This window comes from Streptomyces sp. KMM 9044 (genome assembly GCF_024701375.2).
GTDB lineage: Bacteria > Actinomycetota > Actinomycetes > Streptomycetales > Streptomycetaceae > Streptomyces.
Map to the genome: position 1 here is coordinate 1320603 of NZ_CP113910.1, position 57671 is coordinate 1378273.

The window sequence follows — 57671 nt, forward strand, 5'->3', positions numbered from 1 at the left end:
CTCCCCCTCCGCGCCGCGGTCGCCCTGGCAGGCGCCGACGAAGCTGTGCACGCTCCCGTCGACCCGGTCGGCGTTCGGCTGCAGCGCCTTCGGGATCAGGACGAGGGAGCGCGCCGGCCGGCCCACGAACGGGTCGGGGTGCGTGGTGATCCCGTTCTCCGCCAGCCAGGCGTGGAAGCGGGCGTAGTAGGCCCGGCCGCGCTCGGTCCCGAGCGGCTCCTCCCACATCGGCTCACCGATCTCCTTCTCGTACCCCTCCCAGGCGACGAGGTTCGGTGAGAGGGAGACCACGGGCACACCCCATTGGTGGCCGAGCACCCGCGCCGGGTACGAGGTGATGTCGTGCAGCACCAGGTCGGGGGTGTCCCCCTCGTACGCCTTCGTCAGCTGCGGGAGGGCTTGGACGGCGTCGTCGAGGAACGGTTCGACGTTGTCCAGCAGGGTGGTGCCCCAGTCCTCCGGGTCGTCGTCCGGCCCGGGGAGGGCGGAGTTCCAGAGCTTCACCTCGGCGCCGGTCGCGGCGACCTTGTCCGCGAAGACCGGCGGGATCGCGTACGTCACCCGGTGGCCGCGCGCCACCAGTTCGCGGATCACCTCGAGGCTCGGGTTCACGTGGCCGTGGGCGGCGATGGAGAACATGGCGATGTGAGCGGGACTGGTCATGCCCCGAACCCTAGGCGAGACGGCACGTCTCGTGCAATCGATTACGGGTCCGTCACAGCACCCCGCCCCCTCGTGGCGGTCCGCCCGCAGAGCGGAACCGGCCACCGGGCACCGCGCACGTCGTCGGCCTGCGCGAATGGGACACTGGCCGACGGCACACGCACGAACGCCGGCATCAACACGAGCACAGGTACAGGTACGGCCACGGAGGCGGGCGGATGGACGAGGTACGGGCGCGGGACGTCCTGGCGGCGGCGGGCGTGCTGCCGGGGCGCGCGGCCGCCGGGGACGCGCGGCTGCTCGCCCTGGGCGAGAACGCGGTGTTCGCCGCCGGCGACCTGGTCGTCAAGGTGGGCCGCGACAGCGGCCTGCTGGAGCGCGCCCGCCGGGAGATGGCGATCGCGCTGTGGCTCGCCGAGGAGAACGTTCCGGCGGTGCGGGCGGCACGGCCGCAGGCACTGCTCGTCGAGGGTCACCCGGTGACGGTCTGGCACCGGCTGCCCGCGCCGGTGCGACCCGCCGAACCCGGGGATCTGGCCGCGCTGCTGCGGGTGGTCCACGCCCTTCCCGCTCCCGCCTTCGGGCTGCCGCCCCGCGAGCTGCTGGGCGGCGTGGAACGCTGGCTGCGGCTCGCGGGCGAGGCGATCGCCCCCGAGGACGCGGCGTATCTGCGCGAGCGGCGGGACGGTTTCGCGGCGGCTGCCGCGGCCCTGACACCCCGTCTGCCGCCGGGGCCGGTCCACGGGGACGCGCTGCCCCGGAACGTGCACGTCGGGCCGGACGGGCCGGTCCTGGTCGACCTGGAGACCTTCTCCGCGGATCTGCGCGAGCACGACCTGGTGGTCATGGCCCTCTCCCACGACCGCTACGGGCTCCCCGCGCAGGCGTACGCGTCCTTCACCGGGACCTACGGCTGGGACGTGCGCGAGTGGGAGGGCTGCGCGGTGCTGCGCGGCGCGCGGGAGACGGCCAGCTGCGCCTGGGTCGCCCAGCACGCCCCGAGCAACCCGAAGGCTCTGGCCGAATTCGAACGCCGCGTGGCGTCCCTCCGCGACGCCGACCCGACGGTCCGCTGGCACCCCTTCTGACTCGGCCCTCGGCCCCGCCCCGAGCCGGGTCCCCCGGTCAGACCCGCTCGCCCGCCGGCTCGCGCAGGGGCCAGGTCCCGTCGATCGTCGCGGTGGCGTCGCCCTTGCGGCGCAGGAAGCCCTGGAAGTCCGCCGCCCATTCGGCGTACCACTCGATCTGGCGGCGGTGCAGCTCCGCCGGGCCGAGCGCCGCGACCCTCGGGTGGCGGCCGGCTATCGCGCGGGCCAGCCGGGCGGCGGCGAGGGCGTCGGCCGCCGCGTCGTGCGCGGAGTCGAGAGTGACACCGTACTCGGCGCAGACCGCTTCCAGGTTGCGCTTGCCACGGCGGTAGCGGTCGACGCTGCGGTCGATCGTGTACGGATCGATGACCGGGGCGGGCTCCATGCCGCCCAGCCGGTCACTCAGCGACGGCAGCCCGTACCGCCGCAGTTCGGCGGAGAGCAGGGACAGGTCGAACGCGGCGTTGTAGGCGACGACCGGAACCCCCCTCCTCCAGTGACCGGCGAGTGCGTCGGCGGCCTGGTCGGCGACCTGGCCGGCGGGGCTTCCCTCGGCCGTCGCACGCTCGCCGCTGATGCCGTGGACCGCCACCGCGTCCGCCGGGATGGGCACGCCGGGGTCGGCCAGCCACTCCCTGCGCCCCTGCGGCACTCCGTCCCTGACCTCGATCACGGCTCCCGTGACGATGCGTGCCTCGTACGGGTCGGTACCCGTCGTCTCGAGGTCGAAGCCGATCAGCAGCTCCCGGTGCCATCCCATGGGTGGCCCCCTTCCGTGTGGTGCGTTCCCCCAGTGGTTCTTACCTTCGCACGCACCACCGACAACCCGAGGGTCGCGTTCCGCTTGCCGCCACGGACGGTTCACGACACCGGACGGGAATCCACCCACATCTGCTCGAACTCCTCGCGATACGTGGAGAACAGTCCACCTTCTTCCGCCTCGCCCGGTTTGACCACCCTGCTGCCGTTGCGCAGCACCAGCACCGGCGCCTCCATCCCGCGGGCCCGGCGCAGATGGTTCTGCACCACGCCGACACCGTCGGCTCCGTCCCCGTCGACGAGGTACGCCGTGCAGCGGGGCGTCTCGTCGTAGACGTGGATCCCGAACGCTCCCGGGTCGCGCAGCCGGGAGCGGACCCGGCGCATGTGCAGGATGTTCATCTCGACCGCGCGGCCCAGCTCCCCACGCTTGAGGCCGAGTTCGCGCTCGCGGCGCTTGACCGCGCTGGAGGCCGGGTTCAGGAACAGCAGCCGCACCCGGCAGCCGGACTCGGCGAGCCGCACCAGCCGGCGCCCGGAGAAGTTCTGCACCAGCAGGTTGAGGCCGATGCCGATGGCGTCCAGGCGGCGGGCGCCGCCGAAGATGTCCTCGGCCGGGAACTGGCGCAGCAGCCGCACCCGGTCGGGGTGGACGGCGACCACGTCCGCGTACCGGTCGCCGACCAGGTCCTCCACCGCGTCGACCGGCAGCCGGCGTGCGGACGGCACGTCCCCGTCCGCGCCGAGCATCTCCAGCAGCCGCGCGGAGGCCCGCTCGGCCTGGCTCAGCACCGCCTCGGACAGCGCCCGGTTGCGGGAGACGACATTGCGGGTCACCTCGAGCTCGTCCAGGGCGAGTTCGACGTCCCGGCGGTCGTCGAAGTACGGCTCGAAACAGGGCCAGTGCTGGACCATCAGCTCCCGCAGTTGCGGGAGCGTGAGGAAGGAGACGACGTTGTCGTCGGCCGGGTCGAGCAGATAACCCTTGCGGCGGCTGACCTCGCGCACCGCGACCGCCCGCTGCACCCACTCCTGCCCGGCGGGTCCGGCAGCGGCGACCACCCAGTCGTCGCCGTGGACGGGCTCGTAGACGGGCCGCAGCACGGCGGCCACCACCGAGCGCAGCCGCTGCTCCACGAGGTTCAGCCATATGTAGGCACGGCCGGCCCGCTGGGCCCGGGTCCGCACCTCACGCCAGGCGTCGGCACCCCAGCCCAGGTCCGGCCCGATCAAGCCCGCGTCCATCGGCCGCGCCAGGGACACCGCACCGGGCGGGACCTCCGTGGAGTTCCCCTCGTGACCCTCGTCACCAGGGGGCAGCTCCAACCCTCCCGAGCCCACCCGCGCACCGCCTTCCGCTCCCCCGAGCACTCCCAGCCCCAACGATCAAGGAGAGTACTCCGCTTGCGGTGCGCGGTGCAGCCCGATGGCAGGGTCGTTTCTCAACTTCCGCGTTCCGCACCACTGTTCTGCTGTGCCCGTCCACGGCGAGTACACGAAGTCACAACGCGCACAGAGAGGTCGCGGACGGGGCAGGTGCGTGGAGATCCGTGAGGCCACGGAGGGATCACGCCGCGCCGGTCCGCCGGGAACCCCGGCAGCCCGTACGACGGTCGGTATGACAACAGCACGGCAACGGACGACACGGTAACACTCCGGGCCAAGGCCCCCATCGGCGCCGTACACCTGAAAGAGTCGCATCCATGCAGGTCTGGCCTGGCGAGGCGTATCCCCTCGGTGCCACGTACGACGGCGCCGGCACGAATTTCGCGGTCTTCACGGAGGCCGCGGACCGAGTGGAGCTGTGTCTGTTGCACGACGACGGCTCCGAGACGGCGGTCGAGCTGCGCGAGAGCGACGCTTTCGTGCGGCACGCGTACCTGCCCGGCATCATGCCGGGACAGCGGTACGGCTTCCGTGTCCACGGGCCGTACGCCCCCGAACGGGGGCTGCGTTGCAACTCGGCGAAACTACTGCTCGACCCGTACGCGCGCGCGATCAGCGGGTCGGTCCGGTGGGGCGAGGAGGTGTACGGCTACCGCTTCGACGCGCCCGACAAGCGCAACGACCTGGACTCCGCGCCCCACACGATGACGTCGGTGGTGGTCAACCCGTACTTCGACTGGGGCGACGACCGGCCGCCCCGGACGGAGTACCACCACACGGTGATCTACGAGGCGCACGTCAAGGGGCTCACCATGCGCCATCCGGGGCTGCCGGAGGAACTGCGCGGCACCTACGCGGGCCTCGCGCACCCGGCGGTGATCGAGCACCTGACCGGACTCGGCGTGACGGCACTGGAGCTGATGCCGGTCCACCAGTTCGTGAACGACCACCGCCTGGTGGACATGGGCCTGAACAACTACTGGGGCTACAACACCATCGGCTTCTTCGCCCCGCACAACGCGTACGCGTCCTGGGGCGACCGCGGTCAGCAGGTGCTGGAGTTCAAGTCGGCGGTGAAGGCACTGCACGAGGCCGGGATCGAGGTCGTCCTCGACGTCGTCTACAACCACACCGCCGAAGGCAACCACCTGGGCCCGACGCTGTCCTTCAAGGGCATCGACAACCCCTCCTACTACCGGCTGACCGACGACCCCCGCTACTACATGGACACGACGGGAACCGGGAACTCCCTGCTCATGCGGTCCCCGCACGTCCTCCAGATGATCATGGACTCGCTACGGTACTGGGTCACCGAGATGCACGTCGACGGGTTCCGTTTCGACCTCGCGGCGACCCTGGCACGGCAGTTCCACGAGGTGGACCGGCTGTCGTCGTTCTTCGACCTGGTGCAGCAGGATCCGGTGGTCTCCCAGGTGAAGCTGATCGCCGAGCCGTGGGACGTGGGCGAGGGTGGCTACCAGGTGGGCAACTTCCCGCCGCTGTGGACCGAGTGGAACGGCAAGTACCGGGACACCGTGCGGGACCTGTGGCGGGGTGAGCCGCGCGCGCTCGCGGAGTTCGCCTCCCGGCTGACCGGCTCGTCCGACCTGTACCAGGACGACGGGCGACGCCCGTTGGCCTCGATCAACTTCGTGACCTGCCACGACGGCTTCACCCTGCACGACCTGGTCTCGTACAACGACAAGCACAACGCCGACAACGGCGAGGACAACCGGGACGGCGAGAGCCACAACCGCTCCTGGAACAGCGGCACCGAGGGCGAGACCGACGATCCGGACGTGCTGCGGCTGCGGGCCCGCCAGATGCGGAACTTCGTCGCGACGCTGATGCTGTCCCAGGGCGTGCCGATGATCAGTCACGGCGACGAGGCCGCCCGCACCCAGCGCGGCAACAACAACGCCTACTGCCAGGACAACGAGCTGGCCTGGCTCGACTGGCCCGCGAAGCGGGGGCCCGGCCACGGTCGTGAACGCGACGAGGAGGACGGCGGGGACGCGGGCGACCCCCGCCTGCGGATGCTGGAGTTCACCCGCGCGATGGTGTGGCTGCGCAAGAACCATCCGGCGTTCCGCAGGCGCCGCTTCTTCCACGGACGGCCGGTCGAGGGCACCCACGACGACCTGTCCGACATCGCCTGGTTCACCCCCGAGGGGACGGAGATGGCCCAGCGGGACTGGGACCAGGCGCGTGCCTCGGCACTGACGGTGTTCCTCAACGGCAACGCGATCTCGGAGCCGGGCCGGCGCGGGGAGCGCATCACGGACGACTCGTTCCTGCTCATGTTCAACGCCTCCCCCGGCCCACTGGAGTTCGTGGTGCCCGTCGACCACGGCCGGCAGTGGCAAGTGGTCGTCGACACCGCCCGCGAGGACGGAGTCCCGCCGGGCACCGGCCCGAAGGTGCGGGCCGGCACCCGGCTGACCCTGACCGACCGGAGCCTGACGGTGCTCCAGCGGCCGGTGTGACGAACGGCGGCGCGGACGGGGCCGGGGGCGGGACCCGTGGCGCGGCAGCGGAGGGACGCATGGCAGGAAGGGCGGCAGGGCGGGTACGTACGTCTGCATGACCTCTGAGCGATCTGAGCGACCCGAGCCCTCGGTGCCCACCGCCACGTACCGGCTGCAGGTGCAGCCCGACTTCCCGTTCGCCGCCGCGGCGGCCGCCGTGCCGTATCTGGCCTCGCTCGGAGTGTCCCATCTGCACCTGTCGCCGGTCCTGGAGGCGGTTTCGGGCTCGCGGCACGGCTACGACGTGACGGACCCCGCGCGCGTGCGCGAGGAACTGGGCGGTGAGCAGGCGCTGCGGGACCTGTCGCGCATCGCGCGGGAGCACGGCCTCGGTCTGGTCGTGGACATCGTCCCGAACCACATGGCGATGTCCCCGCGCCACAACCGGGCCCTGTGGGAGGTACTGCGCGGGGGGCCGTCGTCGCGCCACGCGCGGTGGTTCGACATCGACTGGGAGGCGCAGGGCGGCCGGGTGCTGCTGCCGGTGCTGGGCGGGCCGCTCGGCTCGGAGCTCGGCCGGCTGAAGGTGGACGGCGACGTGCTGCGCTACCACGACCACACGTTCCCGCTGCGCGAGGGCACCGCCCGTCTGCCGCTGCCGCAGCTCCTGGACGCCCAGTGGTACCGCCTCGCGTGGTGGCGGCTGGCCCGCACCGAGCTGAACTACCGCCGGTTCTTCAGCATCTCCGAGCTGATCGGGGTACGGGTGGAGGACCCCGAGGTGTTCGAGGCCACCCACGCCAAGATCCTCCAGCTGCTGCGCGAGGGCGTCGTCGACGGGCTGCGGGTCGATCACCCGGACGGGCTCGCCGACCCGGACGAGTACCTGCGCCGGCTGCACGCGGCGACCGGGGGCCACTGGACCGTGGTGGAGAAGATCCTCTCCGACGGCGAACCGCTGCCCGCCTCATGGCCGGTCGCGGGCACCACCGGTTACGACGCCCTGCGGCATGTGGACGGCCTGTTCACGGACCCGGCCGGGACCGGGGAACTGCTCCGCCACTACCGGCGCTTCGCGGCGCCGCAGCCGGACCGGGGCGGCGCGTGGGAGGCGACGGTGCGCCGGGCCGGGTACAAGGTGCTCACGCACGAGCTGGCGGCCGAGGTCGACCGGCTGACCCGGGTCGCCCACCGCGTGTGCGCGACCTCGCCCGAGCCCGCGCTGCGCGACCGCGCGCCCTGGGCCCTGCGCACCGCGCTCGAGGAACTCCTGGTCCGGCTCGAGGTGTACCGGCCCTACACGTCCGTGGACCCGACCGGCGTGGTCACCGAGGAGTCCGCGGCCGGCGCCCGGCGCGCCTTCACCGTCCCCGAGGAGGCCGGGGCGGTGGACGCCGTACGGGATCTGGTGCTCGGACGGTACGGCGACGGGCCGCAGCAGGTGGAGTTCCGTACGCGGTTCGCGCAGACCGCGTCGGCGCTGCGCGCCAAGTCGGTGGAGGACACGGCGTTCTACCGCTACGTGCCGCTGCTGTCGGCGACGGAGGTGGGCCACGCCCCCGGCTCTCCGGCGCTGTCCCCGGAACGGTTCCACGCGTACTGCGCGCGCGTGCAGCGCGACTGGCCCGCGACCGGCACCGTCGTCTCCACGCACGACACCAAGCGCAGCGCCGATGTGCGGGCAGCGCTCCATGTGCTCACCGAGTGCCCGGGCCGCTGGGCGGACGTCCTGGCGGAGGTGACCCACGTCGGCGAGGACGTACCGGACCCGCAGCTGGCCTGGGCGGCCTGGCAGACGGTGTTCGGACTGGGCCCGGCGGACCCGGAGCGGGTGGCGGGTGCGCTGCTCAAGCATGTGCGCGAGGCAGACCTGCACACGAACTGGACAGAGCAGGAACCGGTGTACGAGGAGGCGGTGGCCCGGTTCGTGGCGACGGGGCCGTGCGGGGTCACGGGCGAACGGGTCGCGCAGTTCCGGGCCTCGCTGGAGTCGTACATCCGCGCGAACGTGCTGGGCGCCGCCCTGGTCCATCTGACGATGCCGGGTGTGCCCGACGTCTACCAGGGCACCGAGTCCGAGTACCGGGCCCTGGTGGACCCGGACAACCGGCGCGCGGTGGACTTCCCGGCCTGGGCGGCGGACGGTGACGGCGAGGACGCGGTCGGCGGTGACAAGGCGGCGGTGACGCGGGCCGCGTTGCGGTTGCGTGCGCGGCGGCCCGGGGTGTTCGGCGGCACGGCGTCGTACGAACCGCTGACCGCCGAGGGGCCGGGGGCCGCGCACTGCGTGGCGTTCGTGCGGTCCGGCGCGGTGCTGACCGCCGTGACCCGGCTGTCGCTGCGGCTGGCGGAGGCGGGCGGCTGGCGGGAGACCCGGCTGGCACTGCCGTCGGGCCGCTGGACCGACGTACTGGTGCCCGGACGGGAGTTCACGGGAGGCGTGCACGTGGCGGAGCTGTTCGAGCGGTCACCGGTGGCCCTGCTGGAGCGCGCCGGGGACGCGGACGGGGCGTAGGCCCTGTCGTCGGGCCCGCGTCGTCCGACCGGAGGACGGACCTCACGGTGTCGTGCGGGGTCCGGTGCGGCAGGTGGGGATTCCGGCCGAGCCGGGAGAGCCCGCACGGCGTCACCGGGAACAAGCCGGGCGCAAGCGGGGCACAGGGGGGTTCGGCGGCCGGGCGTGGAGCGCCCGGCAGGGTCGTCCGGGTGCTCCACCAGCGGCGGAGGTGCCGGTCATGCGCGCCGCATACGTCCCCTGGAGCCTTCCCGTCGCGCCCTTGACACCGGTCCGTGGCCGTGGGGTACTGCGGTGTGTGACGACGGCTGGTTGACGGGGGGGGTGGGTCTCCTGCCGGAGCTTCACTACCTGACGGTGGCCGAACTCGTGGCCGCCGCACGCGCGCTGACGGCCCGGCCTGTGCGTCCTGCGCCAGGTGGGACTCTCCCGCGCGGAGCGACCGCTGCACCTGTTGTCGGTGGGGCACGCCCGGCGGGCCGTCCTGGTGGTCGCGGGCGCCCATGCCAACGAGCCGGCCGGCGGGGCCACGCTGCTCACGCCGGCCCGGCGGGCCGTGGCGGAGCGGGAGCTGCGGGACGGCACGTCCTGGCACGTCCTGCTGTGCGCGGACCCCGGCGCGGCAAGCCGCCATACGGCGACGAAACCGGACAGCCTGTACGACTACCACCTGGGTTTCTTCCGCCCCGTCGGCCGGGAACAGCCGGAGTGGGCCCCGTCGGTCCTCCCTCCCGACCGGCTGCCGCCCGGGACCCTGGCCCTGGCCGGGGTCATCGACAAGCTGCGTCCCTACCCTCCAGGTATCGCTGCACGGGACCGATCTGGGCGGCAGCTGGGTCCAGCTGACGCGGGACGTGCCGGGGCTCGCCGAGCCATTCGCGAAGTCCGCTGCGGAACTGCACATCCCGGTGGAGACGGGCGCCTCGGACGCGGCGGGCTGGCCGGCGTCCGGCCCCGGAGTACGGGTGATGCCCACGGCGGGGGCCGGTCCGGCGTATCCGAGCCTGTCGGACGACGCGCGGCACAGCACCTGGTACCACGCTCACCGGTACGGCGGTCTGACGGCGGTCGTCGAGGTCCCGATGCGGGCCGGTGCCCGGGGGGACGATCCGGAGCCGCATCCGGCTCCGGCCGGGACGCTGCGGCATATCGCGGCCCGGCTCCTGCGGGACGCGGGCGAGGTGCGACAGGTGCTGAAGGAGGACCGGCCCGGGGCCGTGGAGGGCGCCGGCACCGCCGGCGGTCCGCTGCTGCGGGCGGCCACCTGGGGGCTGGAGCTGGTCCCGGGGCTGGCCGCGGACCTGGTCCGCATCCCGCTGCCCGACGACACCAGGACGTACGTGGCCAGCGTGGACGCGTTCACGCGCCGGGTGCCACTGCGGGCGGCGGCGATGCTGCTGCTGCGGAAGCTGCGGAAGCTGCGGAAGCTGCGGAAGCTGCGGAAGCTGCGGAAGCTGCGGAAGCTGCGGAAGCTGCGGAAGCTGCGGAAGCTGCGGAAGCTGCGGGAAACCGACGCGCACGCGGCGGTGCGGCTCGAGCGCCCGGTCGCCCTGTGGAGCGACGCGTTCGCCGTGCGTTTCCGGGCCCGCTGGGTGCCCGTGGCGCACCAGGTGGAGCATCAGGTCCGCACGGTCGTGGCGGCGGCGCTGCACGCCCGCGCGGGTGCGGGAGCAGGACCGGGCTGGCCCCGCCCCCTCCCGGAACTCTCGTGGGGCTAGGTCCTGTCTGGAGTTTCCCGTCGTCGCCCGAGGGGCGGCCCTGCGGCGTCTGGTGCGGTGCCTCGGTGTGCGGCCGGACCGCCCTCGTACCGGACGTACCCGGGTGATGCGGCCGTGCGGCGAGGTGCCGTGCCGGACGCCGCACGGCAGACGGGAAACTCCAGACAGGGCCTAGGGCCCGTCCAGAGCGAACACGGAGCCGGTCCGGGCCTCCATCACGCACCGGTTCGGGAAGGTCTCCGTGTACTCGACCGGCTGTCCTCGCCACTGCCCGCGCACATGGGCGGTCACCGGGGCGTAGACCATCGGGCAGTAGGTGTCCCGGGCCGGAATGCCGGTGATGCGCCCGTCCGCCGCGGCGAGTTCCTCGCAGGCCTCGGCTGCGCGCGGGTGCCCCTGGGGCGGGTCACAGAGGAGCAGGCTGCCGGACGTCGTGCCGGTCCGGGTCTCGCCCTGGTCCACACCGAGGAGAAGCCACTGGTCGGAGTCGGCTGCGCCTTGGGGGTCCGGAGCCGCCTGCGCGGGGGCGGGGACGAGGAAGGCGAGGAGGGCGGTCGCCGCCAGCAGCGCGCTCCGTACCGCTTTGGGTGAGGTGTACGTCATTCCAGATGCATCGGCACGGCGCTGCCAGAACCCCAGCCCGGCTCACCCGAACGGGAGGGGGTGCCGCGGGTGCCGTACCGCCAGTTCGAACGCGGCGACCACGACGCGCGCCTGGTACTCGACCTGACGTGCGACTGGGATCCAGCGTGTCGCGCAGGTGTCGCGGTAGTCGGTGCACCGCGCGTCGATGAGCCGGTCCAGCTCCGGCAGCACCCCGGCCGGGTCGTGGCCGGTGGCGACCAGCTGGTGCAGCAGCCCCGCGGTGCGCAGCGCCAGCCTGCGGCCCGTGATGGCGAGCGCGGTCAGCCGGGCGGTGTTCACGGGTGGAAGCGGGCGGACGCCGCCCTCGCCGTCACCCGTGCCCGTGTCGGGGTCCCAGGCGTCGGCCAGTCCGGGGCAGACCAGCAAATAGTCGCCGCCCGGGGCGAGCAGTCGGGCCGCGTCGGGGACGGCGGCCAGATGCGGCCCGATCCGGGCCAGCAGGCCGCGCAGGAACAGGGTGTCCTGGCGCAGGGTGCGGTTGACGGAGCGCAGCGCGCCCTCCGCGTCGGCGGGGAAGGAGGTGCCGGCGACGGCCCGCACACCCCACATGGGTGCCTCGACGACCGCGGCGACGGTGCCGTGGCCGTGGCCGTGGCCGTGGCCGTGGCCGTGCGGATGGAACCACGTCGACTCGACGGCGGCCATCGGTGATGGCGGCGGCCAGGCCACCCCGGCGCGGCGGCGGGATGCGGTATACGGCGGGGTCCAGGTCGGGCCAGTGCAGGGCGGCCAGGCGCCGAGTTCACGCGGGACGCCGGGGCGGGCCTCGATACCGGCGACGCGGCGGCCGAGGCCGGGCAGGTCGCGGGTGAGTTCGACGAAGCCGCCGCCGCCGACGCCGTGCAGGGAGCAGTGGAGGAAGGGCCGCAGTTCGTCCTGAAGAGCGAGCAGGGTGCGGGGCTCGGGCAGTGCGGCGGCGGGCGCACCGCCGGGCAGCCATTCGGGCTGCTCCAGGAAGCCGGGCCGGAAGAAGTTCCGGAAGTAGTGGCCCAGGGCGTAGGGGCCGGTCGGCCAGCGCTCGTTGTGGCGCAGGCCGTCGGGGTCGAGGCAGAACAGCAGGTTCCAGGTGGCGTCGGCGCCCTCGGTGAGGCGGGGGTCGGCCAGGGCACGCTCGGCCAGCCGCAGCACGGTGGCACCGCCCGCCGGTTCGTTGGCGTGCGGTCCGGCGACGACGAGGACCTGCCGGCTGCCGTGGCCGATGCGCAGGAGCAGCAGGGGCGCGCCCGCGCGGGAGGTTCCGATACGGCGCAACTGTGCGTTCCGGGGACTGCCGGCGGCCAGGGCGGCGGCCCGCGCGCCCGGTTCGTCGACGGTCGGGGAGCGCAGGAGGGACGGCAGGGCACACCTCCACGAAGTGACGCCGTCGGTCCGCCGACTCGCCCTTCACCGGGCGCGCCGGGGTACCCACGGTGAATCACGACGGCGAGGGGTGCGTCAACACCGCGGACCCTGTTGCTCCATTGCGGAGAGGGACGCCGGCCTGTCGGCGGGGCGCAGGGAACGGATCTCGCGAGGAGACGGTCCGGCCCGGCCGGCCCCTCTGGGATGCGGTGCGTGACCATCCCCCCGAATTGAGCAGCAGAGTCACGGCGGAGAGCAAAGGGAGGTCGATGATTTTCCGGACAGTCGGTCAGTTCGCCGCGAGCCGGTACGTCATCCGTCCGAAGCCGATCTGGTCGCCCTCCCGGACAACCGCCGCACCGACCACCCGACGCCCGTTCACCGTCGTGCCGTTGGTGGAACCGAGGTCCCGCAGCACCCACAGGCCGCCCTGCCGGCGGAGTTCGGCATGTATGCGGGAGACCGTCTCGTGGTGGAGCCGCAGGCCGTTGGCGGGGCCGCGCCCTATGCACAAGGAGTGGGCGGTCGCCGGATGGGGCAGCAGCAGCTTCGGCAGCCGCTCGGCCCGCCACGCCCCGCGCAGCCGTACCGTGAACCCGGAGACCGCCTCCACGGAGCCGAACACCAGGCGTGAGAAGCGGCCCTCGGTGGGCAGGTCGGCGGTGAGCGGGACGAGTTCGTCGGGGCACCGGGCCGCGAGCGCGAGCTCCATGCGCCGGACGAACGTGTCATGGGACAACCGCCCCACGGCGACGCCGTTCCGCAGCACCTTCAGCGCCTTGTCGCGCTCCGTGTCGGAGAGCCGCGCGGGGTACGTGTTGAACTCGAATGACGACGTCACACCGCCGATTGTCGGCCAGCACCGGCCGGACTGTCCAGGAGACGGCACAAGCACCGCACTGCCGCCCCCACTCCTGCGGCAACGACACCCGCCGCAAAGGGAACATTCACCGGCGGATCGATCTCCGATGTATGACCATGGTCTGGCTACATCACGGTGAGCAGACGAAGGGGAACCGTCCGTGCAGTTCGAGGTGTGGGCACCGCAGGCCGGCGAGGTGACGCTCCAGTGCGACGGCGTCACGCGCGTGTTGACGCGCGATCCGCAGCGGGAGGGGTGGTGGTGCGGTGAGGCGGACGCGCGGGACGGCTCCCGGTACGGCTTCGCGCTGGACGGCGGACCGGTCCTGCCCGATCCGCGCTCGCGCCGGCAGCCGGACGGGCCCGACGGGGAAAGCGCCGTCGTCGACCACGGCACGTTCGCCTGGCGCACGGTCTGGGACGGGCGTCCGCTGCCCGGCGCCGTCCTGTACGAGCTGCACGTGGGCACGTACACGCGCGAGGGGACGTTCGACGCCGCCGCGAAGCGGCTGGAGCATCTCGCCGGGCTGGGCGTCACCCATGTGGAGCTGATGCCGGTGTGTCCCTTCCCCGGCCGTCACGGCTGGGGGTACGAGGGGGTCGCGCTGTGGGCGGTGCACGAGCCGTACGGAGGGCCCGAGGCGCTGAAACGGTTCGTGGACCGGGCGCACGCCCTGGGTCTGGGCGTCGTCCTCGACGTGGTGCACAACCATCTGGGACCGTCCGGGAACCATCTTCCGCGATTCGGCCCGTACTTCACCGACACCCACCACACTCCGTGGGGCGCCGCCGTCAACCTGGACGCCCCCGGCTCGGACGAGGTACGGACGTATCTCGTCGGGAGCGCTCTGGCGTGGCTGCGCGACTACCGGATCGACGGGCTACGCCTGGACGCGGTGCACGCGCTGGCGGACACGCGCGCCCACCACTTCCTGGAGGAGCTGTCGGCGGCCGTGGACGCCTTGTCGGCCGGCACCGGCCGGCCGCTGTTCCTGATCGCCGAGTCGGACCGGAACGACCCCCGGGACGTCACGCCCCGCGCAGACGGCGGCCACGGGCTGCACGCACAGTGGAACGACGACTTCCACCACGCCCTGCACGCCGCGCTGACCGGGGAGTCGCAGGGCTACTACGCCGACTTCGCGCGCGCCCCGCTCACGGCGCTCGCCAAGACGCTCTCCGGCGGCTTCTTCCACGACGGCACGTACTCCTCCTTCCGCGGCCGGCGGCACGGACAGCCCCTGGACCGTACGCGGATCGCCGGGCACCGGCTCCTCGGCTACGGCCAGACCCACGACCAGATCGGCAACCGGGCCCGGGGCGACCGGCTGGCCGCGCTGGTCTCCCCCGGCCTGCTGGCCTGCGCGGCAGCCCTCACACTGACCGCGCCGTTCACGCCGATGCTGTTCATGGGCGAGGAGTGGGCGGCGGGCACGCCCTGGCAGTTCTTCACGGACCACACCGACGCCGAACTCGCCAAGGCCGTGCGCGACGGCAGGCGGCGGGAGTTCACGGCACACGGCTGGGCCGAGGCGGACGTGCCCGATCCGCAGGACCCCGCCACCCGCGACCGCTCCTGCCTGGACTGGTCGGAGCCGCAGCGCGAGCCCCATGGACGCGTGCTGGCCTGGTACCGGCAGCTCGTCGCACTGCGTCACGCACAGCCGGATCTCACCGACCCCGACCTCGCCGACACCAAGGTGGTCTTCGACGAGGAGCGGCGCTGGCTCGCCTTCCGGCGCGGGGACGTGCTGGTGGCCGTGAACCTGGCCGGTGAACCGGCCGCGATCCCCCTGGGCGTACCGCACGCGCGCGTACTCGCCGCCTGGGAGCCCGTCGGCGTACCGGGCCCGGACGGGGTCCTGCACCTGCCCGGCGAGTCGGCGGTGGTGCTGCAGCAGCAGTGAGTGCCCGGTGCGCCGGCCCGCGGCACACGGCCGTGTGCCGCGGGGTGCTTCCGGCGGATCCCGTCCGCCGGGGCACGCGGCTCGGGCGCGCCTACGGCATGTCCTCGGCGCTGCGGAGGTCCGTCACGCGCTCCAGCAGGATCGCCTCCCAGGCCCTGCGCAGCCGGACGCGCAGCAGCGGCACGGGCCCCGGCGGCGGGCCGGTGCCTTTGCCGCCGAGGGCGCCGGCGAGGTGGAGGACGGCGTCGCAGCGGGCCAGCCACAGGCCGCGCAGACAGGGGCGGGCGCCGTAGCCGGCGAGGGTGGCGGCGCGTACGGCGGCCGGGGAGCCCACGGCGAGCGCCAGGCCCGCGATGTCCTCGGCGGGGTCGCCGACCACCGCCCCGGCCCAGCCGAGGACCCCGCGTACCCGGCCGTCGGTGCTGACCACGAGACGCTCTCCGGTGAGACCGTGGTGGACGAGGACCGGCGAACCGGACTGGGCGGCGAGCCGGCCGGTGGCGGACGGCGTGAGCTGCCGCAGGCGGACGGGTGCGAACTCGTCGGCGGCGGCCAGCAGTTCGGCGGCCGGTCCGGCGGCCCGGCGCAGGGACTCCAGGGAACGCGGGGAGACACGCGGCACACCGAGCGTCTCCGCCTGCGGCACCGGTACCTCGCGCAGTCCGGTGAGCAGCCCGGCCAGATCGGTCTCACCGACGGCGGACACCCGGTGCTCCTCCGCCGACCCGCCGGACAGCCTGGTGTCCAGGGTGCAGGCCAGGCCCGGTGCCCATTCGCCGTGCGCCGTGCTCGACGGCACCGCGACCGGGACGTGGGGGCGGGCGAGTTCGCGCAGCCGCAGTTCACGGCGTCGGCGCGCGCTCGTCTCGCGGTCGAGTGCGAGGCGCAGCACCTGCCGGGTGCCGACCCACCAGGTGGCGGGATCGACGCCCTCACCGACGGGCAGCACGTCCGGTACGTCGGCGGTCTCACCGTCCCCTTCGTCCCGGAGGAGGGTACGGACCAGTCGGCGGACGGTGTCCGCGGTGGGTGTCGGTGCCTGGGTCATGGTCGCGCCGCTGTCGTTCGGTGGGCGGGGAGGGGACGTCGGGGCCGTTCAGTCCACTATGACCGGCTCCCCCGCGGCACGCTCCGTACGGGTACGGGTACGGAACACGGCGTCGGCGGCGGTGCGGGACGAGGACGTACTGCCGGTCATCCGGGCCTCCCGGGGCAGGTGCGGACGCGGGGTTACGAGCAGCATCCTGCCCGGCGGGCGGGGGCGGCGCGAGCCGGTCTGCCGTGTTCATCCGGCACGTCGCCCGTCCCGGGACGCCTGGGGAGCGGCCCCGCGCGCACACCGGCCATCAGCGTCGCACTGATGTACCCGTCCGGACGCGGCATTCCGGTTCGCGACGGCCCGGGTCCCGCCCCGCTCCCCGCCGCTCAGGTGACGAGGCCGGGGACGGCCGTGAGCTGCTGGAAGCCACCGCCGCGGTGGCGCACCGTGAGCGTCGCCTCGGCGCCCGGTCTCGCCCGGACGGCCGCGCGTGCCAGGTCGGCGGCGGTGTCGATCCGGGCGTCGCCGAAGACGAGGAGCACCTCGCCCCGCACCAGGCCCGCCGAGAACCCCGGACCCGGCACAGGGACACCGACCGCCAGCACCCCCGGCCCGCTGTCGTCCACGCCCTCCACACCGAGCCGGGCGACGACGGGCGCGGACGCCGGGGAGGGAATGGCACCCGACGGCGTCGGCCCGGACGGCCCGGACGGCGCGGCAGCACCCGCGCGCCCCGCCCGGCGTTGCAGCTCGGCGAGCCCGTCCGCGCCGACGACCGTGGCCCCCCTCGCCCCGACGCCCACCCCGGAGAACACCAGGACAGTGCCGACGGCCATCGCGAACAGCGTGGTCCTCAGCCGCCGTCCCCGCCGCCTCGCGGCATGCGGGCGCGGCCGGCCGGAACCGCACCGGGCCCCGGCAGCCCTGCCCCCCGCCCCGGGCCGGGCACCGGTGCCGTTTCCGATTCCGTTCCGGTCCGGTCCGCGCCCTCGCCCCCACCCGCGCCTCCGGCACCGGCCGCCTCTGGGCCGGGCATCGGCTTGGGCCGCAACGTAGTCTGTTCCATGGATCGCCTCCGGCTGGAGTGCTCCCCGGATCGGCGGAGACCGACGAGCCACGAAAGAGTGAGACCGGCTCTTCCTCAGGTGCGGGTGGCCATGGGCACCGCGGGTGTGCGGTCCGGCAGGAAGCCGTGGGCCCGGCCGGAAAGCCACGCGTCCTTGTAGCGGTCCACGCTGCGGTGCCAGTGCAGGATGCCGGCCATCCAGTTCCGCAGGTCCAGCACGTAGTCCCGCATGATCGCGCGTGCCTCCCGGGACAGCTCGAAGTCCTCGTACAGAACGGGCAGCTCATGCGCCACGACGTGCTCGAACTGGTCCAGGCGGCGGCTCATCAGGTCGTGGACGACGCCCAGCGCCGTCGGGTAGTCGCAGCCGAAGAAGTTCTGCACGACGAGGATCGCGTTGTGGATCTCGCCCTCGAACTCGATCTCCTTCTGGTACGAGAAGACGTCGTTGAGGAGGCAGGCGTAGTCGATGGCCGCGTTCTCCAGCGAGCGGACCGGGCCGCTGCGGTAGACCTCGGGCGGGACGGCCGGGCCGTGGCCCATCCGGCACAGGCCGAGGGTGAGGTCGGAGCCGAAGGTCTGCCGGCGCATCTCCAGGTAGTCGACCGGGTCGGGCACGCGGTGCACGATCTGGTTGCCCAGCTCCCACAGCCAGCTCTCGGTCATGGCGTTCACGGCGTTCTTCAGAGGCCCCCGCTCCTCGGGGGTCATGCCCGCCGTGGTGCGGGCCCACAGGTCGGTCAGGCCCCGCTCCATGGCGTTGGCCGCCGGGGGGACGGGTTCGCCGTCGACGGGCATGCAGTCGGACAGACGGGCGGTGGTCAGCCGGGCGGTGGCCAGGTCGCGGCGGTGCCCGTAGACGAGCGGGTAGTAGTCGTCGCCGTAGGTGCCCCAGGCGAGCCACTGCGCGCTGAGGTCGAGGGCCCCGGGGGTGGCGTCCGGGTCGATTCCGGCAGAGCACAGCGCGAGGTCGTAGGCGTCGAGCTTGTCCTCGTCCCACACGCCTTCGCTCAGGATGCCGGTCCGCCGGCACCAGTCGACGAGGGTGCCGCGGGAGGCGTCGAGGTGCGGGCTGAGCTCCAGCGGGAACGGCATGCGGATCTCGGGGATCAGGGACGGACCGACCCTCTGGTACGGCACATGGGTGTGCGCCCGCAGTCTCGCCGCGCCCGCGGCGGCGAGCAGCCCGCGCACGTCGGCGGCCGAGGTGCCCGCCCCGGTCGGCCCCGCCCACGGGGAGGTCTCCCGCGCGCCCTCGTTCATGTACCGGCTGGAGCGCATGTGCCATTCGTGGCCACCGGACTGCCAGTCCTGCAGGCCCTTCGCGTACGCCGCGACGGCCGCGACCTCGTGTGGGGCGAGGCACTTCTCCAGGGCGACCGCGGGCACTTCGGTGAACGCGGTGTGTTCGAACTGGTGCAGCCGCGAGGTGAGGATGTCGTTGACGGTGTCGGCGGCCTGCTGGGTGGTACAGCCGAAGAAGGTCTCCAGGACGAGGACGCCGTTGCTGTTCTCGCCCTCGTCCTCGACCTCGCGCTGGTAGGAGAACAGGTCGTTGCGCAGGTGCACGGCGTCGGAGAACGTCTCCATCAGCACCCTGAGCGGCCTGGTCCGGGCGACGGCGGCGGGTACTTCGGCGGTCGCGTACTCGACGAGGCCCGCCGACCACGGGGCGCCGCCGACCTTGCGGCGCATCTCGATGTACTCGACGGGGTTGGCGATCCGCCCCTCGTTGATGTTGGAGAGCTCCCACAACGACTCGTTGAGAAGGTGTTCCGTCGCGACGGCGAACCGGGCGCGCCAGTCCTCGGACATCGCGGGCACGGTGCGCGCCCACAGGTCTGCGAGGCCCGCCTCGACCGGGTTGCGCGGCTCGGGCACGGGGGCCGAGGGGTCCAGCGGCATGAACAGCGGCAGCCGGTCCAGGTGGGCCTTTCCGCCCTCACGGTCCTGACTGCGTTTGAACAGTTCCAGGAAGTGGTCGTCGAAGAAGAAGACCCACACGTACCAGTCGGTGATCAGGGAGAGGGCGGGCCCGTCGCAGTCGGGGTGGGTGTAGGCGCAGAGCAGGCCGTAGTCGTGCGCGTCGAGATCGGCCTGCTCCCAGACTCCGGATCCCTCCAGCATGCCCATCTCGCGCGCCCACGCCGACGAGTGGGCACGGGCCTGGTCGAGATGCGGGTTCAGCCGCGCGGGGTGCGGCAGGTAGAAGTGCGGAAGTTCGAACGGCTGGGTCATGGCCCGGCACTACCCGTGGCTCCGTGGCGGCATCCGCCGGCCCGGACATGATCACACCATCGCGTGAACCTCCGCCGAAATGCCGAAATTCCGGTGCGGGAGTGCCGGATGCGCGACTGTGCCCCCGGGCATGGGGGCACAGCGCTATGCCCGTACCTGGATCAGCGCGTGGGTGCCGCCGGTGCGCCAGCGCTGTTCCTCGGCCGCGACCAGTGCCTTCTCCGCCGCGGGAGCCAGTCCGGTGACGACGTCGGACTTCAGGGTGCGCAGGGCGGCGACCGGTCCGGGGAAGTAGCCGGTGACGTCTGTGAAGGGTGTGGTGGACGGCCAGGTCCGGTCACCCACCAGGCGGCGGTAGTTGAGGTCGCCCTTGACGAGGGTGAGCGCGGCCGGGGCGAAGTCGGCGCGGAGGTCGTCGGGCATCTCCTCGTACGGCAGCGGGGAGCAGGAGAACGGGTGGGCGCGGAGGACGAGTCGGCCGTCGGAGAGGGCGTCCCACAGCCGGCGGCCGTAACCGGCCGCTGTCCCCTGGGCGTTGGCCAGCCGGCGCAACGCGTCGACGACGTCGGCGGTCGTGGCGTCGGAGACGTAGTACGGGTACGGCTTGACGTGCAGCACCGCCCGGTTGATGGTTCCGTGGGCCAGCAGGTGTGCGATGAGCAGGAGGTCGGGGACGAGTTCGCGTCCGGCGTTGTCCGCGACCAGGACCAGGGTGCCCGCGCGGGAGGCGTCCAGCAGCGACCACAGTCGCTCGCTGTCGTCGGCGACCAGCGCGGGGACGGCCGCCGCGAGGTCGGCTCCCTCGGCGGAGAGCCGGAAGCCGAGGTCGGCGCGGTTTCCCCACAGTGAGCCGTGCAGCAGGGCCTGCCTCTGCTCGTCCGCGGGCCGGTCGGCGAGGTCCTCGAGCGCGGCGAGTTCCTCGTTCGTCGCGGGCGAGTCGAGTTCGGCGCGTTTGGAGAGGCAGAAGGGGTCGATCCCCTGCCAGGGGCCAGGGCCGAAGTAGCCGACCGCTTGCAGCAGTCGGCGGTAGAACCAGCTCTCGGACCACAGCCAGGGCACGTCGTACCAGGACTGTCCGGCGTACGTGTCCATCCCCCAGGCCGTCCAGCGCTCCCGGTCGTGTGCGTCGGCGGGAAGGGGTTCGATGGTGCCCCCGGTGCAGTTGGCCAGCAGGGCGTCGAGCGCGCGCTGTTGCCCGGGTTCGTACGGGAAGGCCTCGCGCACCTGCCGGATGATCGCGGGGTGCCTCTCGGCGAGCACGCCGTGCGGGAACGAACCGGGCCGGTTGCCGAGGATCACGGGAGCGGTGGGGGTGTCGGACATGCGGCTCACCGTAACGCGCGGCGCCGGGCGACGAGGTCGGCCGCCCCGGCGCCGCGGAACGGGCCGATGGGCCGCCGGGGCCACCCGCGTGGGCCCCGCAGCCTCGCGTCAGACGGGTGCGATCTCCCGCTCCAGCCGTGCGGCCAGGCTGAGATAGCGGGCCCTGCGGGTGACCGGGACCAGGCCCCGGATGAGGAGCTGCCACATCTCCGCGGTGCGTCGGGGCTGCCGGGCGACGGGTTCCCGGGTGCAGCCCACGACGCGGGTGCCGATGAAGAAGCAGACGAGGGAGTGGGCGACGACGTCGATGTCGACCTCGGGGTGGACGTCGGACTCCCTGACCGCGCCGACGAGTCGGGTGGTGACGATGTCCGTCCACTCGGTGAACGGGTGGCGGAGCGGCGGACGGGGCCGGGCGCCCCCGGTGGCGAGGCGGAGTCCGGCCCGCAGGACGGGGTCCTCGGCCGACTGGCGGGCTATGCCGAAGGTGAGGCGCATCAGCGCCTCCAGGGAGGTGTGGCCCCGGATCTCGGTGTCCCTGGCCAGCCCGCGGCAGGTGGCGGACTGGATCTCCAGGATCGCGTGTGCCAGGTCCTCCTTCGCCGCGAAGTGAAAGTACAGGGCTCCCTTGGTGACGTGGGCGTGCTCGACGATGTCACTGAGACTGGTCGATTCATAGCCTTGTCGGTCGAACAGATCGGCGGCGGCCGTGATGATCGTCGCACGGGTCTGCTCGGCGCGTACCTGCCTCGCCATCGACTGAACTCCTGAGCCGGAAAGGAACGGGGCATGCCGTTTGTTTTAACCCCACGTAGACGATAACTTACCCTGAGGCCGTATCGGTCAACCGGCCCCTCTCATCACGCGGTACACATCCGGCAATTCAGGTTCGGATGCTGAAAGAAAACAGCGCGTCCGGTATCCGAGTGTGGCAGCCGCACAGAGCAAAGGGAACGACGGACCGCCACGAGGGGAACGAGTCACGGCCGGAGGGAGCGCCGAGGGCGGCCGGCCGTGAGCCGCGGCGAGAGACGGGCATGGAGCCGTCCGGGATTCCGGGGGCCGGGGCCCGCCCGGGCCCGCGTTCCGCCCGCGTGTGCCGATGAACAGCCGCGACCGCACAGGACGTTGACCGATGGTCAGTTCGCCCGTACGCCGCGGAACCGGTTCCGTACCGTCCGCGCGGTTCGATGCACAGGGGCGTCGCCCCTCCCCGCCACCACGGAACTCACCCTTCATCACGATGCGGCAGCGGCATCTCACTTCCCGTGGCTGGTCACTTGACTACCGGCAGGAGGACGCGATTGGCTCCGGTCCCAGCGGGAGTCACCCGGTCGGCGTACACACCACGGCTCCGCCCCTGCTCTCGTCCCCTGCCCCCTGCCCCCCTGCCCCCGCCCCCTCCTCCCCTCTCGGCGTACAGCGAGGTCCGCTCCCTCATGAACACGCGTCACCAGGTCCATCGTTTCCCGAGACGGCCCGTCCACCTCGCGGCTCTGACGGCAGCCGCCGCGCTGGTGGTGACCGGCTGTTCCGTCTTCGACACGGCCGGCGACTCCTCGGAGGCGGAGAACCCGGGCGCGGCCGGCGACGGGACGAGCGTCGTGATGGTCACGCACGGCGGTGAGGGGGACACCTTCTGGGACCGGGTGAAGAAGGGCGCCGAGGCCGCCGCAGCGAAGGACGGCATCACCTTCACGTACGTGAGCGACGCGGACCCGGACGGCCAGGCCGAACTCGTGCGCAACGCCGTCCGCGACAAGGTGGACGGCATCGCCCTGACGCTGGCCAAGCCGCAGGCGATGAAGGGCCCGGTGGAGGAGGCGCGCAAGGCGGGGATCCCCGTGGTCGGACTCAACTCCGGCATCGACGCCTGGAAGCCGGCGGGGCTGCTGGAGTACTTCGGTCAGGACGAGGGCGTCGCGGGGCAGGCCGTCGGCAACAAGCTCAACGAACTGAAGGCCGAGAACGCCCTCTGTGTCATCCACGAGCGGGGCAATGTCGCGCTGGAGGCGCGTTGCGCCGGCATACGGAAGACGTTCGACGGGAAGGTCGAGAACCTCTACGTGGACGGCTCCGACCAGCGCGCCGTCTCCGGCATCGTCACCGCCACGCTGCGGCAGGACCCGACCATCGACGAGGTCGTCGCCAACGGCGCCCAGTACGCCCTCGCCATGGCCGACGCCGCCGAGGAGGCGGACACCGGGGCGCACGTCGCCACCTTCGACCTCAACGAGGAGCTGGTGAGGGCCGTACGCAGCGGTGACATCCAGTTCGCCGTGGACCAGCAGCCCTACCTCCAGGGCTATCTCTCCGTGGACGCGCTGTGGCTGTACCGGACCAACGGCAACATCAGCGGCGGCGGGGTGTCGCCGGTTCTCACCGGGCCGGCGTTCGTCACGAAGACCAATGCCGCCTCGGTCGCCGGGTTCGCCGCCAACGGCACCCGGTGACCGACACATCCCGTGAGGACGTACCCAAAGATTCGGTTACGAACGGGCTGTACGGTCACGCGTGCGGATAACATCCTGCGCACCACCTGTGACGTACCGGACGTACGTCCTCCTGACGCGTCCACAGCCCGTTCCCCCGCCACCCTCCGTCCGCTTTTCCGATGATCCGACTTTTCCGATGATCCGACCGCTCTAGGACGACGATGTCTCCACGGACAGGTGCCCGGCGCCGTCTCGGCTCCATACGTCTCTCGCTGGTCCTCCTGGCACTGGTGCCCACCGTCACCCTCACCGCCATGTGGGGTGTGACCACGATCCAGATGTTCTCGGAGGGGCTGCGGCTCCGTTCCCAGACGGAACTGAGCCGGTCGACCGGCGCGATGGGCACCGACGCGACCCTCGCGTTGCAGCAGGAGCGACGGCTGACCGCCGCCTGGCTGGCCTCGCCGGAGGGCTCCCGGGCCGCCCTCGACGCACAGCGCGAGAAGACCGACACGGCGGTGGCCCGGCTGGTCGGACAGGCCGACGCGATCGCCGAGGCACCGGACCGTGTGTCGGACCCGCTGTACTCGGTGCTCGGCTCGGTGGGCAGCCTGGAGTACTACCGGCACCAGGTGGACGCGCCGAGCGACATCACCGCCGAGCAGGCACTCGAGCAGTACTCCTCGATCATCCAGGACCAGATCCACGCCTTCCAGGAACTGTCGCAGGTCGACGACGGCGACCTGACCTCGCAGGCCGGGCCGCTGGTCTCGCTGGAGCAGGCCGCGGAGATGCTCTCCCGGGAGAACGCGCATCTCACCCTGGCCTGGCCGTCCGGGGAACTCGACGACGAGTCCTGGGCCGGCTTCACGGAACTGGTCACCACCCAGCGCTGGCTGGTCGAGGACCAGATCGTGCCGTCCCTGCGCGGCAGCACCAAGACGCAGGCCGAGAAGATCCTGCAGAGCTCCGAGTGGCGGACCCTGCAGGAGGTCGAGGACGCGGTACGCGACTCCCGTCCCACGGCCGAGGGCGGGGGGGTCGGCCTGCCGGACGCCCAGAAACAGTGGGACGACGCGCTGGACAGGATCACCCCGCAGTACGCCGCCCTGATCGAGGAGCAGACCGACGCACTGCTCGGCCGCAGCGCCGACGAGGCCCGCGGTCTGCTGCTGACCGCGGCCTCTCTCAGCGCCGGCGGTCTGATCGCCCTGCTGCTGTGCGTCGGCATGTCGTGGCGGATCACCCGCTCGCTGTCCCGCAGACTGCGCGGCCTGCGGGAGGCCACTCTCAGCCTGGCCGAAGAGCGGCTGCCCGAGGTCGTGGCCCGGCTGGAGCGGGGCGAGAAGGTCGACGCAGAGTCGGCGACCACGCCCCTGGACTACGGCCACGACGAACTCGGCCAGGTGGCCCAGGCATTCAACACGGCGCAGCGCACCGCGGTGCACACGGCGGTCGAACTCGCCGACACCCGGCTCGGTTTCCAGAAGGTCATCCTGGGCATCGCCCGGCAGAGCCAGAACCTGGTCAACCTCCAGCTCAGCAAGCTCGACCTGCTGGAACGCACGCACACCGACCCCGAGGTCCTCAAGGGCCTGTACGAACTTGACTCCACAGCAAGCCAGTTGCGCCGCTATGAGGAGAACCTCGTGATCATCAGCGGCGAGCGGCCCGGCCGTTCGTGGAGCGAGCCGGTCGCGCTGATCGACATTCTGCGCAGCGCCGTCGGTGAAGTCGCCGAGTACCAGCGGGTGGACGTGCACACCGAAGAGGAGGTCGCGCTGGCTCCGCCCGCGGTGGCCGACGTCATCCACCTGCTGGCCGAGCTGATCGACAACGCGACGGTGTACTCGCCGGCGCCGAGCCCCGTCGGGGTGCGCGCCGCTCTGGTGGCCAAGGGCCTCGCCGTCGAGATCGAGGACCGGGGCCTCGGCATGTCCGAGGAGGACTACGCCTCGATCAACACCCAGTTGGCCAGTCCTCCGCAGTTCGACGTGGTGGCACTCGCCGACGACCTCCGGCTCGGCATGTTCGTGGTCTCCCAGCTGGCCCACCGGCACGGCATCACCGTCACCCTGCGCCCGTCGCCGTACGGCGGGACGACGGCGATCGTGCTGGTCCCGCACGCGATCGTGGTGCGGGAGGCCGCACATGCCCCCCAGGAGGCCGCGTTCGCCGTCGGCGGTGCGGTGAACGGGCACCACCCGGCCGGTGCCACGGATACCGCGGGCCGCACGGCCGCTCCGGCGGCCCTCGACGGCGAGGCCACCGGCGCCACGGACCCGGCAGGCGCGGCGTACGCCACGACAGGGACCGGCACCACCGGCAGGGCGTCCGCCACGGACGGCCCGGGCAGTCCGGAGACCGGGGGCGCCTCGAACACACGGACTTCCTGGAGCGGGCCGTCGACGCCGTCCCGCTCCGGGGCCCCCGCGCGGACCGCCGCCCGTTCGGCCGGCGCCGCTCCCGCGCCCCGGCCGAACGGGCTCACCCCGCTCCCCCGCCGGGTGCCGCAGACCAGCCTGGCCGCCGAACTCCGTGAGGAGACGGCGACACAGACCGCCGAGGACGACGCGGCGAGCTTCACGGCGGAACACGCCGCCTCCTCCCTCGCCGGCTTCCAGCGCGGCACGCTTGAGGCACGCGACGGCGACGCCGGTTCCGACGACGATTCCGTGCGGCCGGCCGCCGATGGCGACATGACAGCATCCCCCGGGGCGCCCACAGAGGTGCCCGCCGCCTCCCGAGAGCTCTCGACACCGCCCGCCGACCGCTGAACGTCGAAGAAGGAACACAGTCATGACACGCCCCATACCCGCCACTCACACCCAGCTCGATCAGCTGCTGACCGGACTCGTGGAGCGGGTCGCCGACGTGAACCAGGCCGTGGTCCTGTCCGAGGACGGGCTGGTGGTCAGCAAGTCCACCGGGTTCCTGCGCGACGACGCGGAACGTCTGGCGGCCACCGCGTCCGGACTGATGAGCCTCAGCAAGGGTGTCAGCATGGACTTCCGTGGCGGCCCGGTGCGCCAGGCCCTCATCGAGATGGCCAACAGCTATCTGATCCTGACCTCGGCCGGGCCCGGCGCCCATCTCGTGGTGCTCACCGGTCCGGGCGCGGACGTCGGCGTGGTCGCGTACCAGATGAACATGCTGGTGAAGAAGATCGGCGAGCACCTCAGCGCGGCGCCCCGGGGCACGGCAGGTTCCTCCGACTCCGGCGCGTGAGGTGGGCGGAGGCGATTTCCCGGGCCGGCTCGTCCGACCGTTCACGCTGACCGGTGGCCGGACGCGGCCCAGCCGCGCCGACTTCACGCTCATCACGACGGTGACGACGGTCGAGCCACAGCCCGAGGCGGCTGCCCGGCTGCAGCCCGAGCACACGCGCATCCTGCGACTGTGCGCGGAGCCCCTCGCGGTGGCGGAACTCGCGGCGCGTCTCGACCTCCCGATGAGCGTGGTCGTGATCATGCTCTGCGACCTGCTGGAGGCGGGCCGGATCACCGTCCGCCCTCCGCACCACGTCACCCGCACCTCCCCGGACCTGGATCTGCTGCAGAAAGTGAGGGACGGCCTTGGCCGGCTCTGACATCACCGCTACGGCGCCCACCGAGCGTCCGGCACCCGACACGGTCAAGATTCTGATCGCCGGGGGCTTCGGCGTGGGCAAGACCACCATGGTCGGCTCGGTCAGCGAGATCGCTCCGCTGCGTACCGAGGAACCGCTGACCATGGCCGGCCTGGGCGTCGACGACCTCGACGGCATCGAGGAGAAACGTGCCACCACCGTGGCGCTGGACTTCGGCCGGATCAGCCTCTCCGACGACCTCGTGCTGTACCTGTTCGGCACACCGGGCCAACAACGGTTCTGGTTCATGTGGAACGACCTGTCCCTCGGCGCGCTGGGCGCGGTGGTCCTGGTCGATGTGCGCCGGCCCGAGTCCAGCTTCGCGGCGATCGACTTCTTCGAGCGCCGGGGCATCCCGTTCGTCATCGCCGTGAACGGCTTCCACGGGGAGCACCCCTACCCGGTCGAGGACATCCGGGAGTCGCTGGCCCTCCCGGAAGGCGTGCCGGTGCTGCTGTGCGACGCACGGGACCGGACGTCGTCCAGGGACGTGCTGATCGCCCTGCTGGACCGGTTGATCGCCGCCGCCACGCCGGCGGGGTGAGGTGCGGTGGGGCGCGCCGGGAACGCAGGCGGGGCGCGGCCCACCGCGGACCGCGCCCCGCCCCCTCGGGGGAAGAATCGTTACTCCGGCAGGGGGAATCCTCGGCCGCCGAGGCGTCCGGGGACGGCCGCCCGCCCCTGTCAGACCAGTCCGGCCGACTCCAGCCAGGCTTTCGCCACGTCCAGCGGGTCCTTCTTCTCCAGCTGGACCTGGGCGTCGAGGTCGAGCAGGGTCTCGGTGTCCAGCTCGGCGGAGACCTCGTTGAGCGCGTCGACCCCCTCCTGGGAGAGGGCGTCCTTGTGGACCAGCGGGGTCACGTTGGCGAATCCGAAGAGGTTCTCCGGGTCTCCCAGGACGACGAACTCCTCCTTCACGATCGTCGGGTCCGTGGTGAAGATGTCCGCCGCCTGCACCTCGTTCTGGGTGAGCGCCGCCTGGGTCAGCGGCCCGCCCGCGTCCAGCGCCTTGAACGACTTGAATTCCAGCCCGTAGACGGACTTCAGACCCTCCAGGCCCTGGCGCCGGGTCTGGAACTCGGGCGAACCGCCGATCACCAGCTCCGGCGCGATGTTCTTGAGGTCGGCGAGTGTCGACGACTCGGTGAGGCCGTACTTCTTCGCGGTCTCGGCGTTGACGCTGACCGAGTCCTTGTCCTCGGCCGGCGACGGGTCCAGCAGGGTCAGCTTCTTGTCGAGCTTGGCCTTGACGGCGGTGTTGACGGCCTCCGTGGACTCCTGCTCGGCCTCGGGGTCGAGGTAGGCGAGCAGGGAGCCGTTGTACTCGGGCAGAACGGTGAGGGAGCCGTTCTTCATCAGACCGTAGGTCGTCTCCCGGCTGCCGATGTTGTGTTTGTAGGTGACCTTGAGGCCCTTGGCCCTGAGTGCCTCGCCGTAGATGTCGGCGAGCAGGGTGCTCTCGGCGAAGTTGTTGGAGCCGACGACGACGGTGCCTGCCTCCGCCTTCTCCTCCTCGAGGGGGTTGTCGGAGGTGTCGCCGGACGAACAGCCCGTGAGCAGGGCCGCCGCGGCGGTGAGCGCGACGGCCGCCGCACCGGTGTGCCTCGTCCCGGACCAGCTGCTCTTGGCGGTATAAGTCATCCACCGATCCAATCCAGCCGCTTCACTCTCCGTCAAGCGCGGCCGGATCACGGTTGGTGCTCGTACACGTCGGACCGCTCGACGGGCGGCCCCGGTGCCCGCTCCTACCGCCTGCGCACCCCGGGTGACACCACGAAGCGTCCCGCCGCCCAGAACAGCGTGAGCGTGACGAGCGCCAGGACCGCCACCAGGGTGGCGCCGCCGACCACCTTCTCGTAGTCGCGCTGGTAGAGCCCGTCGATGATGTACCGGCCGAGGCCGCCGAGGCTGACGTACGCGGCGATGGTGGCTGTCGAGACGATCTGGACGGCCGCCGAGCGCAGTCCGCTGAGGATGAGCGGCAGCGCCACCGGCACCTCCACCTGGAAGAGGATCCGCGACTCGGGCATGCCCATGCCGCGGGCGGCGTCCACCGGGGAGGGGTCCACGGTGCGGACGGCCTCGTAGGTGGTCACCAGGATCGGTGGGACGGCCAGGACGACCAGCGGGATCATCACGGGCAGCAGACCGAAGCCGATCAGCAGGACCACCAGCACCAGCAGGCCGAAACTGGGCAGGGCTCGGGCGGCGTTGGCGATGAAGGCCAGCGCGTTCCCGCCGCGGCCGGTGTGCCCGGTCAGCAGGCCGACGGGCAGCCCGATCGCGGCGGCGACGGCGAGCGCCAGCAGCGAGTATTGGACGTGCTCGAGGAAACGCTGCGGAATACCGTCGTAGCCCTGCCAGTTGGCGCTTTCGGTGAAGAACGCGTCGGCGAAGTCGAGGATGCTCACAGGGCCTCGACCTCGGCTTCCTCGAACCGTCCCGGACGCACGGCGGACCTGGCCCCGGAAGCGGACCGCGCGCCACGGGGCATCCAGGGTGTGAGCAGGACCCTGAGCAGGACCAGGAGGGCGTCGCACAGGATCGCCAGGGCAGCCATGGTGAGCACGGCGTTCACCGCGAGCTCGGGCCGGTCGTACTTCTGCGCGGCCGCGAGCAGGTTGCCGAGGGCCCCCTGGTTGCCGATCAGGGCGCCGACGCTGACCAGGGAGATGCTGGACGCGGTGGCGACCCGCAGTCCGGCGATGATGGCGGGCGCGGCGATCGGCAGCTGCACCTGGGTGTAGCGCCGTACGGGGCCGAAGCCCATGGCGGTGGCGGCGGCCAGGGTCTCGTCCGGTACCGAGCGCACGCCGTCGACGATCGCCGGGATCAGCACCACCAGGCTGTACAGGGCCAGCGGGATCATCACGGTGAGTTCGGTCTGGCCGGTGTAGTCGATCAGGACGACGAAGAACGCCAGGGACGGGATGGCGTACAGCACGGTCGTCAGGCCGAGCACCGGCGGGTACAGCCAGCGGAAGCGGCCGCACAGCTGGGCGATGGGCAGCGCGAGCAGCAACCCGGCCGCGACCGGGATCAGCGCCTCCCTCAGGTGCACTCCGATCAGACCGGTCCAGGTGTGCTGGAGGTCACTGGGGATGTCGAAGAAGCCGTTCACCCTTCGGCCTTCTCCTCGTCGGCGCGGACGCCTCGGTGCGCGGTGCGGATGGCGTCGCCGATGGTCTGCTGGGAGACGACTCCCCGCACCCGGCCGGCGTCGTCCACGGCGACGGCCCAGCCGGTCGGGGAGAGCACGGCGCAGTCGAGCGCTACCCGCAGCGAGTCCACGCCGGGCACGAACGGCCGCCCGTACGGCAGGAGCTGGTCGGTGCGGATGTCCCCGGCTGCCAGCCGGCGCGGCTCGGACCAGCCGAGCGGGCGGCCCTCGTCGTCGGTCACCAGGAGATGGGCGGCGTCGGCGGCGCCGATCCGCTCGGCGGTGGCGTCCGGCGGGATCACGATGTCGGTGGCCAGTTCCAGCGCGGCGGTGGTGAGGAAGGAGAGCCGGCGGATGCCCCGGTCGGCGCCGAGGAAGTCCTCGACGAACGCGTCGGCGGGGTCGGACAGCAGCTCGGCGGGCGGCGCGTACTGGGCGAGCCGGCCGCCTTCGCGCAGGACTGCGATCATCGTGCCGAGTTTGACCGCCTCGTCGATGTCATGGGTGACGAAGACGATGGTCTTGCCCAGCTCCTCCTGGATCCGCAGGAGTTCGTCCTGGAGGCCCTTGCGGACCACCGGGTCGACGGCCGAGAACGGCTCGTCCATCAACAGCACCGGCGGGTCCGCGGCGAGTGCCCGTGCCACCCCGACGCGCTGCTGCTGGCCACCGGAGAGCTGGTACGGGTACCGCTCGGCCATGGCGGTGTCGAGGCCCACCCGCTCCATCAGCTCCGCCGCCCGTTCCCGGGCCCGCTGCTTGCCCCAGCCGAGCATGCGGGGCACGGTGGCGATGTTGTCGACGATCGTGCGGTGCTGGAACAGTCCGGCGTTCTGGATGACGTATCCCATGGACCGGCGCAGGGTGGTGACGGGCCGGCGCTGGATGTCCTCACCGTCGAGCAGGATCGTTCCCTCGGTGGGTTCGACCATGCGGTTGATCATACGCAGGGTGGTCGTCTTGCCGCAGCCCGACGGTCCGACGAGGACGGTGACGGAGCGGTCGGGGATCTCCAGGGAGAGCCGGTCGACCGCCACCGTGCCGTCCGGGTAGCGCTTCGTGACTGATTCGATCCGTATCAAGACGCCGGATGCCCTTCGGTGGCTGGAAACTTCTGGCCGAGACGGCCGCGCGGTCTGCCGCCGATCGAGTGTAGACGGCACCTGTGACACCACCCGGGGAAGACGTTGCCCGCGTCCCCGTGCCTGTGCGCCCCGCGTTCGTGGCACGACCGCCCGCCGGACGGGCTGCCCCACGCAGCCACCTGCCCCGCGCCCACCACGGGAAACACCCTTCGACCCCGCGGTTCGGAACACCTCCGGGACCGGGTGCCGCAGTATGGGCGAGTGGAGAAAGTACGACTGCTCGTCGTGGACGACGATCCGCCGATAGCCGACCTGGTGGCGACCGTCGCCCGGTACGAGGGCTGGGAGGCCGTCAACAGCCCACTCCGGTGAGGAGGCGCTGCGCCGGGCCGCCACGTTCCGGCCGGACATCGTGGTGCTCGACGTGATGCTGCCCGATGTCGACGGCTTCGGCGTGCTGGACCGGCTGCGCGGTGCGCGGGCGCTGCTGCCGGTGGTGTTCCTCACTGCGCGTGACGGGGTCGCCGACCGGGTGGCGGGGCTGCCCCGGGGCGGGGACGACTACCTGGTCGAGCCGTTCGCCGTGGAGGAGTTGATGGCGCGGCTGCGGACGGTGCTGCGGGGCACCGCGGGCGGCGGTCCGAGGTCCGGCCGCCCGGCCGGTGCTGCGGGTGGCGGACCTGACGCTGGACGAGGACACGCACGAGGTGCGGCGGGGCGAGAGGCCGTTGTCCCTGGCCCCGACCGAGCACGAGGTGCTGCGCTACCCCGTGCGCTGCTCGCCGGCAGTGCTGACCAAGGCTCAGATCCTGGACCACGTCCGGGAGTACGGCTCCGGGGGCCGGTCCAGTGTCGTGGAACCGGTCGTCAGCAGGCTGCGCCGCAAGCTCGACGACACCGGTGAGCCGCTGATCCGGACCGTGCGGGGCTTCGGCTACGCGATCCGGCGCTCACGGGAGGTGCTGCGGCGGCTACCGGGGGCTGCGGCTGGGCACCGGGATGCTGTCGCTGGTCGTGTTCGCTGTCGTCGGCGCGACCCTGACCACGTAGATGAAGGACTACCTGGAGCGTCAGCTCGGCACGCAGCTGACGCTGGTGCAGACCGTGCAGGCCAAGGACGCGCCGCGCACGGCACGGTGCGGCGCAAGCCCTGCTACGGCTGGTGCACGGCGGTGTACGACCTCTCGGGTGGCTCGGTCGCCCTGCGCAGGCCGGCCGGCGTTCCCGGCGGCACCCTCGCCTTCTCCGCACTCGCGCGCAGGATGCCCCAATCCGACACCGAGCCGCTGGGCACCGCCCACCTCGACGGCGAGGGCACCTACCGGCTTCGGGGTCGCGAGGTCGAACCCGGGGTGGTGCTGGTGAGCGCCGCGCCGGTGGCCGGGGTCGAGGAGACAGTGGAGCGGCTGGTCACCGTGCAGACCGTGGTGTTCGCGCCGGCGCTGGTGGTGGCGGGGCGGCGGATGCTGCGGCGCGGGCCGCAGCCGCTGAGCGACATGGCGCACACCGCGCACGGCATCGCGTCGCACGATCTGACCGAGTCGCCGTCCCGGCTGCCGCTGCGCGCCGACGGCCGGGACGGCGGCGCGCAGGTGGCGGAGCCGCGCACCGTTTTCAACAGCGTGCTGGAGCACCTCGACGACTCCCTCGCCGTCCGCGCCGAGGCCGAACAACGACTGCGCCGCTTCGTCGCGGACGCCTCGCAGGAGCTGCGCACCCCGCTGATGTCGGTGCGGGGCCACGCGGACCTGTTCCAGTACGCGGCCGCCAACGCGCCGGGGGAACGGGAACGGCATCTGGCCCGGCTGCGGGCCGAGGCGGCCCGGATGGGCGTGCTCCTCGACGACCTGCTGCTGCTCGCCCGGCTGGACGCGGCGGACGCGGACGCCCCGCGGCGGACGACGGAGGCGGATCTGGCGGAGCTGGTCCGGCAGGCCGCCGACGCGTTTCGCGCGAGCCACCCGGACCGCCCCCTGACGGTGACGTCGCCGGGCGGCGTGGGGCGGGGCCGCGCGGGGCCGCGCGGAACAGCGCGGGGCCGCGCGGGGCCGCGCGGAGCAGCGTGGAGCAGCGTGGAGCAGCGTGGAGCAGCGTGGAGCAGCGTGGAGCAGCGTGGAGCAGCGTGGAGCAGCGCGGAGCAGCGCGGGGTACGGTCACGAGAGGAGCACGACGACCAGCGACAGCTGAGGCTGCGGGTGGATCCGCGGCGCATCCGGCAGGTGTTGGACAACTGGACAACCTGCTGACCAACGCCGCCGTGCACACTCCGCCCGGCACCCGGGTCGACGTGTCCGTGGCCGGCCCCGGCCCCGCCGCGCTGATACGGGTCGCCGACGACGGGCCCGGCATCCCGGCCGAGGACCGGGAGCGGGTGTTCGACCGGTTCTACCGGGTCGACAAGGCCCGCGGCAGCGGGCGGGGCCTCACGGTCGCCAGGTCCTGGTCCGGGCGCACGGCGGCGGGATCGAGCTGAGGACCGGCGGACCGGGACCGACGGTCTTCACCCGTACGGCTCCCCCTCGACGGGCCGGGCACCGGGTCCCCCGTCTTACGGACCGGTGACATGCGGGGCGTGGAGCGGCCTCCGGGTGGGGGCGCGGGCCTAGCGTGAGCGCATGCGTGTAATGGTCACCGGCGGTGCCGGGTTCATCGGGTCCCATGTCGTGGAGGTGCTGCGGGCGCGCGGGCACGAGCCCGTGGTGTACGACGTCCGCACCGATCCGGCGGCGGACGTGCGCGACGCCGGTGCCGTGCGCGGCGCCCTGTCCGGTGTCGACGCCGTCTGCCATCAGGCGGCGATGGTCGGCCTCGGCACCGGCTTCGCCGACGCCCCCGCGTACGTCTCCCACAACGGCCTGGGCACGGCGGTGCTGCTGGCCGCGATGGAGGAGGCAGGGGTGGGGCGCCTCGTCCTGGCGGGGTCGATGGTGGTGTACGGCGAGGGCCGCTACTCCTGTGCCCGGCACGGGGTGGTGCGTCCCGGCCCGCGCGCCGTCGGCGACCTCGAGGCCGGACGCTTCGAGCCTGCCTGTCCCTCCTGCGGGTCGGCCCTCTCCCCCGGCCCGGTCGGCGAGGACGCTCCCGTCGACCCGCGCAACGTGTACGCGACGACCAAGCTGACGCAGGAACACCTGGCCGCCGCCTGGGCCCGGTCGACGGGCGGGACGGCGGTGTCGCTGCGCTATCACAACGTCTACGGCCCCGGGATGCCCCGCGACACCCCGTACGCGGGCGTGGCCTCCTTCTTCCGCTCGGCGCTGGCCCGCGGCGAGGCGCCCCGTGTCTTCGAGGACGGCCGCCAGCGCCGGGACTTCGTGCACGTACGGGACGTGGCGGCGGCCAATGCCGCGGCGCTGGAGGCCGACACGGCGCGGGGCGCGCTCACCGCGTACAACACGGGCAGCGGCACACCCCACACGGTCGGCGAGATGGCCCACGCCCTGGCCTCGGCGTACGGCGGCCCGGAACCGGTCGTCACGGGCGAGTACCGTCTGGGCGACGTCCGCCACATCACGGCCGACTCCACCCGCCTGCGCACCGGTCTGTCCTGGAAACCGGAGATCACCTTCGAGGACGGGATGCGCGAGTTCGCGGCGGCGGGGTTGCCGGGGGACTGAGGGCCGGACCCGACGTATCCGCACCAACTGCCGAACTCTGCGACGGTTACGGAACCTTTTCGGCCGATTGCGTCGTCTCCCGTACCGCGGCCGGTAGGGTCGTGCGTCCGCGCCCGGTGCTGCCGTGTGCGGTCCGACGGGCCCAGGACCGGCCCGGGCGGTCGGGCCGGACGGAGACGGCAGGGGAAAGGCACCGGGTCAGAGGGGGAACGGTGTCACGCGGGATCGTAGGCGTCCGGGCCGGGGTGCTGGCCGGCGGCTGCTCGTCCGGGACGGCCGGGGACGCACCACCGACCGGGCCCACGGTCTCCACGACGAGCGGTGCGCCCCCCGGCGCACCCGCCTCCCCGAGCGTCTCCGCCACCCCGTTCGACGCCGTCCCCGGCAGCCTGCCTCGGAACACGGCAGCGTCCGCCGCTGTGCCCGTCCCGGTGTTTTCCCCGGAGCGTGGACACGACCGGCGACTCACACCGGCCACGTGACCAGCGGCACCAAAATGGTGGCTCCTCACCGGGTACGCAGCCCGAGGGCAGGTTCCACGCAGTTGGCGGGGTTCAGCTCTTGGCTGCCGGGAGGGTGACCTCGAAGCGGCAGCCGCCGGTGACGTTGCGGACGGTGGCGGTGCCCCGGTGGGCCTCCACGAGACCGCGGACGATGGCGAGGCCGAGGCCCGCGCCGGCGGGCGGGGTGCGGGCGTGGGTGCCGCGCCAGCCGGTGTCGAAGACGCGGGGCAGGTCCTCGTCGGGGATGCCGCCGCAGCCGTCCGTCACGGAGAGGACCACTCCGTCGGCAAAGCGTTCGGCCGCGACGGCGACGGTGCCATCCGCCGGGGTCCGGCGGATCGCGTTGACCAGCAGGTTGCCCAGGACGCGGCTCATCTCCCGGCCGTCCACCTCCACGGGCACCGGCTCGACCCGGGCGCCGACGAGCCGTACGCCGTGCTCGCGGGCGAGCGGGTCCGCGCCGGCGAGGGCGTCGCCGACCAGGTCGTACAGGGACATCCGGGAGAAGGACAGGGTGAGGGTGCCCGCGTGGATGCGGGAGAGTTCGAAGAGGTCGCCGACCATGCCGTTGAGGCGTTCCACCTCGGTGCGGATCTGGCGGAGGTAGCGGTCGGGTTCGGCGGCGACGCCGTCCTCCAGGGCCTCGGCCATCGCACGGAGGCCGGCGAGCGGGGTGCGCAGGTCGTGGGAGATCCAGGCGACGAGTTCCCTGCGGGAGGACTCCAGCGCACGCTCGCGGTTCCGGGACTCGGCGAGCTTGTCGCTGGTGGCCTGCAGTTCTCTGCCGACCGCGGCGAGTTCGGCGATGGCCGGACCTTCGGGGGCGGCGAAGTCCCCGCCGTCGCCGAAGGAACGGGCGGCGAGCGCCAGGTCCCGGCTGCGGGCGACGACCCAGCGTCCGAGCAGCAGCGCGGTCGCCATGGAGACCACGGCGGCCATCGCGACGACGGTCGTCACCACGGTCAGGTCGTGCGCCGAGAGGAACATCGCCTGTGCGACGGCCAGCGTGCCCGCGAGCATCGCGGTGACCGCGACGGCCACGACCACCGCGAGATGCGCGGTGAGCGTCCGCCGCCGGATCAGCAGCAGGACGCACGCGCCGAGCGCCCCGGCCGCGGCGGCGCCGAGGAAGGCGAACAGGGCGATGAGCAGCATGTCGCGCACGCTCACTCCTCCCCGCTCGCGGGGTCGAAGCGGTAGCCGACGCCCCACACCGTCTGGATGAGGCGGGGCCGTGCCGGATCGTCCTCGACCTTGCCCCGCAGCCGCCTCACGTGCACGGTGACGGTGGACAGGTCGCCGAAGTCCCAGCCCCACACCTCGCGCATCAGCTCCTCCCGTGCGTAGGCCCGCCCGGGGTTGCGCAGCAGGAACGCGAGGAGGTCGAACTCGCGTATGGTCAAAGCCATTTCGGCACCGTGCTTGGTGGCGCGGCGGGCGACTGGGTCGACCCGGAGCCCGGCGGCGCGCAGGACGCCGGGTGCGGGGGCTGCGGCGGGGCGGGCACGGCGCAGTACGGACTCGACGCGCAGCACCAGCTCGCGGGGGCTGAAGGGTTTGGTCACGTAGTCGTCGGCGCCGACCTCCAGGCCGAGGATGCGGTCGTCCTCGTCGCCGCGCGCGGTGAGCATGATGACCGGCACGGGCCCTTGGCCGCGCATCCGGCGGCACACCTCCAGGCCGTCCATGCCGGGCAGCATCAGGTCGAGCACGATGAGGTCCGGCCAGTGGTCCGCCGCCCTGGCGAGCGCGTCGGGGCCGTCGCCGGCCCGGTCGACGACGTATCCGGCGCGGTCCAGGTAGCCCGTGACGATCTCGGCGACGGTGGGGTCGTCGTCCACGACGAGGACCCGGGCTCCGGTCTCCGCGGGTGACTGCTGCTGCTCCATGCGGCCAGCCTCGCACTACGCGCGCGCGTCCGGGGCGGCCGGCCGCCGACGTCCGTGTTTCGTAAGGAGCCGGTGTCCGGTATGTCGGGTTCACGTTCGTAGGGTGAAGGCTGTGACCACCTCCCCCTCCCCCTTCTCCTTCTCCTTCCCCTTCTCCTTCCCCTTCTCCTTCCCCTCCGCTCCGTCGCCGGCGAGTGTGGACGTCGTCCTCCCCTGTCTGGACGAGGCCGAGGCCCTGCCATGGGTGCTGGAGCGCGTCCCGCCCGGCTGGCGCGCGCTCGTCGTGGACAACGGTTCGACGGACGGCTCGGACCGGATCGCCCGCGAGCTCGGCGCGAGCGTCGTCCGCGAGGAGCGGCGGGGCTTCGGAGCCGCCTGCCACGCGGGGCTGACCGCGGCCACCGCAGACATCGTGTGCTTCTGCGACTGCGACGCCTCCCTGCATCCGGCCGACCTGGTCCCGTTCGTGCGGGAGATCCGGGCCGGAAAGGCCGACCTGGTGCTCGGCAGGCGCCGGCCGCAGGCCCGCGGCGCCTGGCCGGCCCACGCCCGTGCGGGCAATCTCGCGCTCGCCCGGCTGCTGCGCCGCCGCACCGGACTGCGGCTGCGCGACCTCGGTCCGCTGCGCGCGGCCCGGCGCACGGATCTGCTCGGCCTCGGTCTGACCGACCGGCGCAGCGGCTATCCGCTCGAGATGGTGGTGCGGGCCGCCGACGCGGGCTGGAGGGTCACCGAGCACGACGTTCCGTACCTGCCCCGCTCCGGCGCGTCCAAGGTGACCGGCACCTGGCGCGGCACGTTCCAGGCGGTACGGGACATGAGCCGGGTCCTGCGCGAGGCACCGGAGCGTACGGGGGTGGCCTCATGAACACGGCTCCCCCGGCGCCCGGCCCCGTGACCCTGCTCGTCATCGCGAAGGAACCCCGCCCCGGCCGGGTCAAGACCCGGCTGACCCCGCCGTTCACGCCCGAGGAGGCGGCGGGGCTCGCCGAGGCCGCGCTGGCGGACACCCTGGGCGTGGTGGCGCGCACCCCCGCACGGCGGCGGGTCCTGGTGCTGGACGGCTCCCCGGGCCCGTGGCTGCCGGCCGGCGTCGAGGTCGTGGCACAGTGCTCGGGCGGCCTCGACGAACGGCTGGCCGCCGCCTTCGCTCAGTGCGACGGCCCCGCCCTCCTCATCGGCATGGACACGCCCCAGGTGACGCCGGAACTGCTGACGGTGGACTTCGCGGACTGCGACGCGTACTTCGGTCCCGCCGAGGACGGCGGCTTCTGGGCGCTGGGCCTGGCCGTGCCCGACCCGGCGCTGCTGCGCGGGGTCCCCATGTCGACCCCGGACACGGGTGCCGCGCAGCGGCGGCGGCTCGCGCATCTGCGGGTGCGGGAGTTGCCGCGGCTGCGGGACGTGGACACGGCGTACGACGCCGAGGTGGTCGCCGGCGCGGCACCGGGCGGACGGTTCGCCGCCCGGCTGACACGGCTGACGGCGACGCACCGGTGAGCGCGGTACGGGCGGCGGCAGCCGCACGCATGGCGCGTCGGCGTACGCCCGACCGGCGGGCGTCCTCCCCGGAACACTCCTGGTCCGCCGACCCCTACTCCGACGCCCTGCGCACCGGCCGGGGGCCGCTGTTCCTGCGCCGTACGGACGGGTGGCTGCTGCCGCTGGACGTCGAGCGGTGGTGCGCGGCGGCCGACGCCGCCGACCTGGACGTGCTCGCGCGCTGCGAGGGCACGGTGCTGGACGTGGGCTGCGGACCCGGGCGCCTGGTCGCGGCGCTGAGCGCCCAGGGCAGGAGGAGCCTGGGTATCGACGTCAGCGAGGCCGCGGTGGCGCGGACCGTCCGCTGCGGCGGGCAGGCGCTGCGCCGTTCCGTCTTCGACCCGTTGCCCGGCACCGGCCGCTGGGGCACCGCCCTGCTTGTGGACGGCAACATCGGCATCGGCGGCGATCCACCCGCCCTGCTCGCACGGATGGTCCAACTACTGCTTCCCGGGGGCCTGTTGATCGTCGAGACGGCATCACACCCGGACATCGACGAACGCACCCTGGTTCAGGTCACCGACGCGCACGGCAGCCCCGGCCCGGCCTTCCCCTGGGCCCGCCTCGGCACTCCGGCCCTCCTGCGGCACGCGGGCCGCGCGGGCTGGCACACCGACGACCAGTGGTCGACGGGCGAGCGCCGCTTCGTCGCGCTGCGCACCGCCGGGCCGGCCCGGCCCGCGCGCTGATCCTCGTACGGAAAGTACGGAGAAGCCCGTACGGACAAGGGCGGGCGACCGGGGTTCGACACCTCGCCGCCCGTCCTTGCCCTGCCCGGCCCCCTCTGTCAGCCGTCGGCGGACGGTGGTGGGGCCCCGTCCGCCACCGGCTCACGCCGCCGGCGACGTACCGGCCGGTGTCCCCGCCTGCGCGCCCGCACCACGAACAGGACCGCCGAACCGCCGAACAGGACGGCCGTGAGCATCAGCCAGCGGGTCGCGTAGCCGTCGGCGGACAGCCCCGTGGCGCCGGCGTAGCGCTCCGACACTCTGCCGGTGATCAGCGGGAACCACACGAGCAGCAGCAGGCCCGACAGGGCGGCCGGCACCCGCGCGTAGTTCACCCGCTCCCGGTGCCGGCCGGCGCTCCTCACCAGCAGGCGGTCGGCCGTCGCGTACAACGGCAGCAGCACCAGGTCGTGGAGCACGGCCGCACCCACGAACCACAGGGAGATCAGGAGCCGGTCGCCGTCGAGCAGCCGCACCCCCGCATACCCGCACAGGGCGAACGAGCAGAACAGCAGGAGGAGTTGGGGAGGCCGGCCGAGTACCGCCCGGAGCCGTGCCGTTGACCGCCTGGACCGCGTGGACCGCTTGGATCGAGTGAACCGTGTCACCGGACGGCGCTCCTCACAGGTCGCCGAAGGTCAGCCGGGCGACCCACTTGGTGGTGAGCACGCCGGGCGCGCCGGGGACGATGACGCGCGCCGGGTGGCCGTGGTCGGGGGACAGCTCCTCGCCGTTGACGGACAGGGCCAGCAGGGAGCGCGGGTCGGCGACCTGGTTGGCGCGCAGTGCGGCGCGCCGGAAGGCGCCACGGCGCTGCAGCGACTCCACGAACACGTCGACCGGGCCGTCGTGGCCGACGAGCGCGGCGAGGTCCCGCAGCCGTACACCCCGCCACCACTGGTCCGAGGTGGACCAGCCCTCCACGCAGGCGATGGGCAGTGCCGCGCTGTGCTGCGGCAGGGCGAGCAGGCCGGCGCGGTCCAGCCGGACGACGGTGCCGGTACGCCCGGCGAGCTCCAGCCTCCAGGTGTCCTCGCTCGTCTCGGCCGGGCGGATACCGGCGTACGCGGCCGTCTTGTTGATCTGGAAGGCGTTCGGTCCGGTGCCGGGTTCGGGACCGCCGTGCGGGGTGAGGACGGCGCTTTGGCGCAGCGGCCCGTCGAAGCTGCGTCCGGCGGAGGTGGCGAACAGCAGCAGCGAACCGCCGCCGACCAGCCCCAGCGCCCCGCGCCGCGAGACGGTCGGCGGATCCGGCTCGGGAGCCGCCAGGTCGTCGGTGCCGTCGGTGCCGTCCCCCTCGCTCTTCCGTTCCTCCCGCATCTGCCGCAGATTGCGCAGTGCCGGCGGTGTCTTCAGCACCGCGTGGACGACGAACGCGCCGAAGAACACCCAGGCACCGTAGAAGTGCAGCGCGTAGAAGGAGCCGGGGAAGAGGTAGTCGAGCTGGACGTTGAGGATGCCCGTGACGAACTCGAACAGCGCGCCGCCGACGAGGAGGAGCAGCGAGACCCGCTCCAGGGCGTGGGTGACCGAGCGGGCCGGCGGGAGGGTGAACAGTCTGGGCACCACCGACCACAGCTTGGCCAGCAGCACCGGGACGAGGGCGAGCCCGAGCGTGACGTGGACGCCCTGGGTGAACCGGTAGAGCCAGGGCGGGTCGGTCGGCCAGGAGAAGAGGTAGAAACCGAGGATTCCCTTGCCGGGGGTCTTGTCGTTCACCGGTGACAGGTTCGGGTTGTACGCGGCGTACGACAGGAGTCCCGTCAGGAACAGGACCGTGACGCCCACGAGGAGTACCAGTCCGAGCACCGAGGTGAACCGGGCGCCGCGCACCGGGCTGCGCCAGAAGCCCGGCGAGAACGGGCCACGCGGGATGCCGCCGCGCCGCGGAGCGGCGGGGCGGCCGGCGGGGAGAGAGAACCGTGATGACCGTGCCATGCCCCGACCGTAGATCCGGAGCACCCCCGGAGAGGGTCCGCGAACGATGACGAAACCCTGACGTCCCCGCTCGTCGGCCGCCCGGTGGAGGCCGTCCGGCCTAGCGTGACGGCGTGACCCGCGATCTTCCTCCCCCCGGTCCCCCGGCCGCCCGGCCCCCCGCCCCTCCCTCCGACCGGCGCGGCACCGTCCGTGATCTCGCCGCGGTCGCGGCGGCCACGCTGCTCGTCCTGGCCGCCGTGCTGGTCGGCGACTTCATCCAGCACCGCGACGGCACGCTGCGCGTCGGCCGGCCGCCGCTGCTGGCGCAGTGGGCGCCGCACGCCGGTCCCGGTACGCCGGCCGCGCTGCTCGTGGCGGCGGCCGTGGTGGTGTACGGCCCGTCCCTGGCGGCCCGCCTGTCCTGGCGGCCGCTGCTGCTCACGGTGTGGGGGGCGTCGCTGGCCTGGACGTGGTCGCTCGCCCTCGTCGACGGCTGGTTCCGGGGTGTCGCCGAGCAGCTGACGACACAGCACGAGTACCTGCGGGTCATCCACCGCTTCCAGGACATCCCCGCCGCACTGCGCGGCTTCGGCGGGCACATCCTGCTCGACGCCCCGGACAACTGGCCCGCCCATGTCGCCGGGCATCCCCCGGGCGCGACCCTCACCTTCGTCCTGCTCGACCGGATCGGTCTGGGCGGCGGAGGCTGGGCCGGCGCCTTCTGCATCACCGTCGGCACCACGGCGGCGGTGGCGGTCCTGGCCGCCGTGCGCACGCTCGCCGAGGAGTCCCTGGCCCGTCGTGCCGCACCGTTCCTGGTGCTCGCCCCGGCCGCGGTGTGGGTGGGCACGTCCGCCGACGGCTACTTCACAGCCGTCGCCGCCTGGGCCGTCGCCCTGCTCGCCCTCGCTGTGACGGGGCACCGGCCGGCCTGGACGGGCCTGGGATCGGGGCTGCTGTTCGGACTGAGCGTGTACCTGTCATACGGGCTGACGCTGTTCGCGGTGATCGGGGCGGCGGTGCTGCTGCTGGGCGAGTGGCGCCGGCTGCCCCGGCTCCTGCTCCCGCTGGTCGGCGGGTTCCTGGTCGTCCCGGTGGTGTTCGCCGTGCTGGGCTTCGACTGGTGGGAGGCGTACCGGCTGCTGGTGACCCGCTACCACCAGGGATCGGGCGGGGTGCGGCCCTACGGGTACTGGATCTGGGCGAACCTCGCCTGCACGGTGCTGATCGTCGGGCCCGCGACGGTGGCCGGACTGCGCCGGTGCGGGAGTGGCCTGCCGGCCCGGTGGCGGCCCGCCCCGCTCACCGGCGGCCCGGTCCGCCGTCTCGCCCTGCTGGTGCTGTCGGCGCTGCTCGCGCTGCTGATCGCCGACCTGTCCGGGATGAGCAAGGCGGAGACGGAACGCATCTGGCTGCCGTTCGTGTTCTGGCTGCTCCCCGCCGGCGCCCTGCTGCCCGCCCCGCGCGCCTGGCTCGCCGGTCAGGCGGTCCTCGCCCTGCTCCTCAACCACCTGCTGCGCACCGGATGGTAGGGCGGGGCGCCCGAGAACCGCAAAGGGGCCGCCGGGGATCCCCGGCGGCCCCTTTGCCCCAGCGCGATGTGCCGTGCGCGGATCAGCTCTCCGTCGGCTGCAGCTTCAGCGAGACGCTGTTGATGCAGTACCGCTGGTCCGTGGGCGTCGCATACCCCTCGCCCTCGAACACGTGCCCGAGGTGCGAGCCGCAGCGGGAGCAGCGCACCTCGGTGCGCGCCATGCCGTGCGACCTGTCCTCGACCAGTTCGACCGCGTCGGAGTCCCGCGGGTCGTAGAACGAGGGCCAGCCGCAGTGCGACTCGAACTTGGTCCCCGAGGTGAACAGTTCGGCACCGCAGGCGCGGCACGCGTAGACACCCTCGGTCTTGGTGTCGGTGTACTCACCGGTGAAGGCCGGCTCCGTGGCCGCCTGGCGCAGAACGGCGTACTCGGACGGTGACAGCTCCGCGCGCCACTGCTCGTCCGGCTTCTCCACGTCGTACGACATGAGTCTCCAGCCCTTCCACTCCTCCGTCGGCGTTCTCGCCCCGACGTTCTTACCTCGACAAACGGTCCAGGATCAACGGGCCGAGGTCGGTGACATCGCCCGCTCCCATGGTGAGAACCAGATCACCGGGCTTCGCCATTCCCGCGAGGGTCTCCGGGATCTCCGTCCTGTCGTGCACCGGCGTCACGTCCGCGCCCGCCGTCCGCGCCGCGTCGATGATCAGCCCGCTCGTGACGCCGGGGATCGGGTCCTCGCGGGCCGGGTAGATGTCGAGGACGACCGAGGAGTCGGCCAGTGCCAGGGCCTGGCCCATCTCCTTGCCCAGCTCCCGGGTGCGGGAGAAGAGGTGGGGCTGGAAGACGACCAGGATGCGGGCGTCGCCCGCGGCGGCGCGCATCGCCTCCAGGTCGGCGGTCATCTCGGTCGGGTGGTGCGCGTAGGAGTCGATGACCTGGACGCCCGCCGCCTCGCCCTTGAGCTGGAGACGCCGGTTCACCCCGGTGTACGCGGCCAGCGCCGGGGCCAGTTCGGTGGCCGGGATGCCGAGCGCGACGCCCGCGGCGAGCGCGGCCACCGCGTTGTGCGCGTAGTGGCGGCCCGGGACGGACACCGTGAAGGTGAGCGGGGTGCCCTCGAACTCGACGGTCACCTCGCTCTTCAGTCCCTGCGGTACGACCGACGTGACCCGTACGTCGGCGTCCGCCGCCTCGCCGTACGTCACGGTCCGGACCGAGCCGTCCAGCCGCCGGGTCAGCTCCCGCGCGCCCTCGTGGTCCGACGAGATCACCAGCGTGCCGCCGGGCACGATCCGGCCGACGAACGTCTCGAAGGACTCGTGGATCTCCTCCATGGACGCGTAGTTGGCGTGGTGGTCCAGCTCCACGTTGAGGATGATCGCGACCTCGGGCGCGTACCTGTGGAAGCTGCGGTCGGACTCGTCCGCCTCGGCGACGAAGATCTCGCCGTCGCCGTGCAGCGCGTTGGAACCGGGCACGTCCAGGTCGCCGCCGATGGCGTACGAGGGCCGGCGGCCCAGCTCGGTCAGGGAGACGGCCAGCATCGAGGTGGTCGTGGTCTTGCCGTGGGTACCGGCCACCGCGATCGGGCGCAGGCCGTCCATGAGCGCGGCCAGCGCGTCGGAGCGGTGGACCACGGGCACGCCCAGTTCGGCCGCGCGGACCAGTTCCGGGTTGTCCTCGCGGATCGCCGACGACACGACCACGCAGCTCGCGTCGTCGGCCAGGTGCCCGGCGGCGTGCCCGATGTGCACGGTGGCACCCAGCGCGCGCAGCGCCTCGGCGGTGGCGGACTCCCTGGCGTCGCTGCCGGCCACCTCGGCGCCGCGCTGCGCGAGGATCTTCGCGAGGCCCGACATCCCGGCGCCGCCGATGCCGATGAAGTGCGGTCGGTCCATGGCGGTAGGAAGGCCGGGTGCCATACGTGTCTCTCCCCAGTGGTGACGGGTGTCTTCGCGCCCTCGCGGGAAGGCGCCGCCCCAGCCTATGCCTTGCTGTGCGAGAACAGTTTCAGCACCGGCACCCCCACCTTGTGCCGGGCCCGGGAGGCCCAGTCGCGGTGGAAGAACTCCTCCACGTAGTGCGGGTCCGTGAGCACGATCACCTCGTCCGCCCCCGCCTCCTCGACCATCGTTCTCAGCGCGGCCAGGGGGTGGTCCCCGATCAGCCGGCCCTCGGCCCCGTGACCGGCGGCGCGCAGGGCCTGCAGGGACACCTCCAGAGCCCGCTCCCCCATGGTCTTGGCCTCGTCGCCCTCGGGGGTCTCCCCCTCGCGGACGGCGTCGTCGAGCTCGCCGAGGGCCACGTCGTCGATGGCCCGGAGCAGCCGGTCGGCCTGCTCTCCGCGCGGCTGGAGCAGCACCTGGAATGTGACCGCCTCGTCGCCGTGCAAGGTGGTGACGAACTCCACGTCGGCGGACGTCAGGGCCTTCTCGATCATCAGTACGCTTGTGAACACCAGGCGCCCCTTCTCATCGGAGGGCCATGGGCCCTCTCTCCCCGTGGGCCGAGCCGGGCCCTGCGGAAACCATCCTGCCCCGTGTTCGCACGGGCACTGCCGGATTCAGTCTGCCCGCCGCGGCACCAAGCGGAACAGAACATTCCGCCGATTACCGGACCAGCGGTAATCGGCGAACGCGCTTTTGGATCCTCCTGGGCGCTCCCGGACACCGCCGGAGGGTTCGGTTCTGCCCGGTCCGCTCAGGACCGGGCGTACCGCGTGAACAGGAAACCGTCCTCCTCCAACATCGTCTTCAGCGTGAAACGACGCGGAAGTGTCACAGCGGGTCCACCGGTGATGCGCTGAGCGTCGCCCGCGGTGAGCATCGGGGCGACGGTCAGGCAGAGTTCGTCCAGCACGCCGGCCGCCACCAGCTGCCCCAGCAGCCGCGGACCGCCCTCGGTCAGCAGCCGGGTGTGCCCCAGGGCCGCGAGTTCCCGGACCGCCCGTGCCGGGTCCGCGCCGGCGCCCTCCCCGGCGGTCACGACCCGGGCCCCGGCCGCCCCGGCGGCGGCGACCCGGTCCGGGGGCGCGGCGGCGCCGGTGAGCACCAGGGTGGGCACCAGCGGGGAGGTGAACAGCGGCAAGGAGAAGTCCAGGTCCAGGCTCGCGGACACGACCGCGATCGCCGCCGCCGGCCCCTGCCCGGCGGCCTCCCGCGCCGCCGCGAACCCGGCACGCGCGCGTGCCGGGCGGTAGCCCTCCTGCCGAATCGTTTCCGCACCGACGAGCACGACGTCCGCGAGGGCCCGCAGTGTGCCGAAGACACGCATGTCGGCCGGGCTGGAGATGGGTTGTGAGCGGCCCTCGTGCTGGGCGGCACCGTCGAGCGTCGACACCATGTTGGCCCTCAGCCACGGCTGCCGGACCCCACCGGGCTCCGGCTCCGGGTAGGCGTACGCGGCGGCCAGTTGGGCCAGGCTCCACTCCCGGCCGCCGCCGTCCTGCGCGGCTCCCGCGCCGTCGCCGGACGTACCGGCGCTCGCCGCGGGAACTGCTGTTTCGTCGGTCACGGGGAACAGGCGTCGCATGAACCGCAGTCTTCCATGCCCCGTAGTATGAGTAAGCGTGTCTTCCTCCCCCTCATCCCGGCCCGGTGTCGCAGCCGAAGCGGCCCCGCTGTCCCTGTGCGCCCGTGAGCCGCGTGTCCCCGCGGACCGGCTCGTCGCCGAGATGGTGCCCCCGCCGCGGTTCGACGCGGTCCGCTTCGACACGTACATACCGGACCCGGGCCGGCCCAGCCAGACCGAGGCCGTGCGCGTCCTCGAGGGCTTCGCGGCGGGTCTCGGCAAAGCCCCCGCCGGCGGTTCCGGCAGGCGCGGGCTGTTCGGCTTCGGGAAGGCCGCGAAGACCGTCCCGGCCGGCCCCCGCGGCGTCTACCTCGACGGCGGGTACGGCGTCGGCAAGACCCACCTGCTGGCCTCCCTCTGGCACGCCACCCCGGCCGAGCCCGCACTGAAGGCGTTCGGCACCTTCGTGGAGCTGACCAACCTGGTCGGCGCCCTCGGCTTCCAGCAGACGGTGAAGACCCTCTCCGGCCACCGGCTCCTGTGCATCGACGAGTTCGAGCTGGACGACCCCGGCGACACCGTGCTCGTCTCCACCCTGCTCGGCAGGCTGGTCGAGGCGGGCGTCGCGCTCGCCGCCACCTCCAACACGCTGCCGGGCAGGCTCGGCGAGGGCCGGTTCGCCTCGGCCGACTTCCTGCGTGAGATCCAGGGCCTGTCGGCCCACTTCCGCGCCCTGCGCATCGACGGCGAGGACTACCGTCACCGCGGCCTGCCGAAGGTCCCGCCGCCGTACACCGACGAGCTGGTGACCAGGACGGCCCACGTCACCGAGGGCGCCTCCCTGGACGGCTTCGCGGACCTGCTGGACCACCTCGCGAAGGTGCACCCCAGCCGGTACGGCGCCCTGACCGACTCACTCGCCGCCGTGTGCCTCACCGGCGTGGGACCTGTGCCGGACCAGTCGACGGCACTGCGGCTGGTCGTCCTCGCCGACCGGCTCTACGACCGCGAGGTGCCCGTACTCGCCTCGGGACTGCCGTTCGACGAGCTGTTCAGCGAGGAGATGCTGCAGGGCGGCTACCGCAAGAAGTACTTCCGGGCCGTCTCCCGCCTCACCGCCCTGGCCCGGGACGCCGGCCGGCTCACGGGACCCTCCCAGCCGTCGCCCCGCCCACCGGATGCGTCACCTCACCCATGACCTCGGCCGGAGCAACGGGCATACCGTGGCAGAATTGACCGTAAGCGTCTGAAGCAGGCCTCTGACGGGAGGTCGTCATGGTCGAGGAACTGCTCACCGCGGCCGCCGTCACCGGTGCCGCGGGCGTCGCCTATCTCGCCGCGGCGGCGCGGGTCGTCAGGCAGTACGAGCGGGGCGTGGTCTTCCGCCTCGGCCGGCTGCAGGATGAGGCGCGCCGGCCCGGGTTCACGGTGATCGTGCCCTTCGTGGACCGGCTGCACAAGGTGAATCTGCAGATCGTCACGATGCCGGTGCCCGCGCAGGAGGGCATCACCCGGGACAACGTGACCGTGCGGGTCGACGCGGTCGTCTACTTCAAGGTCGTGAACGCCCCCGCGGCACTCGTGAACGTGGAGGACTACCGGTTCGCGGTGTCCCAGATGGCGCAGACGTCGCTGCGTTCGATCATCGGCAAGAGCGACCTCGACGACCTGCTGTCCAACCGCGAGAAACTGAACCAGGGCCTGGAGCTGATGATCGACAGCCCGGCGGTCGGCTGGGGCGTGCAGATCGACCGGGTCGAGATCAAGGACGTCTCGCTGCCCGACACCATGAAGCGGTCCATGGCGCGCCAGGCGGAGGCCGACCGCGAGCGTCGGGCCCGGGTCATCAACGCCGACGCCGAACTCCAGGCGTCCAGGAAGCTCGCCGAAGCGGCCCAGCAGATGGCGGACACGCCCTCCGCGCTGCAGTTGCGGCTGCTCCAGACCATCGTGGCGGTCGCGGCCGAGAAGAACTCCACGCTGGTACTGCCCTTCCCGGTGGAACTGCTGCGCTTCCTGGAACGGGCGGCCCAGAATCCGGTGCGGCAGGAACGCGCCCTGGAGGAGCCCGGCCCGCCGGCCGACCGGCGGGGGAACGGCGGCGGAGAGGGAGCGACGGAGGAGGAGAGGGACAGGGACGAAGGCGCGGCCAGGGCCCCGGACTTCGGACGCCTGGCCCCGGACACAGGCCGCAGGGCCGCCCCCGGCCCCAGTACCCACCCCGACCCCGCCGCCGGCCCCGGACACATGACACGCGAGCGCCCCCGGACCGACGCGTGACACGTGCTCCGCGCGTGGTTCCCGTGACTCACGGCAGGTGATAGACACGGCGGGACCACAGTTCCTGTCCGCCAGCAGGAAGGTTCCCCCCATGTCAGAAACAGGCACGCCGGAAACAGGGTCCGCCACCGGATTCCTGCCCTCGACACGGCGTCGGCTGCTCGCCCGTTCCGGCGCTCTGGGCATCGGCATCACGTTCTCCGGCGCCCTCTCCGAGCTCTTCACCCCCGCTGCCGCCGCCGCGCGGCACCTCGGTCATCACGGCTACGGCCTCCTCGTCCCCGACCCCGACGGGCTGCTCGACCTACCGAAAGGTTTCCGCTACCGGGTGCTGTCCCGCGAGGGCGACCCCCTGCGCTCCGGCGAGGGGCCGGTCCCCTCCAACCATGACGGCATGGCCGCCTTCGCGGGCGGGCACGGCCGGATCCACCTGGTCCGCAACCACGAGAACCGTGCCGACGGCAGAATCCCGGTCCCGGTGACCGAGGGCCTGACCTACGACCCTCAGGGCAGGGGCGGCTGTACGTCGCTGACCCTGGACTCCCGCGGCCGGGTGCTCTCGGAGCGGGTCGCGATCGCCGGTACGGCCGTCAACTGCGCGGGCGGGCCGACGCCCTGGGACACCTGGCTGACCTGTGAGGAGACCGAGGACAGCGCAGGCACCAACGGCTATACCAAGGACCACGGCTACGTCTTCGAGGTCGACGGCGCCGACCCGCACCGCACGGGCGCCGTACCGCTGACCGCGATGGGCCGCTTCCAGCACGAGGCGATCGCGGTCGACCCGGAGCGGGGCGTCGTCTACGAGACGGAGGACGCCTTCGAACGGCCTTTCGGCCTCTTCTACCGGTTCCTGCCCGACAAACCGCTGGGCGGCACCGGCTCGCTGCGCGCGGGCGGCCGGCTCCAGGCGATGCGGGTGCCGGGCGTGCCGGACCTGTCCTCGGCCCAGGAGACGGGCGCCCGGTTCGACGGCGTCGAGTGGGTGGACGTACCGGATCCGCTGGCCGCCGAAACGCCCATCCGTCTCCAGGACTTCGGCACCGGCGGCGTCACGCACGCACAGAAGCTGGAGGGCTGTTACTGGGGCGGTCGGTCGGTGTACTTCGTGTCGTCCTTCGCCCGCAGTGCGGAAGGATCGGCCGGCGACCACTACGGGCAGATCTGGCGCTACGACCCGGACCGGCGCCGCCTGACGCTGGTGATCGTCTTCGGGCCGGACACCGACGTGCAGCTCCCCGGTGAGTCACCGGACAACATCTGCCTCGCCCCCGGCGGCGGCCTGATGGTCTGCGAGGACGGCGGCGGCGCGCAGCACGTCTACGGCGTGACCCGGCGCGGCGAGGTGTACGCACTGGCCCGCAACCGGCAGAACAGAGGCACTTCGCAGGACCCGGACTGGGGCGAGTTCGCCGGGGTCGCCTTCTCCCCGGACGGCCGGACGATGTACGTCAACTGCTACGACCCCGGGACGACGTTCGCGGTCACGGGCCCCTGGCTGCGGTGACGGCACGGGGCCGGCCGGGACAGTCCGCCCCGGCCGGCCCCCACGGTCCGTACGCGGCTCAGGCAGCCGCCAGCAGGCCGTCCATCTGCCCGATCGACTCGCGCAGCCCGTCGACCATGCCCATATCGGCCAGCTGCTCCATCTGCTCGCGGGTGTCGAAGACCGAGCGCAGTTCCATCCTGGTCCCGCCCTCGCGCTCGCTGAGCGTCATCCGTACCGCCGTGGTCGGCATCCCTGCGTTCGGCCTGCCGTCCTGGTCGGAGAAGCCGTCGGTGAACTCCAGGGACGTGGGAGGCGTCACCGTCGCGATCCGCCACCAGCCGCCGAACTTCTCACCCTCCGGGCCGGTCATGAAGTACGTGACCTCCCCGCCCGGGGTGAGGTCGTGCTCCTCCACCGTCGCCGGGTAGGCCTGCGGCCCCCACCAGCGCTCCAGCTGCCGCGGGTCGGCCCACAGCTGCCACACCCTCTCGACCGGTGCGGTGAAGTCCGCGATCACGGTGAGGGTCAGCCGGTCGACATCCTTGTCCACGCTCGTGACGGTCATCGGTCCTGTCCTTCCGTCGTTTCCTTGCCGTCGCCCGACCTCGCTGCGGTTCCGGCGCCGCTCGCGGCCTCGGTCCCGGCTTCGTCCGCCAGTAGACCGGACATCCGGTCCACACGCGCCCGCCAGGCCGTCTCCAGCTCGTCGAGGGCCTGCCGTGCCCTGCCCACCGCGTCGGGGTCGGTCCGCACCAGTTGCTCCCGGCCGCGGCGCTGCTTGGTGACCAGACCGGTCCGCTCCAGCACCGTGACGTGTTTCTGCACCGCGGCGAAGCTCATCGGGTACGCCTCGGCCAGGCGTGACACGGACAGCTCACCCCGCACGCAACGACGGAGTATGTCGCGACGCGTCGCGTCGGCCAGGGCGTGGAACAGCCGGTCCACACTGTCGTCGGTCAAACTATCTACAACCATTTGATTGTAGATCAGCTCCGCACACCCCACGCCGCAAGCGGAGGCGGGAAACACCCCCAGGACTCGACCATGCGAGTGGCACCCCACCACACCCGTCGGCAAACGAGGGTCAATCGCCCGATACAGCCCATACGACCCATACAGTCATACGGTGATCACACCGGTACGCCGAGCGGCAGCCTTCTGCGTCCTCACCACCACGCTCGCCGCCCTCGCCGCCTGCGGCGCCCCCCGTCCCGCGCAGCTGCCACGCAGCGTCTCCTCCGCCACCAGCGCGACACCCCTCACGCACCCGCCCACCCTGGCTCCGGGACCGGCGGGCCTGACCCCGGTCTTCGAGAACGCCCCCCGGACCGGCGGGAAGACCGTCGCCCTCACCTTCGACGCCGACATGACCGCCGACCAGGGCCCTCGTGCGGCGGCGGGTGAGCGCTTCGACCATCCGCAGCTGATCTCCACCCTGCGCGCGCTGAAGGTGCCGTCCACCGTGTTCATGACGGGGCGCTGGGCCGAGGAGTACCCGGACCAGGCCCGTTCCATCGGGCGGGACCCGCTCTTCGAGGTCGCCAACCACTCGTACAGCCACTACGCGTTCACGGACGACTGCTACGGCCTGCCGACCGTCGACCGGGACCGGATGCGGGCGGACGTGGAGCGGGCGTACACGGCGTTCCGCGAGGTGGGGGTGGAGGACCCGATGCCGTACTTCCGCTTCCCCGGCGGCTGCTACGACCGCGAGGCGCTGAAGGCGCTCACCCCGGCCGGTGTCACCGCCGTGCAGTGGGACGTGGTCGGCGGCGACGCCTTCGCCACGGATGCCGCCGCGGTGGCCCGGCAGGTCCTGGACGGAGTGCACCCGGGCTCCGTGGTCGTCCTGCACTGCACCCGCAGCGCGGCCCCGGCGACCGAGCGGGCGGTACGGACGATCGTCCCGGAGCTGCGCCGCCAGGGCTACCGCTTCGTCAAGGTCTCCGACCTGCTCGCGACCGCGGGCGAACGAGGCTGACCCGGCCGGGAACACACCGTCCCGCGCTGGAGGCATGACCACCGACAGCAACGCCTGCCGCCCGGTCGACGCGACCCGGCCCCCGAGGCCGACGGGCCTCCGCACGCGGAGTGCGTGCGGTGCCGGGAACCGACGGAGTACCTGGAGTCGTACAAGGACATCACGATGTGCCCGGTGTGCATGGAGGTCCCCCCCTGTTCGAGCGAAGTCGAGAACTTGGGGGAGGCCGGAGGCCCAGCGCACAGCCTGCTCCGGCTGACGGGACGGGACCGCTGCGCGGCTTGGCAGACTGGCCCTGTGAACAGTGACCAGACCCACGACGGGCCCCGTGACCGGAATCCGGCTGCCGCGAGCCCTTTCCGCTCCGGCCCGGGCTCCCGCGACGAGGCCCCCCCGTTCGTGCTGCCCCTGGTGGCACGCATCGAGCGGTCGGCACCCCCGGCCCGTACGGACGCGCTGGAGACGGCGGCCCGCGCGGTGCTGACGATGCTGGCGGCCGAGCGGTCGGTGGGCGAGGGCGAGTGGGCGCAGGCGATGCGCGACTGGCAGGACGCCCGTATCCGCAAGGTGGTCCGCAGGGCCCGCGGCGCGGAGTGGCGCCGCGCGGAGTCCCTGCCCGGCATCACGGTCACCGGCAAGTCGGCGGAGGTCCGCGTCTTCCCGCCCGTGCCGCTGGACGGCTGGCCCAAGGACCTGGCCCGCCTCCAGGTCTCCGGCACCGACCTGGACGACCCGGAGCCCCCGCTCCCGGCGGACCCCGCGACCCCGGTCCTCTGGCTGAACCCCGGCCTCGGCATGTCGGCCGGCAAGGCCATGGCCCAGGCGGGCCACGCGGCCCAGCTGGCCTGGTGGAAGCTGACCGGCGAGGACCGCACCGCCTGGCGCGACGCCGGCTTCCCCCTCTCCGTCCGACCCGCCGACCCGTCCCACTGGACCGCTCTGACCACCAGCGGACTCCCCCTGGTCCGCGACGCGGGCTTCACGGAAGTCGCCCCGGGCTCCAGCACGGTGGTGGCGGACCACCCGTCCCTCCACTGAGACCTCCGCCCGGTGTCGGTGACGGCTGCGATGCTGGCCGCATGACTCCGTGGAACCTGCTCGACCTCGACAGCGCCCTGCGGGCCGCCTGGGCCGCCGACACCTGTTCACCCGACGACCTGGCCGACTGGCAGCCGGACAACCCCGCCCGGGGGCACTGCGACATCACGGCCCTGATCGTCAACGACGTCTTCGGCGGCGCTCTCGTGGTCGGCGAGGTGCACGCCGACGGGGCCCGGCACGGCTTCCACTGGTGGAACCGGCTGTCCAGCGGTGTGGAACTCGACCTGACCCGCGAGCAGTTCCAGCGCGGACAGACCGTCGTGGCCTCCCGTGTCGTCGTACGTCCTCCGGGCCCCCTGCCCCGCCGTTGGGAGGAGTACCTCCTGCTGCGCGAGCGCGTCGCCCGGCAGCTCGGCCGGCTCCCGGAACCGGCCTGAGCGGGCCGGTGCCGGCGAACAGCCGGTCGTTGGAGGCAAAGCTGCCGTTCCCCTCGCCTCGACGTCATGAGCGCCGCCACCGTCATCGCCCCGTCGGCCCCTCCCTCCCCCGGGAGACTGGAACGGCCATGATTCGGCCATGGCCGATACCACCTCGCCCGTATACCGGGCTCGCTACGGCTGGGACCTCAGGACCACGGGAGTCGTGGCCGTCTGCACCGTCTTCACCGCGCTTCTGCTGTTCCCCGACATGCCGCTGTACGCGCGCGTTCTGGGTCTGCCGCTCTTCGGTTCGGGCGGGCTGTTCATGGCGTACGTGGCGCTCAGCGGCAAGGTCGCGTTCCGGGTGGACGGGACGGGTGTACTGCTCGGCGGGAGCCCCGCCCGGTACAGGGCCACCACCGCCCATGTGCCGTGGGGCGACATCACCGGTGAGGTGCTCTGGCGGCAGGCCGCGGGCCACTCGTCCGTTCCCTCTGTCGGGGTCACCCGGCGGGAGGGCGCTCCGGCCCTGTCCGGTGACGGCCCGAAGGCCCGTGCCGTCCTGGAGCGTCTCGTGCCGGTTCCGGCCGATGCCGCGATGGCCTCCCGGGCGGTGACCGGGCGCCGCCTCGACCGGGAACGGCCGAGGGCCGCCGTGACCCACTTCGCGCCCGGCCTCCCCGTGCACGACCACCGCTAGTACACCTGCGTCCGGGGCGGGCCGAAACGGTGGGCCCGCCGCGCGTACTTCCCGGCACCCGCCCGGCGGCTCCTCCCCGAAGCTCAAATGTTGCTCTGAAGGTGGCCGTGACGCGGTTCGGGTGCGGGCTTCGGGGCCATACCCCCGTCACGTCCGAACGGACGGACGTCCGGCGGGGGCCGACAAGGTGGCCGGTGGAGGAGGGGGAGAGCGCATGGAGCGACTGGGGACGGGGATCGGGTGGCGGCCGGAGATCGCCGGGGACGTCGAGCGGATGCCGGGGATCGACTGGGTCGAGGTGGTGGCCGAGAACGTGTGTCCCGGGCATCTCCCCGGGTCACTGCTGCGGCTGCGCGAGCGCGGGGTGACCGTCGTACCGCACGGGGTCGCGCTCGGGCTCGGCGGGGCCGAGCGGCCGGACGCGGGACGGCTGGAGGCGCTGGCCGAGCGGGCCACGGCGCTCCGGTCGCCGCTGGTCACCGAGCACATCGCGTTCGTGCGGGCGGGCGGTCCGCTCAGCGTCTCCCCCCGGCTCGAGGCCGGTCACCTGCTGCCGGTGCCGCGCACCCGGGACGCGCTCGACGTGCTGTGCGAGAACGTCCGGATCGCCCAGGACTCCCTGCCCGTACCGCTCGCCGTGGAGAACATCGCGGCGCTGTTCTCCTGGCCCGGTGAGGAGATGTCCGAGGGCCAGTTCCTGTACGACCTGGCCGACCGCACCGGCGTACGGCTGCTCATCGACGTGGCCAATCTGCACACCAACCACGTCAACCGCGGCGAGGACCCCGCGAAGGCACTCGCCGAACTGCCCCTGGAGGCCATCGCGTACGTCCATGTCGCGGGCGGCGTCGAGCGGGACGGCGTCTGGCACGACAGCCACGCCCACCCCGTGCCCCGGCCGGTACTGGACATCCTCACCGACCTCGCCTCCCGGGTCTCCCCTCCCGGTGTGCTCCTGGAACGGGACGAGGACTTCCCCGAGCCGGGTGAGCTGGAGCGTGAGCTGGCCGCCGTTCGGGAGGCGGTGGAGAAGGGCGCGATCACGCGGAGCACAGCACAGGCGAAAAGCTCCGGCTCCGTGAGGGAAGCCGGCTCCTGCGAACCCGCGCGGCAGCGGGTCGCGCTCGCCCAGACGGCGGTGCTGTCCTCGCTGGTCGCCGGGACGCCCGTGCCCGAGGGATTCGACCGGGTGCGGATGGCCGTGCAGGCACGGGCGCTCGCCGCGAAGCGGGCGGACGTAGTCGCCAAGGTCGCTCCCGAGCTGCCGGTGATGCTCGGCGAGCGGTACCGGGCTGCCTTCCTCGCCCATGCCCGGAGGCGGCCGATGACCGGGGGCTACCGGCAGGACGCGCTGGACTTCGTCGAGCAGTTGCTGCTCGTCTCCGGGCAACGGGGGCGGCAGCAGGGGCAGTTGCCCCTGCGGGAGTTGCGGGAGTGGTGGCTGGAGCGGTCCGGGCCCGGGCCGCGGTCCCGTCGGCCCGCGGTGCGGCTGGCGCGCGCCACGCGGCGGGCGCTGCTGCGGCGTTGAGGCCGGGGCCACTCGGGCGGAACGTCACAGGCGGACAACACTCCGTCCGGATCGCGAACAGGGCGTGGTGCTTTCAGGACCGTGTCGACTCTGCTGCTCAATTCGGCGAGCGATCACGTGCCATGCTTTCAGGGCTCGGCCGCGCCCGGCCTGCCTGCATCTGCGACGCGCTCTGAAGGCCGTATCGGCACGGCGTCATCACGCCGGGTAATTGCGCAGCAGAGTCCGTGTCGTTTACAAAGACGACCCCGGTTCCGGGGGCGCACGGGAGCACTGACGGCGACACCCGCCGACGGTGCTTGCCCCGCCCCGCCACTGGACGAAGCATCCCTGGTGCCGACCGCCGTCCAATCGGCGTGCACCGAAGGGAACGCGATGAGAACTGCCGTCGTCCACGCGGCCGCCGGGTCCCTGCTGCTCACCACTCTGGCCGTCGCGCCGGCCGGTGGATCCACCGCCGCCCCGGGCGCGGCCGAGCTGCGCGGCACCGCGGTGGCCGCCGCGCGCGCCGCGGCCGAGGGCATCGCGTTCGGCCCGTGTCCCGACGCGCGGGACCTGCCGGGCACCGTCAAGTGCGGCACGGTCACCGTCCCGCTCGACTACGCACGCCCAAACGGCAAGCGGATCGAACTCACCGTCAGCCGCGTCCGCGCCACGCAGAAGGACGGCGAGCGCGCCGTGCCCCGGCAGGGCGCGCTGGTCCACAACCCGGGCGGGCCGGGCTCCGACGGGACGTACTTCCCGCTCATCGGCCTGCTCCCCGCATGGAAGCGCATCGCGGCAGCGTACGACCTGGTGGGCTATGCCCCGCGTGGGGTGGGCCGTTCCGCGCCGCTGTCCTGCCAGGACCCGAAGACGTTCACCCAGGGCCCCACGCAGGCGCCGGTGCACCCCTCCCAGGCGTACAAGCGGGAGCGTGTCGCGCGGGCGAAGGCGCACGCGCGCGGCTGCGCGGAGCGGGTCGGCGACTCGCTCCGCCACTACCACTCCCTGAACAACGCCCGTGACCTCGACGTGCTGCGCGCCGCCCTCAAGGAGCCGCGGCTGACCTTCATGGGTTCGTCGTACGGGACGTACTTCGGGGCGCTGTACGCCACGATGTTCCCGACGCACGTGAGGCGAATGGTGTTCGATTCGGCGGTGAACCCGGACCCGGCGCAGATCTGGTACCGCAACAACCTCGACCAGTCGGCGGCGTTCGAGGACCGCTGGGCGGACTTCCGGACATGGGTCGCCCGGCACGACGACGTGTACGGGCTGGGCGACACACCGCGCGAGGTGCAGCGCAGCTACGAGACGGCGAGGGAGCGGCTCGCAAGGGAACCGGCGGGCGGGACGGTGGGGCCGGGCCAGTTGCAGGCGGCGTTCCTGCAGGCCGGGTACTACGACGATCACTGGCCGCATCGCGCGCACGCCCTGTCGGCCTATCTGAAGGGCGATCCCGAGCCGCTGGCCGAACAGGCGCGGGCGCATCCGCAGGCGGCTGTGGAGACGGAGAACGCGCGCTCGGTGTACGTCGCCGTGGAGTGCAACGACGCGCCCTGGCCGACGGACTGGGCGGTGTGGGACCGGGACAGCACCCGGCTCGCCCGCCGGGCGCCGTTCGGGACCTGGGACAACGTGTGGGCGAATCTGCCCTGCGCGTTCTGGCCCGCTCCCCG

46 protein-coding genes and 5 pseudogenes (2 of these 51 cut by a window edge) are annotated in these 57671 nt (G+C 72.8%); 26 read left to right on the forward strand and 25 right to left on the reverse strand.

Going from position 1 to position 57671, the window contains the following annotated elements; translation table 11 throughout:
• Positions 1-700: pseudogene (gene mgt / locus HUV60_RS05940) on the reverse strand (macrolide-inactivating glycosyltransferase); its annotated part reaches 522 nt to the left of the window's first position; the annotation flags it as partial.
• A gap of 181 nt (positions 701-881) precedes the next feature.
• On the opposite strand from mgt, the gene HUV60_RS05945 reads away from it, so the two are divergent.
• Entirely contained in the window at positions 882-1751 is an 870-nt protein-coding gene (locus HUV60_RS05945) for a phosphotransferase (RefSeq protein WP_257851821.1), read from the forward strand.
• 37 nt (positions 1752-1788) lie between these two features.
• On the opposite strand, the gene HUV60_RS05950 is transcribed toward HUV60_RS05945, so the two are convergent.
• A complete protein-coding gene (locus HUV60_RS05950; RefSeq protein WP_257851820.1) occupies positions 1789-2511 on the reverse strand; it encodes a 3'-5' exonuclease in 723 nt (240 codons plus the stop codon).
• Positions 2512-2612: 101 nt separating this feature from the next.
• Positions 2613-3851 (reverse strand): SAV2148 family HEPN domain-containing protein, encoded by a 1239-nt coding sequence (locus tag HUV60_RS05955; protein WP_257851819.1) that lies wholly within the window; start codon positions 3849-3851, stop codon positions 2613-2615.
• Between the two features lie 362 nt (positions 3852-4213).
• On the opposite strand from HUV60_RS05955, the gene glgX reads away from it, so the two are divergent.
• From glgX to HUV60_RS05970, 3 genes and pseudogenes are all read left to right on the forward strand, one after another.
• Positions 4214-6382 carry a glycogen debranching protein GlgX gene (gene glgX, locus HUV60_RS05960; RefSeq protein WP_257851818.1) on the forward strand — a complete coding sequence of 723 codons (2169 nt, stop codon included), beginning with the start codon at positions 4214-4216 and terminating at the stop codon, positions 6380-6382.
• Positions 6383-6479: 97 nt separating this feature from the next.
• Positions 6480-8879, forward strand: a complete 2400-nt coding sequence (gene treY / locus HUV60_RS05965; protein WP_257851817.1) for a malto-oligosyltrehalose synthase — start codon at positions 6480-6482, stop codon at positions 8877-8879.
• Positions 8880-9203: 324 nt separating this feature from the next.
• Positions 9204-10597: pseudogene (locus tag HUV60_RS05970) on the forward strand (M14 family zinc carboxypeptidase).
• A gap of 171 nt (positions 10598-10768) precedes the next feature.
• On the opposite strand, the gene HUV60_RS05975 reads toward HUV60_RS05970, so the two are convergent.
• From HUV60_RS05975 to HUV60_RS05985, 3 genes and pseudogenes are all read right to left on the reverse strand, one after another.
• Positions 10769-11200, reverse strand: a complete 432-nt coding sequence (locus HUV60_RS05975) for a subtilase-type protease inhibitor (RefSeq protein WP_257851816.1) — start codon at positions 11198-11200, stop codon at positions 10769-10771.
• A pseudogene (locus tag HUV60_RS05980) lies at positions 11197-12580 on the reverse strand (M14 family zinc carboxypeptidase). Before HUV60_RS05980 ends, HUV60_RS05975 begins: the two are co-directional and overlap by 4 nt.
• 292 nt (positions 12581-12872) lie before the next feature.
• The gene (locus HUV60_RS05985; protein ID WP_257851815.1) at positions 12873-13424 is read right to left on the reverse strand and encodes a DUF1707 and FHA domain-containing protein; all 552 of its coding nucleotides are present in this window, start codon (positions 13422-13424) and stop codon (positions 12873-12875) included.
• A 181-nt stretch (positions 13425-13605) separates the two neighbouring features.
• On the opposite strand from HUV60_RS05985, the gene treZ reads away from it, so the two are divergent.
• The gene (gene treZ, locus HUV60_RS05990) at positions 13606-15351 is read left to right on the forward strand and encodes a malto-oligosyltrehalose trehalohydrolase (RefSeq protein ID WP_257851814.1); all 1746 of its coding nucleotides are present in this window, start codon (positions 13606-13608) and stop codon (positions 15349-15351) included.
• 91 nt (positions 15352-15442) lie between these two features.
• Here the strand turns inward: treZ and HUV60_RS05995 are convergent, their stop codons facing one another.
• From HUV60_RS05995 to HUV60_RS06015, 5 genes are all read right to left on the reverse strand, one after another.
• The gene (locus HUV60_RS05995) at positions 15443-16399 is read right to left on the reverse strand and encodes an aminoglycoside phosphotransferase family protein (protein ID WP_257851813.1); all 957 of its coding nucleotides are present in this window, start codon (positions 16397-16399) and stop codon (positions 15443-15445) included.
• A gap of 377 nt (positions 16400-16776) precedes the next feature.
• Positions 16777-17226, reverse strand: coding sequence for a PDZ domain-containing protein (locus tag HUV60_RS06000; RefSeq protein ID WP_331461976.1), 450 nt, complete (start codon positions 17224-17226; stop codon positions 16777-16779).
• Positions 17227-17531: 305 nt separating this feature from the next.
• Positions 17532-19694 carry a germacradienol/geosmin synthase Cyc2 gene (gene cyc2 / locus HUV60_RS06005; RefSeq protein ID WP_257851812.1) on the reverse strand — a complete coding sequence of 721 codons (2163 nt, stop codon included), beginning with the start codon at positions 19692-19694 and terminating at the stop codon, positions 17532-17534.
• A 144-nt stretch (positions 19695-19838) separates the two neighbouring features.
• Complete coding sequence (locus tag HUV60_RS06010; protein ID WP_257851811.1) at positions 19839-21017, reverse strand: damage-control phosphatase ARMT1 family protein; 1179 nt, start codon at positions 21015-21017, stop codon at positions 19839-19841.
• A gap of 108 nt (positions 21018-21125) precedes the next feature.
• Positions 21126-21773: a ScbR family autoregulator-binding transcription factor gene (locus HUV60_RS06015; RefSeq protein WP_257851810.1), complete on the reverse strand. Its 648-nt coding sequence runs from the start codon at positions 21771-21773 to the stop codon at positions 21126-21128.
• Positions 21774-22456: 683 nt separating this feature from the next.
• Here HUV60_RS06015 and HUV60_RS06020 point away from each other — a divergent pair.
• The 5 genes from HUV60_RS06020 (at position 22457) to HUV60_RS06040 (ending at position 27624) form a co-directional block, all read left to right on the forward strand.
• Entirely contained in the window at positions 22457-23470 is a 1014-nt protein-coding gene (locus tag HUV60_RS06020) for a substrate-binding domain-containing protein (protein ID WP_257853981.1), read from the forward strand.
• 203 nt (positions 23471-23673) lie between these two features.
• A complete protein-coding gene (locus tag HUV60_RS06025) occupies positions 23674-26229 on the forward strand; it encodes a sensor histidine kinase (protein WP_257853793.1) in 2556 nt (851 codons plus the stop codon).
• Between the two features lie 22 nt (positions 26230-26251).
• Positions 26252-26680: a roadblock/LC7 domain-containing protein gene (locus HUV60_RS06030; RefSeq protein ID WP_257853794.1), complete on the forward strand. Its 429-nt coding sequence runs from the start codon at positions 26252-26254 to the stop codon at positions 26678-26680.
• A 1-nt stretch (position 26681) separates the two neighbouring features.
• Entirely contained in the window at positions 26682-27041 is a 360-nt protein-coding gene (locus tag HUV60_RS06035) for a DUF742 domain-containing protein (RefSeq protein ID WP_257853796.1), read from the forward strand.
• Entirely contained in the window at positions 27028-27624 is a 597-nt protein-coding gene (locus HUV60_RS06040) for a GTP-binding protein (RefSeq protein WP_257853797.1), read from the forward strand. Before HUV60_RS06035 ends, HUV60_RS06040 begins: the two co-directional genes overlap by 14 nt.
• Before the next feature lie 140 nt (positions 27625-27764).
• Here HUV60_RS06040 and HUV60_RS06045 read toward each other — a convergent pair whose 3' ends face one another.
• The 4 genes from HUV60_RS06045 to HUV60_RS06060 form a co-directional block, all read right to left on the reverse strand.
• Positions 27765-28721 (reverse strand): ABC transporter substrate-binding protein, encoded by a 957-nt coding sequence (locus HUV60_RS06045; protein ID WP_257853799.1) that lies wholly within the window; start codon positions 28719-28721, stop codon positions 27765-27767.
• Between the two features lie 104 nt (positions 28722-28825).
• Positions 28826-29491: an ABC transporter permease gene (locus tag HUV60_RS06050; RefSeq protein WP_257853800.1), complete on the reverse strand. Its 666-nt coding sequence runs from the start codon at positions 29489-29491 to the stop codon at positions 28826-28828.
• Positions 29488-30201 (reverse strand): ABC transporter permease, encoded by a 714-nt coding sequence (locus tag HUV60_RS06055; RefSeq protein WP_257853801.1) that lies wholly within the window; start codon positions 30199-30201, stop codon positions 29488-29490. Before HUV60_RS06055 ends, HUV60_RS06050 begins: the two co-directional genes overlap by 4 nt.
• Positions 30198-31322 (reverse strand): ABC transporter ATP-binding protein, encoded by a 1125-nt coding sequence (locus HUV60_RS06060; RefSeq protein WP_257853803.1) that lies wholly within the window; start codon positions 31320-31322, stop codon positions 30198-30200. The genes HUV60_RS06055 and HUV60_RS06060 overlap by 4 nt, the downstream gene beginning before the upstream one ends.
• 264 nt (positions 31323-31586) lie before the next feature.
• Between HUV60_RS06060 and HUV60_RS06065 the strand changes: the two are divergent.
• From HUV60_RS06065 to HUV60_RS06080, 3 genes and pseudogenes are all read left to right on the forward strand, one after another.
• Positions 31587-32284 (forward strand): annotated as a pseudogene (locus HUV60_RS06065) (response regulator transcription factor); the annotation flags it as partial.
• A 40-nt stretch (positions 32285-32324) separates the two neighbouring features.
• Positions 32325-33887 (forward strand): annotated as a pseudogene (locus HUV60_RS33845) (sensor histidine kinase).
• 53 nt (positions 33888-33940) lie between these two features.
• Positions 33941-34942, forward strand: a complete 1002-nt coding sequence (locus HUV60_RS06080) for an NAD-dependent epimerase/dehydratase family protein (protein ID WP_257853805.1) — start codon at positions 33941-33943, stop codon at positions 34940-34942.
• A gap of 554 nt (positions 34943-35496) precedes the next feature.
• On the opposite strand, the gene HUV60_RS06085 is transcribed toward HUV60_RS06080, so the two are convergent.
• Complete coding sequence (locus tag HUV60_RS06085; protein ID WP_257853806.1) at positions 35497-36609, reverse strand: sensor histidine kinase; 1113 nt, start codon at positions 36607-36609, stop codon at positions 35497-35499.
• A 2-nt stretch (positions 36610-36611) separates the two neighbouring features.
• Positions 36612-37334, reverse strand: coding sequence for a response regulator transcription factor (locus HUV60_RS06090; protein ID WP_257853807.1), 723 nt, complete (start codon positions 37332-37334; stop codon positions 36612-36614).
• A gap of 103 nt (positions 37335-37437) precedes the next feature.
• Between HUV60_RS06090 and HUV60_RS06095 the strand changes: the two genes are divergently transcribed.
• Genes HUV60_RS06095 through HUV60_RS06105 form a run of 3 tightly spaced genes read left to right on the forward strand, consistent with a single transcriptional unit; the run spans position 37438 to position 39565 of the window.
• Entirely contained in the window at positions 37438-38202 is a 765-nt protein-coding gene (locus tag HUV60_RS06095) for a glycosyltransferase family 2 protein (protein WP_443047224.1), read from the forward strand.
• Positions 38199-38834, forward strand: a complete 636-nt coding sequence (locus tag HUV60_RS06100) for a TIGR04282 family arsenosugar biosynthesis glycosyltransferase (RefSeq protein ID WP_257853808.1) — start codon at positions 38199-38201, stop codon at positions 38832-38834. Before HUV60_RS06095 ends, HUV60_RS06100 begins: the two co-directional genes overlap by 4 nt.
• Complete coding sequence (locus HUV60_RS06105; RefSeq protein ID WP_443047225.1) at positions 38831-39565, forward strand: methyltransferase domain-containing protein; 735 nt, start codon at positions 38831-38833, stop codon at positions 39563-39565. The genes HUV60_RS06100 and HUV60_RS06105 overlap by 4 nt, the downstream gene beginning before the upstream one ends.
• Before the next feature lie 98 nt (positions 39566-39663).
• On the opposite strand, the gene HUV60_RS06110 is transcribed toward HUV60_RS06105, so the two are convergent.
• Positions 39664-40212: a hypothetical protein gene (locus HUV60_RS06110; protein WP_443047226.1), complete on the reverse strand. Its 549-nt coding sequence runs from the start codon at positions 40210-40212 to the stop codon at positions 39664-39666.
• A gap of 13 nt (positions 40213-40225) precedes the next feature.
• The gene (locus tag HUV60_RS06115) at positions 40226-41542 is read right to left on the reverse strand and encodes a molybdopterin-dependent oxidoreductase (RefSeq protein ID WP_331461977.1); all 1317 of its coding nucleotides are present in this window, start codon (positions 41540-41542) and stop codon (positions 40226-40228) included.
• Between the two features lie 113 nt (positions 41543-41655).
• Here HUV60_RS06115 and HUV60_RS06120 point away from each other — a divergent pair, with 113 nt between their 5' ends.
• Positions 41656-43056, forward strand: coding sequence for a hypothetical protein (locus HUV60_RS06120; RefSeq protein WP_443047227.1), 1401 nt, complete (start codon positions 41656-41658; stop codon positions 43054-43056).
• Positions 43057-43138: 82 nt separating this feature from the next.
• Here the strand turns inward: HUV60_RS06120 and msrB are convergent, their stop codons facing one another.
• The 4 genes from msrB to HUV60_RS06140 all read right to left on the reverse strand — a co-directional run bounded on the left by msrB (position 43139) and on the right by HUV60_RS06140 (position 46593).
• Positions 43139-43546, reverse strand: a complete 408-nt coding sequence (gene msrB / locus HUV60_RS06125) for a peptide-methionine (R)-S-oxide reductase MsrB (protein ID WP_257853810.1) — start codon at positions 43544-43546, stop codon at positions 43139-43141.
• 49 nt (positions 43547-43595) lie between these two features.
• Positions 43596-44984, reverse strand: a complete 1389-nt coding sequence (murC, locus tag HUV60_RS06130) for a UDP-N-acetylmuramate--L-alanine ligase (RefSeq protein ID WP_257853813.1) — start codon at positions 44982-44984, stop codon at positions 43596-43598.
• A 62-nt stretch (positions 44985-45046) separates the two neighbouring features.
• Entirely contained in the window at positions 45047-45520 is a 474-nt protein-coding gene (locus HUV60_RS06135; protein ID WP_257853814.1) for an indole-3-glycerol phosphate synthase, read from the reverse strand.
• Between the two features lie 242 nt (positions 45521-45762).
• Entirely contained in the window at positions 45763-46593 is an 831-nt protein-coding gene (locus HUV60_RS06140; RefSeq protein ID WP_257853815.1) for a pyrimidine reductase family protein, read from the reverse strand.
• 37 nt (positions 46594-46630) lie between these two features.
• On the opposite strand from HUV60_RS06140, the gene zapE reads away from it, so the two are divergent.
• The 3 genes from zapE to HUV60_RS06155 all read left to right on the forward strand — a co-directional run bounded on the left by zapE (position 46631) and on the right by HUV60_RS06155 (position 50359).
• Entirely contained in the window at positions 46631-47770 is a 1140-nt protein-coding gene (zapE, locus tag HUV60_RS06145; RefSeq protein ID WP_257853816.1) for a cell division protein ZapE, read from the forward strand.
• Positions 47771-47847: 77 nt separating this feature from the next.
• Positions 47848-48852 carry a slipin family protein gene (locus HUV60_RS06150; protein ID WP_257853817.1) on the forward strand — a complete coding sequence of 335 codons (1005 nt, stop codon included), beginning with the start codon at positions 47848-47850 and terminating at the stop codon, positions 48850-48852.
• 91 nt (positions 48853-48943) lie between these two features.
• The gene (locus tag HUV60_RS06155; RefSeq protein ID WP_257853818.1) at positions 48944-50359 is read left to right on the forward strand and encodes a PhoX family protein; all 1416 of its coding nucleotides are present in this window, start codon (positions 48944-48946) and stop codon (positions 50357-50359) included.
• A gap of 58 nt (positions 50360-50417) precedes the next feature.
• Here the strand turns inward: HUV60_RS06155 and HUV60_RS06160 are convergent, their stop codons facing one another.
• Positions 50418-50906, reverse strand: a complete 489-nt coding sequence (locus HUV60_RS06160; protein WP_257853819.1) for an SRPBCC family protein — start codon at positions 50904-50906, stop codon at positions 50418-50420.
• Positions 50903-51316, reverse strand: coding sequence for an ArsR/SmtB family transcription factor (locus HUV60_RS06165; protein WP_257853821.1), 414 nt, complete (start codon positions 51314-51316; stop codon positions 50903-50905). Before HUV60_RS06165 ends, HUV60_RS06160 begins: the two co-directional genes overlap by 4 nt.
• A gap of 151 nt (positions 51317-51467) precedes the next feature.
• On the opposite strand from HUV60_RS06165, the gene HUV60_RS06170 reads away from it, so the two are divergent.
• From HUV60_RS06170 to HUV60_RS06195, 6 genes are all read left to right on the forward strand, one after another.
• A complete protein-coding gene (locus HUV60_RS06170; protein WP_257853822.1) occupies positions 51468-52322 on the forward strand; it encodes a polysaccharide deacetylase family protein in 855 nt (284 codons plus the stop codon).
• A gap of 297 nt (positions 52323-52619) precedes the next feature.
• Positions 52620-53360, forward strand: a complete 741-nt coding sequence (locus tag HUV60_RS06175; protein ID WP_257853824.1) for an aminoacyl-tRNA hydrolase — start codon at positions 52620-52622, stop codon at positions 53358-53360.
• A 41-nt stretch (positions 53361-53401) separates the two neighbouring features.
• Complete coding sequence (locus tag HUV60_RS06180; RefSeq protein WP_257853826.1) at positions 53402-53800, forward strand: YunG family protein; 399 nt, start codon at positions 53402-53404, stop codon at positions 53798-53800.
• Positions 53801-53939: 139 nt separating this feature from the next.
• Positions 53940-54482, forward strand: a complete 543-nt coding sequence (locus HUV60_RS06185; protein ID WP_257853827.1) for a hypothetical protein — start codon at positions 53940-53942, stop codon at positions 54480-54482.
• A gap of 214 nt (positions 54483-54696) precedes the next feature.
• Complete coding sequence (locus tag HUV60_RS06190; RefSeq protein WP_257853828.1) at positions 54697-56010, forward strand: DUF692 domain-containing protein; 1314 nt, start codon at positions 54697-54699, stop codon at positions 56008-56010.
• Between the two features lie 375 nt (positions 56011-56385).
• On the forward strand, positions 56386-57671 hold the 5' portion of the coding sequence (locus HUV60_RS06195; protein ID WP_257853830.1) for an alpha/beta hydrolase. The gene runs 319 nt beyond the window's last position; the window shows 1286 of its 1605 coding nt (coding positions 1-1286); it begins with the start codon at positions 56386-56388; its stop codon lies off the right edge, out of view.

Bases quoted from the DNA above. Each gene is read 5' to 3' on its own strand.
- HUV60_RS06190 (WP_257853828.1), top strand. From the start codon at position 54,697: ATGGAGCGACTGGGGACGGGGATCGGGTGGCGGCCGGAGATCGCCGGG.
- HUV60_RS06165 (WP_257853821.1), bottom strand. From the start codon at position 51,316: ATGGTTGTAGATAGTTTGACCGACGACAGTGTGGACCGGCTGTTCCAC.
- HUV60_RS05995 (WP_257851813.1), bottom strand. From the start codon at position 16,399: ATGACCCAGGCACCGACACCCACCGCGGACACCGTCCGCCGACTGGTC.
- HUV60_RS06090 (WP_257853807.1), bottom strand. From the start codon at position 37,334: ATGGAGCAGCAGCAGTCACCCGCGGAGACCGGAGCCCGGGTCCTCGTC.
- HUV60_RS06025 (WP_257853793.1), top strand. From the start codon at position 23,674: ATGTCTCCACGGACAGGTGCCCGGCGCCGTCTCGGCTCCATACGTCTC.
- HUV60_RS05950 (WP_257851820.1), bottom strand. From the start codon at position 2,511: ATGGGATGGCACCGGGAGCTGCTGATCGGCTTCGACCTCGAGACGACG.
- murC (WP_257853813.1), bottom strand. From the start codon at position 44,984: ATGGCACCCGGCCTTCCTACCGCCATGGACCGACCGCACTTCATCGGC.
- cyc2 (WP_257851812.1), bottom strand. From the start codon at position 19,694: ATGACCCAGCCGTTCGAACTTCCGCACTTCTACCTGCCGCACCCCGCG.
- HUV60_RS06000 (WP_331461976.1), bottom strand. From the start codon at position 17,226: ATGGCCGTCGGCACTGTCCTGGTGTTCTCCGGGGTGGGCGTCGGGGCG.
- treY (WP_257851817.1), top strand. From the start codon at position 6,480: ATGACCTCTGAGCGATCTGAGCGACCCGAGCCCTCGGTGCCCACCGCC.
- HUV60_RS05945 (WP_257851821.1), top strand. From the start codon at position 882: ATGGACGAGGTACGGGCGCGGGACGTCCTGGCGGCGGCGGGCGTGCTG.
- msrB (WP_257853810.1), bottom strand. From the start codon at position 43,546: ATGTCGTACGACGTGGAGAAGCCGGACGAGCAGTGGCGCGCGGAGCTG.
- HUV60_RS06100 (WP_257853808.1), top strand. From the start codon at position 38,199: ATGAACACGGCTCCCCCGGCGCCCGGCCCCGTGACCCTGCTCGTCATC.
- HUV60_RS06160 (WP_257853819.1), bottom strand. From the start codon at position 50,906: ATGACCGTCACGAGCGTGGACAAGGATGTCGACCGGCTGACCCTCACC.
- HUV60_RS06180 (WP_257853826.1), top strand. From the start codon at position 53,402: ATGACTCCGTGGAACCTGCTCGACCTCGACAGCGCCCTGCGGGCCGCC.
- glgX (WP_257851818.1), top strand. From the start codon at position 4,214: ATGCAGGTCTGGCCTGGCGAGGCGTATCCCCTCGGTGCCACGTACGAC.
- HUV60_RS06150 (WP_257853817.1), top strand. From the start codon at position 47,848: ATGGTCGAGGAACTGCTCACCGCGGCCGCCGTCACCGGTGCCGCGGGC.
- HUV60_RS05975 (WP_257851816.1), bottom strand. From the start codon at position 11,200: ATGACGTACACCTCACCCAAAGCGGTACGGAGCGCGCTGCTGGCGGCG.
- HUV60_RS06185 (WP_257853827.1), top strand. From the start codon at position 53,940: ATGGCCGATACCACCTCGCCCGTATACCGGGCTCGCTACGGCTGGGAC.
- HUV60_RS06115 (WP_331461977.1), bottom strand. From the start codon at position 41,542: ATGGCACGGTCATCACGGTTCTCTCTCCCCGCCGGCCGCCCCGCCGCT.
- HUV60_RS06140 (WP_257853815.1), bottom strand. From the start codon at position 46,593: ATGCGACGCCTGTTCCCCGTGACCGACGAAACAGCAGTTCCCGCGGCG.
- HUV60_RS06155 (WP_257853818.1), top strand. From the start codon at position 48,944: ATGTCAGAAACAGGCACGCCGGAAACAGGGTCCGCCACCGGATTCCTG.
- HUV60_RS06045 (WP_257853799.1), bottom strand. From the start codon at position 28,721: ATGACTTATACCGCCAAGAGCAGCTGGTCCGGGACGAGGCACACCGGT.
- HUV60_RS06080 (WP_257853805.1), top strand. From the start codon at position 33,941: ATGCGTGTAATGGTCACCGGCGGTGCCGGGTTCATCGGGTCCCATGTC.
- HUV60_RS06010 (WP_257851811.1), bottom strand. From the start codon at position 21,017: ATGTCCGACACCCCCACCGCTCCCGTGATCCTCGGCAACCGGCCCGGT.
- HUV60_RS06030 (WP_257853794.1), top strand. From the start codon at position 26,252: ATGACACGCCCCATACCCGCCACTCACACCCAGCTCGATCAGCTGCTG.
- HUV60_RS06015 (WP_257851810.1), bottom strand. From the start codon at position 21,773: ATGGCGAGGCAGGTACGCGCCGAGCAGACCCGTGCGACGATCATCACG.
- HUV60_RS06020 (WP_257853981.1), top strand. From the start codon at position 22,457: ATGAACACGCGTCACCAGGTCCATCGTTTCCCGAGACGGCCCGTCCAC.